Here is a 44,473-nt window from a genome sequence, read left to right as displayed (position 1 = left end):
TCGACAGCAAAACCTTACATATCTATTTCTTATCAGAAAGATTCACTTTCCAAAGACACAAGATTTTTTACAGCCTCGCCAGAGCAATTCCGGCTTGTGGATATAATTCCTGAATTTTTTTGTATTTTTCTTCAATCAATTCAGGTTCATCTGCCAATATATCCTCGTAAATTCTTAAGGCTTTTTGAAAATGTTGTTTTGCCTGCGAAATATTTGCAGTGATCAGGCAGATATTGCCAATGGCTTCCTGTACCTGGGCATAATCCAGACAGTGGTTCGAATTATATTCTTTGATTATCTGTGCCAATTTTTGAAGAGTAGACATGGCAAGCCCTGGTTCTTGCATTTCGGTTAATAGGACAGCGTAATTATTAATCTGGGGAATGCTGTCATTGCTATAAAGAAGCTGGTAGTGTTCTAAAAGAAAGATACCTGTTTCCATGTGTTTTTTAGCCAGATCAAGCTGTCCGTTTATTCGGTAAAGCCCTCCAAGATTGGAATGGAGGTTGGAAACAAGGTGTGCATTCTCTTTTGTGGTTTCTTTTATTTGAGCAAGGGCTTCTTTTTCTAATTTTATCGCTTTTTCTGTTTTTGTTTCCATCGTTGCCTGATAATCCAATAGTAAGGCACAGTCCGAAGCAGTTCCGTAAGTACTTGCTTTTACAAAATGCTGTAGTTCCTGGATGATTTTTTTCATGCCCTTTTGATAGTGGTATTTCTCCATATATGGAAAAACATCTTCTAAGAATAACAGGTATTGGGGAACATCATCCTTTTCAATGAATTGGATGATATTTTCTGCTGTTTGAAATAATTTTTTATAATAGCTAACTTCAATGCCATGCATCAAACATATTTTTTGAAGAGAATCCAATAAAATGTGGCAGCTTGTAACAGAAGGTGCGGTCTCGGAAACTGCAATTTCCTGAATCATTGGATGCAGAGAAATAGTATGCCGGAGACTTGACTGTACAAAACCTGTCTCAATTAGATCATTGACATCATTTAAATTTCTTAATTGAAGCCATTCAGCCCAAAGCCGTGCGGAGATACCAGCAGAAGGAAGAAAGCATAGATTACGCATGATTCCCTTTTGCTCATGGGAGAGAGAATAAAGGGAAAATAGGGTGTGGATATGGTAATAGTAGGTTGCGTTACTGCTCTGTCCGTCTTTGAAAGCTTTGATTTTGTCCTCATTTTCGAAAGAAGCCTTTTCTTTTTGAAGCTTTTCTAGTAATTGATGCGGAGCTAAAATTCCATTCTCCAGAAGTTTTGCTGCTAATTCTACGGCGAAAGTATGACGATGAACTGTTGCTATGATTTCATCTACAAGTGACCGATGTTCTTCTGCTTCCGAATAAAAGGAAGATACCAGTTGAAACAGGCTGGATGATTCTTTAATCTCTTTTAAGTGCAGGGTACAGTAACTATCGAATTTGCTTCTTGTTGTAAAAAGAATCTGACAGCGGTATTTTAACATTACGGACAAAAAGGAGTCCTGTGTTGTGGTTGCATTGAAGTTGTCTATGATGATCAAAGTATCATCTTTCAAAGAACGAAGGAAACGGTTGTGTTTTCGGAAACGTTCTTCTTCGGTATCTTCCGGTAAATCATCAGTAAAATCCATATCCGTAACAGACTGATATAAATCTCCGGCATATTCAAAATATAGGATGTTTGTGTAATGCTTTTTATAGTACTTTGCATAGGATTTTGCCAGTTCGCTTTTTCCGATTCCGGCAATGCCATAAAGGAATACCTTGCTGTTTTCTTCCAGCAGAGAATGTAACTCTATTATTTCTTCTTCTCGTCCTACAAAATGACGGCATGGTCTTGGTGTTTCGCCATCCATAATATAATCCAATACCATCGGGGAGAGAGAACCGCCTGCGATTAATTTTTTGTTTTTGGCATCACGTTTAACAAATTGTCGTTCCATGCCGAAAGAAATTAGCTTTGCCAGAAACAGTATTCGTGAATTGACAGATTGGTATAGGGGAGCAAGTTCTGCTTTTTTGGCTTCAGAAATTGAAGAATCCTGGATAAATAAGGTATAAATATCTTGAAGTGTTCTGCTGTAGTCTGCCATTAACGGAAGAATATTCCGGTGTATGGTTTGCGCCAATTTTTCCTGATTGCTTGGTTTTGCATAAAAAGAAGATATTTTGGGACTGATTTTCGCCTGACCTGTCATCCAGCGGCAAACCAGACCATTATCCAGAGTAAATTCATTGTTTTCTGGACTGTCTAAAAAATCTTCAAATATTTCGTATAAAAATTCAGGCTGACTCATCTGATTGCTTTCACTAATTTGGTCTTTTAAATATGTTATTATTGAACTAAAATCACAACGATCCAATAGGCATTTCCTCTTTTCTATTAATTATAATGAGTGAATAAGTATATCATAACACGAACATACATTCGCTTCAAGAAAAAGAGAAATTTTTGATGCACGTTTTTCTCAATTTACGGTCAATTCCAGTTCAATGTTGTTTATAAAAAAATTCTGTAAAATAAGCTCATATCAAAACAACGATAGGAGGAGCTTATGCAACAGAATATTGAATTTGAGCGGTGCATTGATTTTCTGGTACGGATGATTGATAAGTACGGCGATGAAGTCCTCCGGGAGTTGGAGGAAGAAAAACAGAATAAAGAAGAAAAAGAAGCGGCAGTTTCCTGAAATACAAAATGTAAATCAGACTGTCGCTTTTTTATGGATTTTCAGATGAATTTTAAAAGCTGATGCAGAGTGTGTGGCTCATTGTTCTGGGAAATGGTAATACGAGTGTCAAATGGCTTGAAATGATTCTGCGTATAAAAATTCAGAAGAAATTCATTATCTTCGCACTCAAGAAACTCCATAACACCGCCTACGGAATATTTGAGACCAGATATGGTTTCCAGTGCAAAGCCCAGTAGGATGTTTCCAGGGATTTGTTTTTCCTTTGGTAGAGAATAGTTCTTTCCTAACTGCGCAATCAGGTAAGCAGCTGTGTTGTAAGACTGTGTTTCTTCATCCAGAATACTGACACGGGACAGTTTTTTTGCCATCGTCTTACTGATATTTGAAGCTCGGACAGAGATTGGCTTTATTGTAAGGGAAAAATACCCAACCAGTGAAGCGTCTTCGGCACCAAATACCAGATAAGTGATAGACTGATCTTTTTTGGTAAACTCAATCGCATTATGTAATAAAAAGTATTCTACATCGGGGTTTTCAGGACAAGAAAAATCGGAGAGCAAGTCGTAAAGACTTTCCTCTCCGATATATGTCGGTTCGTCTTTATCCAAATATGCCCGAATATTGACGGTAAAATATTTATCAGACATGTTTTTTCTTCCTTTTTGACATTAAAGCTAAGATTTCCTGTGGGTTTGTTAACTGACGTCCGGGAAGTGCCTGCTTTGGTGTGCGGTCACGATCAGCTTCGTCAATTGCTGAGACAAAACGCTTTACGCTATTTGGATTGGATACGACAAAATTATGAGTAATACTTGAAGTAGCCATACTAACACCTCCTCTATTTCTGGCTTTTTGTGTATTTATAGTATATGCAATGTGTGATAAAAACACAATATCAAAAACTGAAATAATTTCTAAATAATTTTCAAGCCGGATATTTATTAGATGCTTTCGGTAAGCGGACGATATTTTGATAATAGATATGCTATGTATCTAATTTAATTATACAATTGACAGAGAAATGCGTCAACACGGAAAATAAGTATTGAAAAGAATTGGAATGAGTACTAAAATAAAGTTGGGACAACAAAACAAGGATACTATATATGGGAGAAGACTATGAAGAATATAAAAATTAAATGTGATATCTATACCAGAGTATCTACAACCATGCAGGTAGATGGATACAGTCTGGATGTTCAGAAAGAAAAATTAAGGCGTTATGCAGAATTTCAAAATATGGAAATTGTAAATGAGTATTCAGATGAAGGTAAATCTGGAAAAAGCGTGGAGGGAAGACCTGAATTTCAGAGAATGCTGGATAATATCGAGAATGGCACAGATGAGATACAGTTTGTACTGGTATTCAAACTTTCCAGATTTGGTCGTAATGCGGCAGATGTTTTGAATTCTTTGCAGAGGATGCAAGACTTTGGGGTGAACCTGATTTGTGTCGAGGATGGGATTGACAGTTCAAAAGATAGTGGAAAATTGATGATTTCTGTTTTGTCTGCGGTGGCAGAGATTGAAAGGGAAAATATCCTTGTCCAGACAATGGAGGGACGCAAACAGAAAGCCAGAGAAGGGAAATGGAACGGTGGATTTGCCCCATATGGCTATGAACTGGTAAATGGAGAATTACAGATTGCAGAGGATGAAGCAGAGGTCATACGTCTGATTTATGATAAATTTATTCATACGAATATGGGAATTGCTGCGATCGCCATATGGCTGAATCAGCATGGATATAAAAAGAAAAAGAGGCAGAATAATACACTGGATGCATTTGCCGCTTCTTTTATAAAAGGCGTTTTGGACAATCCGGTTTACTGTGGGAAACTGGCTTACGGACGAAGAAAGAATGAGAAGGTTTCTGGAACACGAAATGAATACCGTATTGTAAAACAGGAGAATTATATGTTATATGATGGCATTCATGAAGGGATTATCTCAGAGACAGATTGGGAACTGGCACACCAGAAAAGGGTAAAAAATGGAGTGAAATATGAGAAGATCCATAGCTTAGATCATGAACATATTTTATCCGGGATCTTGAAATGTCCGCTATGTGGAAGTGGAATGTATGGAAATGTGAACCGAAAGAAAAAGAAAGATGGAACTTTGTATAAGGATTATTTTTACTATGCCTGTAAGCACCGCCGCTTAATGGATGGTCACAGATGTGATTACCATAAGCAATGGAGCGAGGATAAGGTCAATAATGCAGTTGAAGAGGTTATCCGGAAACTGGTACAGAATCCTAAATTTGAAGAAGCTATCCGAAAAAAAATCGGTTCAAGGATTGACACAGATGAAATTGAAAAAGAAATCAAAAATTTGGAAAAACAGCATCGCCAGTTGACAGGAGCAAAAGCAAGGCTAGGTCAGCAGATGGACAGTCTGGATATTACAGATAAATTTTATGAAAAGAAATATCAGGATATGGAGACACGATTATATCGCCTATATGATGAAATTGAAGGCGTGGAAAATAGCATAGAAGAAGTTAAAAAGCGTTTGCTGAATATCCAGCAGCAGAAAATATCAGAAGAAAACGTCTATCAATTTCTTTTATATTTTGATAAACTATATCATAAATTCACCGATCTGGAAAAGAAAGAATTTCTTAACAGCTTTGTAGAACAGGTGGACATTTACGAGCAGGAGCAGCCGAATGGCAGATTCCTGAAGCACATAAAGTTCCGTTTCCCGGTGTATTTTGGAGACAGGGAAACACAGGAACTTTGTTGGGACAACGAAAGTACCGTTGAAACTATCGCGTTACTTCAGAAGAGCAACCGAAAACGCAAACCGGATTCTTATGTGAAATTGAGTTTGGATATGGAAGATTATTATCGGATTAAAGATCGGGAAAAGTAATGAGGGTTGCTATACCGAATTTGTAGAAATCGATACTGATACATAAATAATAAAGAATAAGAAATAATAAATTTATCACCCACTTTATCACCCACCCGTGCTATAATAGGTGGGTGATAAACTCATAAAGGCAGGTAAATCAATATGGGAAGATCAGACGAAATAGTAGAAGAACTTCGGGAGTATGATTCCGAAAGAGAATGGTTCGAATTTAAAGAAAACTGGTTTAAAGCAGACGAGTTGGGTGAATATATATCAGCATTATCTAATAGTGCAACCATTGCGGGAAAAAAGTTTGCATACTTTGTCTGGGGAATTAATGATAAAAGTCATGAGATAGTAGGAACGAGCTTTAATTGTAATCAAGATGTAAATAATGAACCGTTAAAACATTACCTTGCACGGCAGTTCAGTCCGGATATTAATTTTACATTTGAAGAACTGCTTATAGAAGGGAAAAGGATTGTTCTTTTAACGATTCCTGCAGCGAAATCTGTTCCCACATCCTATGCAAGAGAAAGGTATATCCGTATAGGATCAAGCAAAGAGAATTTAAGAAAATATCCTGAAAAAGAAGCCTTTCTATTTGAAGTACTCAGGCATGGTTTTCCAACAATAGAAAATACTCCGTCAGACTATCAGGAACTTACATTTGAAAAACTGCTTATTTATTATGGAGCTAAAGGCTTAAAACTGAATCAGGATACCTTTAAAAAGAATTTGTCTTTCTATACAGAAGACGGGGAATATAATATTTTGGCACAGTTATTATCTGATAATTCACATATACCAATACGGGTAGCAATTTTCTCTGGCACGACAAAAGCAGATAATATGTATTCCGTGCGTGAATTTGGCAATCAGTGCCTATTGTATTCATTGGATGAGGTATTGCGTTATGGTGACGTGCTGAATATCATTCAGGCAGATGAAAGGGAACGTGTTGTTGAGAGAAAAGAAGTTCCGTTATTTGAAAACGATGCTTTTCGTGAGGCAGTGATTAATGCCTTCGTCCATAATAAATGGGTCAGTGGGAATGAACCGATGATTACAGTATTTTCTGATAGGATTGAGATATTATCCCGGGGTTCCCTTGCACCGGAGCAGACGATGGAAGGGTTTTTCGCAGGAGAATCTGTGCCGGTAAATAAGAAATTGTCAGAAATATTTTTGCAGCTTCATATTAGTGAAAAAACTGGACGGGGTGTACCTAAAATTACACAGAAATATGGAAAAGAAGCCTACGAATTCAGAGAAAATTCTATTGTAGTTACAATTCCATTTAATTGGATTAATGTTATGGGCGATAAGGTGGGTGATAAAAAGAGCAATAAAGTGGGTGATAAAAATAAAGAATCATTCCTGAATCATACACAGACCTGTATTTTGGCAGAAATACGGAACAATCCCAATATTACAAAGCCACGTCTTGCGGAGATACTGAAACTCGGTAAGACTACGATAGATAAAGGAATAGCGGTTTTGAAGAAATATGGATATATAGAAAGAGTAGGTTCTAATAAATCCGGTTATTGGAAAGTACTGAAATAAATTCGGTGAGATGACATTATATGTGAGAGGTGTGATTGATAAAAATTTTTCAGGAAGAGACTCATCTTGTCTATATGTTCTTTCTTAATGGCAAAATGTAAGAATGTTTTTCTGCGAACTCGTTAAGATGTCTATGGAATGGTGGAAATTGAATGGGGTGGCATGAGTCGCCTGCGATATTATCTGTCCCTATAAAGATGCGGAGGAATGTGTAATGATGTATTATGAATGAAATTTGAGAAGACGATGGAACTCGAAGGTGTGGATTGCAGATTATTAAAGATAAGGTTTGAATTGCATTTAAAGTATGTGCATAGTGGTAAAAGGGAACGTACATGAATTGTCAGGACTTTGGATATAATGAGATTCTGATTGAATTACATAAGAAGCGGAGGAATGTAGATGTTATTATTTTCAACGATTTTGGAAATTAATGATTCCATGACAAAAGACGCTTTTATTCAGCTTGCGATTGAATGGAATCAAGGTAGCCCGCATACGGAAAATGTTATACAGGGTATAAAATGGAATGGGGAACGAAACATACGGTATGGAACAGATTCCCTTTGGCTTGCTATCGAAGAATACCGTAATCAGAATATTATAGCTATACGATATGAGAAAACAGAGTCAGATGGTGTTGTCTGGGATACTGATTATGTGATGAATTTCAATGACATGAAGATGTCTATACGTCTTGATCGGAGTTACCTGGAGGAAGCACTTACAGTAGACCCATCTTTCTCAACACCACATTTTATTACATTATTAATTGAAAAAGGATATCTTAAGTTGGACGGGGATTTGCCAATATCACGGGATCCAATTCTGATATCAGAGGATAACCTTGAAATTCTTGTGGATGTCATAAATGGTGAGAAGAAATACCGTCTTCCTGTAGTGTACATATCCAAAACTTTGCATGATGAAGATCCCATAAATGTTCGAAGAATTGCAGGACGACTGAAAGGTGTTGCACATGTTCTTGTCGAAAAAAGTTTATGGCTTAATGATAGAATCCGGAGGTTATGTGACAGCAAGAATGAGTACTACGGGGCAATAGGAATATATTATCCAAATCAAGCAATGGGACATAGACGGTATCGCTACCGTGCATATGAGGGTAGTGATGTCATTCTTCTTGAGAAGATTATTCGTAATGTCATTCAATATAGCAATGCACAGCTTGTAAATACGCTGTATACTTGGCAAGGTGTCAGTAACGCATTGTTACGAGATCGTTTGAATAGTCAGCGTGCTGAACGATTGGCTGCCGAAACAGCAAAGGAGCAGGCTAAGTCTGAAGCAGATGCATTAATTGAATCTGTAGATGAGGAACTACAAAAACTGCAAAAGCAGGTAGAAGATCTCACTCATGTCAATGAGTCATTATTATATGAAAACCAGGGACTTCGTGCCAAAATAAATGGTACTGATGCAACACCTGTTTTATATCTTGGTGACGAGGATGAATTTTTCCCGGATGAGATTAAAGAAATGATTCTTGTCGCATTAGAGGAAAAAATGGCAAAGATTGATTCAAAAACAAGGCAATTTGATGTCCTTAGAGATATTATTCACAGTAATGGTGGTTGTCAGCATAGCGCTGATAAAAAGGCACAGGAATTGAAAGCAGCGTTGAAGGGATATAAGAATGTGTCGGGTTCACTAAGACAGCTTCTTTCTGAAATTGGTTTTATAATTACAGAAGAAGGTAAGCATTATAAACTGACCTATTATGGTGATGGGCGTTACTGGACAACAATTGCGAAAACACCAAGTGATAACAGGTCTGGAATGAATGTAGCCTTAACTATTATAAAGAATATGCTTTAATAAATCATAGAAGATAGATGTGTCATAATGTATCATAATTGAATTAGAACATATGGGCGAGGAAAGTTATAGAATTCGGTTGCTCAACGAAAAGACAGTTGAAACAATTTGTAAACTTTCCCGGAAAGCCCGTTAAAATCAAAGGGTTTCGGCGATTTGAGGTTGATATGTTCGTGTGTTTTCTGTTTGGTGGGACGGAAAATATGTTTCCGTGGAATAGAAAAAAGAAAAAAAGATGTAATGGCTGGTAAAACCAATGCCTATTATATAGTTAATGAACTTGTATCGAAATGGGAGCCTATTTTTGAGAAACCTAGCAGAAATGAAATGGATGTATGGATACAGAGTTAAATTCCAGTATGTCGAGGAGGGTTTGCTTGAAAAATACGGTATGCGATTTGGATAGAAGTGAAGTAAAACTTTACTTCCGACATACTTTCCGGCAAAACCTTATTATTTTGTCCTGTAGTATAAAATTCCCGTCTCAGGGAATGATGAGTGCATTCTGGAGGTATATAAAATGTATCGAAAAGCAACATTGAATGATTGCGAAAAGGTTTATAATTTGATTTGTGATATGGAATGTAAGAGGCTTTCATTTGATAGATTTTATTCAATATATCAAGAGCAGATAAAAAATGAACATTATTATTGCCTTATTTGTGAGCATGATGATAATGTAATTGGAGTTTTGAATTTAAGATTTGAGGAGCAATTACATCATTCGGAATGTATTGCAGAGATTATGGAGTTTGCTGTTGATGAAGCTTATAGGAAACAACTTCGGCAAGATACCCACCGATTTTATTTAAGAGAAGGAATGCATAATTTCCATTTTAAATTTTCAAAGTCATTGGTGGGAAACGATACAGTCCAAAACGCAATTGGAACGTAAAATTCCAGTTTGAAAGGAGCAAGAGTATGCGGATGATCGCGCTTCTTCGGGGAGTGACACCAACTGGAAAAAACCGAATTCCGAAAATGTCATACTTGGCAGAGTTATTGACGGATGCCGGGTTTAAGAAAGTACAGACCTATATACAGAGTGGTAATGTCCTTCTTGATACCGATTTGCCTTTAAAAGAAACGGCAGATAAGATTCATAAAGTGATACAGGAGAATATTGGTGCTGATCTGGTCGTAATTCTGAAAACGAAGGAACAGTTAGAGACTGCTTCAGAAGAGAATCCGTTTGATGAAGTTTGTGATTTTTCCAGAATCCATCTGGTTTTTACGAATGACCGGATTGATAGAGAAAAACTTGCTGTTTTAGAAAATACCGTTTTTGAAGGGGAGGCTTTCAGGAGCGGCACAGAATGCCTGTATATGTACCTGCCGAGAGATGCTGCAAAAAAGAAGCTGAACACCAATTATCTGGAACGAAAGTTGGGAATTGTTGCAACGATGCGGAAACTGAATGTGGTGAAGCATCTAAAGGAGATCGGATGAAAAAGATTGAAATTTATGAACCCTGGTTCATCCTGTTCTTTGGGCTGTTTCATCTGCACCGGATTTGGGGGTTGATTGACAGGGATTCCTATGCGGATTTCTGTCTTGGCATTCTTCTGCTGGAAAGAAGAGTCAAGTGTAGAAATGGATAGGGAGATAAAATGGAAATAGAAACGATTGATTATAATTTTTCCGTGTGTAAAGTGAAAGATTATTCATTGGTAGATGTGGAACGGGAATTCTGCTTTATTGGAAGAACAGACGAAGAAAAGTCATTGGTGTGTATAACGGAAAATGTTCCGCAGAATACAATGGAGAGAGATGATGGGTGGAAAGCATTCCGAATACAAGGGATTTTGGATTTTTCCCTAATAGGGATACTGGCAAAGATATCGTCTTTGATGGCAGAAAATAGGATTGGTATTTTCGCTGTTTCCACCTATAATACGGACTATATTTTAACGAAAGCGGAAAATTACAGCAAGGCAATAAAGGTGCTTTCTGATGCAGGATATCAGATTGTTTAGGGTAAGTTTTTAAAGAAGTTTGGAAGAAAAAATAAATAATGGTTACATAGCACTTGTCATAGCGGCAAGTGCTTTTTCATGTTGTACGGGAGCCAGTGAAGGCTCTTTTTTTTTGTGGAGGAAAGGCAGGTGGGAGTGTGGCATCCTGAATCCAGGGCATTACAGTTGAGATCGGCGTGGATACTACGAAGCTCTCCACTGTGCCGGATGAAGGCCCGCTGACCGATTACGAGAACTGGATGCCGGACTTTATGAAGGGGCTGGCACAGGGCATTGAAAAAAGTAAGGGGTTGGTGAAACAGGCAGTGGAAGGTGTGGCTGCGGATATGGTCATCAGCCCGAAGGTGTCAGCAATGGAAACGGCGCAGATGCAGGTTTCTTTCATGGATTCCATCCGGCAGATGGTAAGCGGAATACAGGAAATGTTTGCGGGGATGCAGAATAATGATAATATGGGGACTATCTGCATTCCGGTCTATATCGGAGGAACGCTTTTGGATGAAGTGGTGGTGAATGCACAGGCAAGGCAGAATTTGAGGTCAGGAGGGAGATAGGAATGGCATTTATACAGTATTTGACATTTGACGGGACGCCGCTTCCTCTGCCAGACTCCTACGAGGTACAGATGGCGGATGTGGAAGCGGATTCCAGCGGTGAGACGGAGGCCGGGACAACCCAGAGGGATGTGGTGCGGCTTGGCGTGGTGTCTATCCCGGTCACGTTCTCTGTTTCACCGAAGTGGCTGAAACTTCTGACGGGGTTTAAGCAGAAGGAGAAGATCACAGTGAAATATTTTGATACGGAGACATTGGAAATCAAACAGGCGGAAATGTTTATTGAGGGGTATAAGGCAAGCCTTGTGAAAGATACGTCCTATAAAGGGTTGTGGAAGGTGAGTTTTACATTGCAGGAATTTTAAATAGTAGATGATTGCTGAAAGGATGTTTGTTATAATGGAAAGAAGAAAGTGAGATTTATTGAGATTTGCGGAGGTGTTTTATGAAACGGGAATTAGGAATTGCAAGATGTGGACTTGCCTGCTGTTTGTGTTCTGAGAATACAAACTGTCACGGATGTAATTCAGGGGAATGTCCCGACAAAGACTGGTGTGAAAACAGGAAATGCTCAATAGAAAAATGCTACGGTCATTGTTATGATTGTATGGAAGATTGCAGAAAAGGTTTGCTGTCCAAAATAAAACCATATGGATTTACTTTATTTGTTAAAAGATATGGAGAGCAAATGCTGTTAGAGTGTTTAGAACGTAACGAGAAAAATGGTATTATATATCATCGTGAAGGTATCATTGGCGATTATGATGAATTTGATGATGTTGAAAAACTAATCATGTTTATTAAAGACGGTAAGCGATAACTTCCAGCTTTTGGAACGGAGCTAATCCGAAATTGTAAAGGAGAAGATTGTGCCAGTTAATATAGCAGAAACGTTTGAATTGTTGTTTGATAAAAATAATAATATCGCATATAAAGCATTACAGGAGTTGCAAAAAGAAAGTGAAAAAACGAATTGCGTTTATGCTTATATGGATAGGCTAGGCGATATGCTTGACAATGATAATTCTTATATTCGCACAAGGGGGCTTGTGCTGCTTGCCTATAATGCGAGATGGGATATAGATAATAAGATAGATGAGATTATTGACGAATATTTGAAACATATAACGGATGTTAAGCCGATTACGGCAAGACAGTGTATAAAGCTGCTGCCTATGATCGCAAGGGATAAGTCGGAGTTAAGAAATGATATTTGTTCGGCGCTGCAAAAGGCGGATATATCTTTTTATGAGGATAGTATGCAGCCATTAGTTTATAAGGATATTCAAAAAGTATTGAAAGAAATACATAAATTATAAAAATCAAAAATCTTTAGAGGGCGATTATGAAGAAGTGGTATGATGAGGAATATGAATTTGAAATTGAAGTTACCGGTTTTTTAAGAGGCGATCATACAGAACGATATTGCCGTAATGGGGAAGAAATCGGAGATAAATACACATGTACTTATGGCTGTCCTGTTAATAAAGACGGATATGGAATTTGCTCCAAAGCAATGATGATGTTGTATCCGTTAATGGAAGCCGTCAGAAGCGGGGGCGATTTGGAAAATCTGGGCGGTGATGGGAAATACAGCAAAACAATTGTCTGTCCGGATGGCTGCGTGATGTTCCGGCTGACAGCGAAACCGCTTGGAAATGAGAACTTTCATAAGGGCGGCTTTTGGAAAGAACCTTGATTTTCTGTCTATAGAGTGGATTCACGGAAATTGGAAAGTGGGATAGGGAATATGATACTTGAAACAGAACGGCTATACCTGCGGGAAATGAACCAAGGGGATTTTGAAGCTTTATGTAAGATTTTGCAGGATGATGAAACAATGTATGCCTATGAAGGGGCATTCAGCAATGAGGAAGTGCAGGAATGGCTTGACAGGCAGATTTCCCGTTACCGGAAGTGGGGATTTGGTCTGTGGGCAGTTATTTTGAAAGAAACAGATGAGATGATTGGACAGTGCGGGCTTACCATGCAGCCATGGAAAGACAGGGAAGTGCTTGAGATCGGGTATCTTTTTAACCGGATGCACTGGCATACGGGATATGCTGTGGAGGCTGCAAAAGCCTGCAAAGAATATGCCTTTGAAATACTGAAAGCAGAGGAAGTCTGTTCGATCATCCGGGACACGAATACAGCTTCCCAAAAGGTGGCTCAAAGAAACGGGATGTGTGTAAAAGATAGCTGGACAAAGCATTACCGGGATGTAGATATGCCGCATGACAGATATGTTGCTGTCCGTGGATGATACCTTATCTTAAAAAATAGGAAAGTAAAATGGAAAAAATAAAAATATCGCAGATTTGGGATGATGCGGAGCTAAAAGAAAAATCGGAAATAAATAATTATGGCAGTCTTTCCAGATATGCGAACCCAGGGAAATGGGGACAGGAGAAAGATGCACACGAGAAAGCTGTAACAGAGAAGTATAAAAAACGGAATAAAATGCTGTAAACAGAAGCGAAGCACTTTATATGGAGACATATAGGGTGCTTTTTTGTGTGAAATTGGAGGTGTTTTCATGTATCCGGTAAGCGAAGCGTTCCTGCAGGCGGTGCAGGAGAATACCAGAAAGTATTACTGGACAGGGACACGGTTCCTTGGGTATGATACCAATGAAGCTGGGAAGCTGGTGGTGAACCGGAAGCAGGCGAAGATCGTGCAGAGACTTTATATGGAATTCCTGCATGGCAAGACTACCGATTATATCAAGCTGATTTTCGAGAGGGAAGGCGTAGTAAATTGGAATGGCAGCACAAAGTGGCAGGCCACCACGCTTGCCAGTATGCTAATGCTGGCGAGGTTCCGGGCGTTGGACTTTATGGAACTAACGGAACATGCACAGCCCATACAGGAGTTAGATGTTGATTTGATGCTGCGGACACTGGATCATATCAAAGTGTATGAGAGCGGTGTGGTGGTCACGGCGGGATGAAAAATATCTTGGCTGGCTTTTTTGATATAAACATGGAGAATAAAGTTTACAATGTAATGACAATGTTGTATAATAAAAGTACCAAGTATCGAGGAGGAATGAATATGGCAAATACATCATTGTTACAAGTCAGGACTTCATCAGAGGATAAGGAGAAAGCATCGGAGATTCTTGAAAAGCTGGGAACGAATTTATCTGCTGTGGTAAATATGATGATAAAGCAGATTATTCTTACAGAGAGCATTCCATTTGAAGTGAAAATAAATCATTCAGCATATTCAGCGGCAGAGGCAATCAGGGAAGTGGAAGCGACTATGGCGTTTGAAGGCATGGATTTGAACGGAGAAGATATCCGAATGCTGCGCGCCTATAAAAATGGAGAGATTTCGGGAGACGAGTTAAGAAGCCGGATATTAAGTGAGGTCAGATAAAATGCCGGATCGTATATACTGTTATCCGGATTCCGATGTTTTGAAAAACAAAATGGGAGTCAGGGATTCCGAACGATTGAGCCAGTTGGAAAGACGGCTTACAATGCTGCGTTTGTTGGAACTGATAGACAAACCAATCAGGGGAAAGTTCGATTTGAAACATTTGCAGGCAATCCATAAATATATTTTTCAGGATGTGTATGAATGGGCAGGGGAAATCAGAAAGGTTGATATCGCAAAAGGAAATATGTTCTGCAATGTCAGATTTCTATCGGGCCAGGCAGCAGAAATCTTTGGAAAATTGAGAGAAGAAGATTACCTGCAGGGATTAGAGGAAGAAGATTTCATAGGTCGGCTGGCATATTATTTTTCAGAAATTAATGCCTTGCATCCCTTCCGTGAAGGAAACGGCAGAAGCCAACGTGAGTTTATTCGATGCTTAGCGTTGTATAATGGGTATGTGGTGAATTTCGCAAATGCGAGTAAGGAAGAGATGATGAAGGCGAGTGAGGATTCCTTCCTATGTGATTATAGAGCGATGGAACAGCTATTTAAAATGTGTATCAGGAGAAAAGGATGCTAACTTTCTCTGCTTTAATTTGGTAAAGTGGGTAAAAAAAGGATGTAAATAGTGTACAATAATGGAAAACATTTGAGGAGGTTTTTATGGAGCGATGCAGTTGGTGCCTTGACGGTGGTATTGTACAAAAATATCATGATGAAGAATGGGGGATTCCTCTTCACGATGATAAAAAGCATTTTGAATATATTTCCATGGAAGTTATGCAGTGCGGATTAAACTGGACAATGATGCTAAAAAAGCGTGACATTTTTCGAAAATGCTTTGCTGATTTTGACTTTCATCAGATCGCGAAGTATTCAGAACAGGATATTATCAGGATTATGAGCGAAGATGGTATGATAAGATCCAGAAGTAAGATAGAGGCTATTATAGGAAATGCAAAGGCGTTTCTCAAGATTATAGAAGAATATGGAAGCTTTGATGATTATATATGGTCCTATTCCAATTATGAAAGCCTGATTTATGTTAAACATCACAATGGCCAGGGAGAAGCAAGCAATGTGTTGTCAGATCAGATAAGCAAAGATTTGAAAAAAAGAGGGTTTAAATATTTAGGTTCTATCACAGTGTTTTCTCATTTACAGGCCTGTGGAATTATAAATGACCATTCGCCACAGTGCTATATGTATAAGAAATTGATACATATGGGAAATGTGAGGTATATCAATGACTAAAAGAAGAGAATCCCATATCAGAGATTTCGCATTACTGTTTACAGGTCAAACGGTTTCACAGCTTGGAACAAGCATGACCAGTTTTGCATTGATTATCTGGGTATATACAAAGAATGGTCAGGTTATGGCCTCCTCTTTGCTTGCCATTTGCAGCGCAATACCATATCTGACCGTGAGTCTGTTTGGCGGTGCTATTGTAGACAATGCAAATAAGAAAAAAATCATGCTGATCTGTGATTCGATTGCTGCTATATGTTCATTTGTCATTTTAAGTTGTTTTATGAGCGGTATTTTAGAACTTTGGATACTATGCATGGTAAATATGGTCAGCGGTTTTATGAATGCTTTTCAAAACCCAGCATCGCAGGTGGCAATATCTTTGCTGGTTGATCCAAAAGACTATGCAAGAGTTGGAGGAGTACAGTCTGCGGCAGGTTCGATTGTGGGTATACTGACGCCGATTCTTGCAGCAGGGCTTCTGAGCATTGGAGATCTGGGATTGATCATTGTTATAGATTTGGGGACATTTTTATTTGCATTTATAACATTGCTGCTGTTTGTCAGAATACCAGATATTGTAAAGGAAGACCGGAATGCAGCTTTCCATGAAATTATAGGAAGCATAAAGGAGGCAGTTTCCTTTTTGAAAGCAGATCAGGGAATTTTGATACTGCTGTTGATGTATAGTGTACTGGAATTCATGGGGGCAGTTTCTTTTGACAGTATGTATTCTCCGTTGATTCTTGCCAGAACAGATAATAGTGAGATGGCGGTCGGAATAATATCTGCATTTATGGCTGCAGGATGTCTGGCTGCAAGTATTATGCTGACAATTATGAAACAGTCCAAAAGAAAATTATCAATGATGTATGTGGGAAGTTTTATGTGTCTTGCTGGAATCACTTTATTTGGTATGGGGAGAAATATGGAGGAGTGGTGTGTGACCGTATTATTTGGATGCTTTGGATCACCAATTTATTCTACCTACCAAACGGTTATATTACGGGAAAAGGTACCTGCCTCTATGCAAGGACGGATATTTTCTCTGCAGGGAATGATTACAGGGATGCTTGCTCCTGTTGGGTATTTGTCAGGTGCATTATTGGCAGATCATATCTGTGAACCGCTTATGCAGAAAAATGGTAAAGTACAGCAGTTTTTATCTGTGTTTGTTGGACAGGGAAAAGGTTCTGGCATTGGATTAATATTTGTTGCGGCGGGGCTCACTGGTATTCTCTTTCTTGTAATTTTAAGTCAAAATAGAAAAATAAAGGAATTGAATGATATTGAAATATAAATAGAATAGTATTCGCTTATGCAGAACGGGTGGTAAGAAAAAACTACCAGCTTCCAACGGGATATGAAGATGGAATTCATTGGTTGCATTTTAGAAAACGATAAGTTAACGTGTATCTGTTGAAATGTATGGTATGTGATTTTGATATAGATGGGGTAAAGTTTCTGGTCAGGACACACTTTCCTGCAAAACTCTATACTTTCGTCCTATAGTATAAAAATCCCGTCACAGGGAATATTGAAACCGTCTGCCTGCTTTCAAAGAAAGCCCGGTAATACGGGCAATTCCGGGCGTATAGGAATGGTATGTGGCTGTGTTATCAGTTTGGTTGGACTGGTAGCACAGCCATATTTTTATCCCTGGGGTAAAAATAGTAAGGGGAATGTATTTTTTAACAAAACTCATATCCAATATATCAGTAACATGATATACTGAAAACAATGAGGAATTTGGGTAGGACCAAAAGACGGGCAGGGCCTTATGGGGAGGGGACATTTTGAAGGATTTTACAAGATCAGATTTATTGTTTTCTTTGTGTGGATTAAATTGCGGACTGTGTCCTATGCATCTAGATGGGCATTGCCCGGGATGCGGCGGCGGTGAAGGAAACCAGTCCTGCAAAATAGCCAGATGCAGCCTGCAGCATGGGAATCCGGAATATTGCAGCCAATGTCAGGAGTTTCCATGTAAAAAATATGAAGATATTGATGGGTTTGATTCGTTTGTCACTCATCAAAACCAGAAAAGGGATTTGGAGAAGCAGCAGGAAATTGGCGTAGAGGCATATCGAGCGGAACAAGAAGAGAAAATTCGTATTTTAGAATGGCTGCTGCAAAACTGTAATGATGGGCGGAAAAAGACTTTTTTCTGCGTGGCTGTAAATCTTTTGGAATTGGAAGATGTGAGAAACGTGAAGGAGCAGATAAAATCAGATGAAACATTTGGAGAACTATCATTAAAAGAAAAGGCTGCTTATGTGACCGGGCAGTTTCAGAAGGCGGCAGATAAGCAGGGTATTGTGTTAAAACTGAGAAAGAAAAAGTAATTTTTCCTGGGAGGTCGTGATGGATAGAAAAGAAATCGTGAAATATTTTTATGAAGTTGTGGTGACGAATCATTTGTTGGAAGAAGTGGGTCAATATGTGTCTGAGGACTGTGTACTTAAAAATGGAGAAGAATTGATTCTAATAGGAATTGAAGGAATGAGAAGCCATCTTATTGCAGTAAAGAATACATATCCCGATTATTCTATGAAGATCATCAGGCAGTATTGTGACGGTGATCATGTTATCTCTGAGTTTATCATGGAAGGGACACACAAAGGAGAATGGCTGGGAATGAAGCCTACGAATAAAAAACTGGCCTTCACCGGGGTAGATATAGACAAAGTGGTTGATGGGAAAATCGTGGAGCATGGGGGAGCAGTAAATACATTTGAAACGTTGTTTCAGGAAGGGCTTATAAAGCCTGAAGATTGTACGGATAAATCAGGAGAAAATTGAGAAATGCTTGAGCCTGATATAGAATTAAAATTGGCAGATTGTCCGGAACAGGTGGCTGCTATTGTAAAGGAAACAATACAAAAAATATATCCTCACTATTACCCGTCAGGTGCAGTGCAGTTCTTTCTTGATCTGCACAGTGAAGCAAGGATTGAAGAAGGGATGTCCTACGAAGAAATCTATCTTGCGATGGTACAGGGAAACATCATAGGAACCGGGAGCATCCGGAAGAATGAGATTTGCAGATTGTTTATTTTGCCGGAATATCAGGGAAAAGGATGTGGAAGCATATTGATGGATTTACTGGAAGCACGGATTTTTGAAAATTATCCAAAGGTTCACGTAGACGCTTCTTTCCCGGCGGAAAGTATACAGCAGGCATCAAATATATTTTTACAGACGGGAAAAATGCTGATTTTGTTTTATTATGCGGAAAATTGGACGCATTTCTGAACCAATTGGCAGGTGGGGAGGAGAATAGGACAGAATATATACCATACAACCTATTGGACGACATTCACGATGTAGTGATTGCCTATGACGGAACAATACCTGTCGGATGTGCTTCTTTTAAACAGTATGACAGCCATATAGCAGAGGTAAAAAGAGTTTTTATACAGGAAGAGTACCGTGGTAATGGCATTTCAAAAAGAATAATGCCACTTTTGGAAAAACAAGCATTGAAAAAGGGATACGAAGCGTTCATCTTAGAATCGGGGGAACCTTTGATTGCGGCAATGGGTTTGTACAGAAATCTGGGATATCAGGTAATTCCTAATTATGAACCTTATGTTGATATGCAGGAATCTGTTTGTATGAAAAAGGAATTGAATATCAGAATAATAGAAGAAAGTATTCAGATCTAACAGCAGATGAAATAGAAATTCGTCTGATCAAACCGGAGGAGTACCCGTTGCTGAAAGAGTTTTTGTATGATGCAATTTATCTTCCGGAGGGTGCCGCGGCGCCGCCAAGGGAGATTGTAAATCAGCCGGAGCTTGCGGTGTATATTACGGATTTTGGACAGCCGGATGATTTGTGCATGGTGGCGGAAGCATGTGGTCATATACTTGGCGCAGCGTGGACAAGGATATTAGCAGGAAAAGTAAAAGGATATGGTAATGTGGATGACCATACACCGGAGTTTGCTATTTCAGTAAAGAAGGAGTTTCGGAGGCAGGGGATCGGAAGTAAACTGATGCAGGAAATGATTGTACTGTTGAAAAACAAGGGATATGAAAAAGTTTCTCTTAGTGTAAATAAGGATAATTATGCATATAGGATGTATCAGAAGCTGGGTTTTCAGGTATTGCGGGAGCAGGATGAAGACTATCTGATGGTGCTGGCATTGTAGGAATAAGAAGACTATGAAAAATGTTTACTTAATAGGCGGAACTATGGGAGTTGGAAAAACTACCACCTGCCGGATTTTGAAAAATAAACTTCCGAACTGTGTTTTTCTTGACGGGGATTGGTGTTGGGATATGCGTCCCTTTCAGGTAACACCGGAAACAAAGAAAATGGTAATGGAGAATATCTGTTTTCTGCTGAATCAGTTTATTCGTTGCAGTGCATATGAAAATGTCATATTCTGCTGGGTAATGCATGAACAGGCAATTATTGATGAGATTTTATCAAAATTGGAAACAGGGGATTGTTTGGTACATACCATTTCCCTGATTTGTGATGTGGACAGTCTAAGAAAACGTCTGCAAAAGGATATAGATGCAGGTATCCGGTCAGAGGATGTGATTCAGAGAAGCATTGCCCGGATTGGTTTGTATGAGAAATTGGATACAGAAAAAATAGATGTTTCCCATATAACACCGGATCAGGCGGCGGAAAGAATTATAAATGGAGAGAGAGGAAAAACGGATGCAGAAGAGACTGTCTGACAGAGTGGCAGATGACATTCTGACAATGATTGTGATAGAGAAAAGGTTTCTTCCGGGGGAGAAACTTCCCAATGAAATGGAACTTTCTGGTGAATTGGAAGTCAGCCGGACAACGCTCCGAGAGGCATTCCGTATTCTGGCTGCCAATGGGGTTGTGGAAATACGCAGAGGCCTTGGAACTTTTGTACGAGAAGATTTTGAGATTGACAAGGGAGGCGTCCCATCTCTGGCTGATATAAAAACGGATATCCGGGATCTGTATGAGATGAGGCTGATTGTGGAGCCGGAGGCGGCATATTATGCGGCAATGCGGGCCAGTGATGAGGAAATCGGACATATCCTGCGTCTGGGGCAGCAGATAGAAGAGGAGATTGCTGGTGGGAAAGACAGAACAGAAACAGAGAGAAATTTTCATAAAGCGATTGCAAAGGCAACCCATAATGAATTTATGACAAAGCTGCTGCCAGTTATTTACCAGGCCATTGATAAAGGGGTGCAGCTTTCCAAAGAGAAGAGCAAAGCAGTTTCAGATACAATTCAGGATCATAAAACAATTATGGAGTTCCTGCGGATGAGAAATGGGGAGGGAGCAAGAAGTGCTATGAAAATCCATATCCTCCATGCGATGGAAGAATTGAATATGTAATGATTGGTGGCGGTGTGAGAGCACTGCCATATTTTTTAATCAAAGACAGCATACAACATTATTGACAGCATACAACATGAAAAGTATAATTAAGAAAAAAAGATGATACGGAGATCAAATATGGAAAAGAGTTATCAGGTGATTGACAGGAAAACATGGAAAAGGAATATGCATTGCCAGATTTTCCAGAATAGTCTGGAACCGCAGTATTGCATCAGTCTGGAATTGGATATTACAAATTTCCTGAAAATGGTGAAAAAACGTAACTACTCTTTTACCTTTGCATTTATTTATGCGGTATGCAAATGTGCCAATGAGATTGAAGAGTTCAGGTATCGTTTTCTGGATGAAGAGGTTGTCCTTTATGATACCATACATACTTCCTTTACTTATCTGGATGCAGAAACGGAACTGTTCAAATTTGTAAGTGTACCGATGCAGGAGGATATGGAGACATATATAAAGGCAGCAGAGGAAAAAGCGAAAAATCAAAAAGAGTATTTCGTAGCTCCACCGGCAAATGACGAATTTTCTTTTTCTCCCTTGCCATGGATTTCTTATACGCATATATCCCATACAATTTCGGGAAACAGAGCGAATTCTATACCATTGTTTGACTGGGGAAAGTTTTTTGAACGGGAAAGTAAAATAGTCTTGCCGTTTTCAGTGCAGGTACACCATTCTTTTGTTGACGGAATCCATGTAGGAAAATTAGTTGAGAAGCTGCAGGATTATCTGAATAACTGTTAGAAAGCCAGTCTGATATTTTGTGTCGTTGTATTGACAAGCAAATATATCCAAGGTAAAATGAACACAATTTAATATTTGAAACCGTAGAATAAGAAGAGTAGCAATGGCAGAGGATTTCCAGAGAGCTGTCGGTGGTGGGAGGACAGTGGTTCAAGTTATTGTGAATGGGCTTATGAGGGCAACCCGAATTACAGTAGGCGTTGACGGAAACTCTAACCGTTATGATGAGAGCATATGTTAGTATGTGACAATTCCACACAGGTGGCTTGCAGATTTTTACTTCTGTTCCTTTGGGGCAGGAGTTTTTTTATTGGTGAAAGGGGCTGGTTTTATGGACTGTGATTGGTGGTGGAGTCGTTCGGTTGTCAGAAAATAAGGAGGAAGTGAAAATGGCATTTCAATTAAGCAATGTAGTTCCATGGGGTATCAGTTTACGATGCTTGGATACGATTTCCATATTCAGTCTATTACGGAAATGCTTAGAGTGTGCAAAGAGGTAAGGATATTTCCAGTAGTGGATTTAGATGCACAGAAAACAGGTTTAATAGAAAAAGTCATTGAATATTTCAGACAACATTATTCTGTAGAGATTAGAAAAACAGAATACGAATTCCAGAAAGGCGACAATAAAATGCTGATTATCAGGAAATAAATTTTGATACAAATATATAACAGGGGCGGAGAAGCCTGACTGGGGCTTGTCTTTCCTTGTAACTATGTTGAGGAGGGCTATCATGTTCACGATAACGGAATTAAATGATTATTTAAAGGGTGAAGATGCAGATTTTGAGCTGATTAAACAGGATGCTCCGATTCTATCAATGCAGGATGCGGAGAAATACTTTGATACGGATTTAGCGGCGCCCGCATTGATAGTACAGACTGAAAAAGGGTTGATGTTGTTAATAGCAAGTGGTATGAGAGGAAGACTTGATTTAAAAAGACTTGGCACAGACTTAGGACTATGCAAATTAAAACTGGCAGATAAGAAAAAGATTGAGAAGTCAACAGGATATAAGGTGGGGGCAATTCCCTTGATCGGAATTGAGTTGCCATGTATTTTTGATGAACGTTTATTAGAAAGTGATTTTATATATGGCGGTAGTGGGGATGCGTTGTTCACACTGAAAATAGCATCTAAAGATGTAAAGCGGCTAAATAATGTTATGTTTTAATTGAATGTGAAAATAGTCTTGAAATATATCCAGTGGTAAAAGCTATTTCGGGTTTTACCGCAAGGTAAAGAAAGGAAATGAGCATTGTTAAGAAGATCGGGATTGACGGGCAGGATGCCGGGTGTCCAGTATAGCAAGATAGTGGGGACGGTAGTTGCTGTCTTCTTTATTGGACTGTTTACAGCACGATTGTGTCCGGTTTCAATCAGGCGGTCAGCTTTATCACGGGGCTGGCTTCCAGTGCTTTCCGGTGGGGAGCTGACCTGATCGGCGGAATCGTGAACGGTATCCGAAGCTGTATCGGAAATGCGATCAATGCGGTGTCAGATGTGGCAAACGCCATTCGTTCCCACCTGCATTTTTCCGTGCCGGATGAAGGCACGCTGACCGATTATGAAAGCTGGATGCCGGACTTTATGAAGGGGCTGGCTCAGGGGATTGAGAAGAGTAAAGGACTGTGGAGGTATCATTCACTTTGAAGGAATTTTAAATAGTAGATGATTGTTAGTAGGATGTCTGTTATAATGAGAGGAATAATCGGGATTTGAGGAGGTAAAAGACATGATATTGAAGAATAAGTATCCCATATGTGAATTTGATACCAGTAAAGATCCGCTTATTCAACCAGCGAATTTTTTGGCTAAAAGTCTTCCTGAAAGATGTGTTATTACCTTTTTTAGGAAGGAGCTGGATCGATTTGTTGCGGAAAACAATCTTCCTGTCATCGGTTATCTTAACTCAGAAGTGTTTGACATACCTGTGTATGAATATGTATATGGTGCAGATAGACTTTGTATTACGATGGCATTTTGTGGTGCGCCTGGTGCGTCTGTAACGCTTGAAGAACTACATGCTATGGGCTGTGAAAAGTTCATAATTTGTGGGGGCGCAGGGGCATTAACAAAGGACAGTAAAGTAGGAGAAATCATTATCCCAGTCTCTGCGGTTAGAGATGAGGGAACATCCTATCATTACTTAGAACCATCCCGCGAAATTGAATGCCATAAGGAGACAGTTGAGATTGTTGTTTCGTGTTTGAAGCAGATGGGGATTCCATTTACAACAGGAAAAACATGGACAAGCGATGCTATATACAGAGAAACCCCTGATATGATTGAATTAAGACGAAAAGAAGGATGTATAACTGTGGAAATGGAAGCGGCAGCTTTTTTTGCGGTGTCTCAATATTATAATATTCCGCTTGCCCAGTTATTATATGCTGGTGATGATGTAAGCGGTGAGGTGTGGGATTCCCGAAATTGGAACATGCAAAAGAATATACGGTATAATTTAATTTCCACTGCAATTGAAATTGTAAAGAAATTGTAATGGGCTATGTGTTTATAAGTTTAAAGTGATAATTAAATTCAGTTTTTAGTACTGAACGAATCGGAAACTGTAGTATAGAGGAGACGATGACTATGAATGGAAAAGAAGCGCATGTAGGTGTGGGTCTGCTGGTTGACAACATAGACAGTATGGTTCGATTTTACAGAGATATATTAGGATTTCAAACTCAATGGAGTGGTGGTCCGTTTGCAGACTTTGAAACGGCAAGTGGCGAATTATCCTTGTTTATGTATAGCAGGGAAGAATTCGTTAAGGCGATAGGAGAGGATTATGTTCCACCAAAGGGTATCAACCAGACTTTTGAAATCGCCCTCTGGTTGCCCAGTTTTGCTGATGTGGATTCGGAATATGAGCGTCTGTCGAAGTTGGGTGTGCGGTTTCCAACAGGAAAACCCATCACCTATCCTTTCGGTGTTCGCAATTTTTATGTAGCCGACCCAGAGGGAAATTTGCTTGAAATCGGGAGTACGAACGCAATGTAGATTGGAAGTTCACTTTTTAATATAATCAATTGCAGTTTGCTGATCCGAAGCAACAGCGGGTTGCTTGCCAAAGGTATAGCGTAAGATTACAATAATTACATCAAAAATCGTTTTTGGAGGAACAGTATGGAAATACGGGATATATTAAAAAAATTAAGAGAGAAAAATAATCTTACGCAGGATCAGTTGGCAGAGCGTGTCAGGGTTACCAGACAGGCAGTCAGCCGCTGGGAAAACGGTGAGACACAGCCAAATACAGATACTCTGAAATTGCTGTCGCAGGAATTTGATGTATCCATCAATACACTTTTAGGTTCACCAAGACAGCTTATTTGTCAGTGCTGTGGGATGCCATTAAATGAAGACAGCCTGATCAGTCGTGAACCGGACGGAAGCTACAATGAAGATTATTGTAAATGGTGTTATGCGGATGGTAATTTTGCATATAAGTCGAAAGATTCTCTGCTGGACTTTCTTGTCAGCCATATGCCAAATCCTGATAATCTATCAGATGAAGACCGCCGCATTCAATTTGACTCGTATCTTTTACAGTTAAAACATTGGAAATGATGTAATACGCAGAAGCGGAAGGATAAGCACAGAAATAGATAATTTGGTACATTAAAGAATTGTAAACGGGACAGATTACCAGAGGGCATCAGTCAGAAATGGCTGGTGCTTTTTGCGTGGAAAGGGGCGTTTTCATGTATCCGGTCAGCGAAGCGTTCCTGCAGGCGGTGCAGGAAAATACCAGAAAGTATTACTGGACGGGGAAGATCACGACAAAAGCCGGGGTGGTCTATCATTTTGGATACGAGGATATTGTGAAGGGCAGCGGCTATATTACTGCACAGTGCTGTGGAAGTACGGAGATTGAAGCCATGCCAAACGGGGCGGAGATGCTTTCCATTTATTCCGAAAATGACATAGAAACATACCGGGATGTCCTGTACTTTGTGGCACAGGTGCTGGGCGGTTTCTTCTGCATCAACCGTGAGAGAAAGCTGGAACTTCGTAAGTATGGAAGCTAAGTGAGGGGAATTAGATAACAGGTGACAAATTGTAAACTTTCCCGGAAAGCCCGCTAAAACCAAAGGGTTTCGGTGATTTGAAGTTGATATGTTCGTGTTTTTTGTTTAGTGGGACGGAACAAGAGGAGGCCATTTTCTTTAGACTGGGAAATAAAGCTGCTACGGTACCTGCCGGGAAAACGGTAATGGAATATAAACTACCGAAACTTTCAATTTTCAATGAAAAAAGTGGTAACGAAGAAAAAATATTGTCAAGAAACATCTTTTTAAGGGTAAGAGGAGCTGAGAAAATTTGCATTGTTGGTAAAAATGGTGTTGGAAAAACGACTCTGATTAAGAAGATAGCAGAAGAACTTCTTGAAAGAGATGATATTCGTGCTGAATATATGCCGCAAGACTATGAGGAACCGTAGATTATCTGGACAAATCAGGAGATAAGACAGAGTGGACAAGAATCAGGACATATCTGGGATCACTTAAGTATACAGCAGATGAGATGGAGCATCCGATCAAAGAACTTTCCGGAGGGCAAAAGGCGAAGGTATTACTACTTAAGATGAGCCTTTCGGGAGCAAACGTTTTGATCCTTGATGAGCCAACAAGAAATTTTTCACCATTATCAGGACCTGTGATCAGAAAAATGCTTTATGAATTTCCGGGAGCAGTCATAAGTATATCTCATGATAGAAAATACATTGAAGAGGTTTGCGATAAAGTATATGAGCTTTCTGATAGTGGGCTGCATTTATAGTTTTGCTTTGATAGTTATTTCAAAACCGCCGTCTGGCTACCCAGATCGCTACGCAGGAAGACATGAACCTTACTTTTCAAGCTGGCGGCTATAGATTTTCAGGTATTTGGCATTTGATAAAAAAAGCAAAAATTTAATGGAGGAATACTTTCCAGACAAACTTCTAAGCATGGGAAATCAGGTAGAGGTTGTTTCACCAGAATATTATAGAAATGAGCTGATAGAAATAGCTCAAAAATTTTTATCTAATTACGACATATAGCTGTCGCATGGCCATGGTAAAATGATGACAAAAAGGAGGGAAAATGACGAATGAATTTGTGAGAGTCCTGCTAAAATTGTATGAAAAACAGCGGGCAGCAGTGGTGTGAGTGTATAAGCACAAGTCGAAAATAGCAATTTAAGGAGAATTAGAAAAATGAATAAAATTACTTGTATCTGTCTGGGTGTAAGAAGTATGGAGAGAGCAATAAAATTTTACAGGGATGGACTGGGATATAAAACAGATTGCAAAGAAGATAATCCATATGTATGTTTTTTTGATACACCGGGAACAAAATTTGAATTATATCCGCTGGATATGCTGGCAGAAGATATCAATAAGGATAATCCGCCGCAAATTGGGAATGGGTTTGGCGGCATTACATTAGCCTATAATGTAGCAAGCAGGGAAGAGGTTGATAATACAATTGAATTAGTCCGAAAGGCAGGAGGAATTATTGTGAAAGAACCTCAAAACGTATTTTGGGGTGGTTATCATGCATATTTCAAAGATTTAGATGGATATTACTGGGAAGTTGCATGGGGCCCCGATTTTAAATTTGATGAAAATGGTTTGTTACAGTTCTAACAGTTGATTCTCTGGTGACTGGATGAAAGGAAGATATATGAGGCACACAAACTTTTAAAGCAAAAGAATACGATAAACGGAACTTTGCCGGGAAAGATGTTAGATCATCTTCCCGGCATCATTTTTATATGGGTTTATATAGTCGGGACATAAATAGGTTTCGCTCCATGTCATCATCGTCTGAAGGACAGGGATGAAGCTCTGCCCTAATTCTGTTAAGGTGTATTCTACCTTCGGGGGGATTTCTTTATAGATTTCCCGGTGGAGAAAACCGTCCTGCTCCAGTTCCCGAAGCTGTTTTGTCAGGGTGGATTGAGTGATCCCGTCAAGGCGGCGCATCAGTTCCCCAAATCGCTGGACTTTGTAAAAGGCCACGTACCATAAGATCAATATTTTCCATTTGCCGCTCAGGATGGACTGCAGCCTGCTCATGGGTACACATCTTGCAATCATTTCTTCCGTGTTGAATTTATTATCAGCCATCATTACCTCTCCATTTTATGAACTGAATACAGTATAGCGAAAACGGCCCGGAAATACAAGCAGGTGCATTTTTTGCAGTTAGTATGAAAAAAGGTACTGACACGAAAAAAAGACAGTACTTGAGGGAAAAAGAAGTTTCCGCTATGCTGAATACAGAAGCAGGCGGCCGGAATCTTAAGAAACTGTTTCGGATGATGAATATAAGGAGTGGATTTATTATGCATTACACAGGAACCATATGGAGGCCTCCCTATGAGGCATCCTCCCTTTTGCTGGAAGTGACCGCCGGATGTACACACCATAAATGTAAGTTCTGCACTCTATACTCTGACCTGCCATTTTCTTTCAGGATGTCTCACCTTGAAGATGTGGAGGAGGATTTAAAAGAGGCAAAAGAGCAGTATCGTCTATGGAAAAATCATACAGTTTCCCGCATTTTTTTGACGGGGGCTAATCCGTTTGTATTAAAGGCGGACCGTCTTTTGAAGATTGCGGAGATGGCACATCAGTATTTTCCCAAATGCCGGACCATTGGATGTTTCTCCAGGATTACGGATATTACCATAAAGACGGATGAAGAACTGAAAAAACTGCGGCAGGCAGGTTTCGATGGACTGACTATCGGCATAGAGACCGGGGACGATGAAGCACTGAAATTTATGAACAAGGGGTATCTTTCCAAAGATATTGTAGAGCAATGCAAGCGTCTGGATGCGGCAGGGATCGGGTACAGCTTTTTTTATCTGACCAGCATTTCGGGGGCAGGAAGGGGTGAGATGGGAGCCAGAATAACGGCTGAAATCTGCAACCAGCTCCATCCCAGATTGATCGGAGCCAATATGCTGATGATTTATCCGGAATCAGAGCTGTATCGGGAGATTCAGGCGGGAAACTGGAGGGAAGAAGGAGAGCTGGAAAAATACCGGGAATTAAGGGTGTTGATCGAGAACTTGCATATCCCCGTCTGGTTTGCTGCTATGGGAGCCTCCAATGCCATCCAGCTGCAGGGAAAACTGCCGGAGGATAAAGAGAAGCTGCTTGGGATCATTGAAGATATCATAAACACTGTGAGTGAGGAAGAACTACGGAGATACCGTAGGAATCTTCCGCATCTGTGAGGAGGTGCAGCCTGTATCATGAGGAGCCGTTTGGTATGGTATCTCTTTGGGAGTTTAGTCCGGTACAAATCGTGTACCCTGTTCAATTCTCAATACGGTTAGATCGTTAAATTCATATCCGGCAAGCTGGAGCTGCTCTGCCAGAGCTTTTTTGCTTTTAATGCTGGCGCCGGAAATGCATCGGCGAGGATATGGGAACAGGTTGATTGAGCTGGCGTGGGATTTTTGCAGAGAAAAGGGGGAAAATTAGTGAGAGGAAAGGCGGTAATCAAAGACATCTTCGATGGTTTGCCCGTTGATTTCAAGGAGATAGTCTTCAGCTTCAATAGTTTGTTCTTCTGCAATGAATCTCGGTTGTACATGTGTGATCAGGTGTCCTATCTTGTTCTTTTTATTTTTCACGATTTCTCTCCATTAACAACAAAATTTTTATAAAATGCAAATCAGGGTTCGTAATCGAACTTAACGTCATCATTTTCGTGATAATAATCTAAAAGCTGCTGTAAAGTGATTTCATCCATTGTTTCTTGTACTGCCGCGCCAATTTCTTCATAAGGTTTTTTAAGTACTGCCTGGATTCGCTTTCCCACAGGGCATTTATCGGAAGGATTCGGATGAAATCCAATGAAATTTTCCAACCCATCAGGTTCAAGGGCATGATAAACTTCCCATACAGTAAGACTCTCCGGGGCCCGGCTTAGATAGGCGCCACCGATTCCACGAACAATAGAGATGATGCCTGCTTTCTGCAAAACATTCAGAATGCTTCTGATTGCGGCGGAATTGCACCCTGTACTTTTGGCAAGCAATTCACTGGTTACTTTTACTTTGTTTTCATATTCGGAGATAAATACTAAGCAGTGCAATGCAATGGAGCATTTTGTATTCAGTCTCATTGTGAGGGCTCCTTTCTTGATTTTAAGGTGATTATACTCCATTTTGAAATTGTTGTAAATATTGACAATACAACGGTTAAGGAGTATAGTAGTTGTAAAAAATAAAACAACAACAGAAAGGAAAGATCAATATGAAGAAAGTAATTACAGTAGAGGGAATGGCTTGTATGCAAACAGTTTCCCTTGCGAAAGAAATTTCTGATCAGGTATTGATGGATACCGTGACAGAGGCTGGTTACACACCGGTAAGTTGTACAGAAGTATAGTATTCAGAACTGGAGCAAGGAAATGAATGCAGTAATTTTAGCGTGCAGTTCTTTAAACAGGCATGTGGATGCTGCACAGGAGAAGATGAAGACAGATTATCCGGTCATAGACGTAGACCGTAAATACCATGAAGACCCAAAACAAATGAGAGAACAGCTTATGGAAAAACTAAGGAGTCTGCCGTCAGAAATAGACACGGTTCTTGTGGCTATGGGATTTTGTGGTGGTTCCTGGGAAGCGATACCATTTGAAAAACGTGTTGTGATTCCCAGAGTAGACGATTGCATTACTCTGCTTCTTCATACGGATAATACCTGGTATCCAAATTTGAAAAAAGCAGGGCATCTGTATTTACGTGACACGGACACCGCAGAATACTCCCTGGAAGCAATGCAGAGAAAACTGTGTGAACAATATGGAGGGATGAACGGCTCTATGATATTTAATTCCATGTTTGCGAACTATACCAACGTGGATATTATTGATACAGGCGTTTATGATTGTTATTCAGAGGAATATGTGACAGAAGCACAGAGGAATGCGGATTTGATCAGGGGGATTCTTGACTATGTGGAGGGGAGCAATCTTCTTCTGGAAAAGCTGGTATCCGGGCAATGGGACCAGCAGTTCATAGTGGCTGAGCCTGGACAGTTACTCTCAAACCAGAATTTTCTTCCATAACGGCTCTGCTGATCTGGAAGGACTGGTAAACTATATGGAAATGGACAAACTGTTTCAGATTATATATCTGAAAAGAAGCAATTTTGCTTTAGGGATATCAGAAAAGTAGTGAAGGAGGAAAAGTTATGTTGAATATGACAGAACTGTATTATTTTAGCCCCACAGGGGGAACCAAAAAGGCAGGAGAAATTTTTTGTGAAGGGATTTCAAAGAATGTAAAAACTGTGGATTTGGGTTTACGGGACAAAGTGGTGGAAAAACCAAATGGAGAACTGGTAGTTGTTGCAGCTCCTGTTTTTGGCGGCAGGATTCCGTCTATTGTAGCAGAAAGGCTGAATGAATTAGAAGGAAGTGGGAGAAAGGCAGTTACATTGGTGGTTTACGGAAACCGGGCTTATGAAGATGCCATGTTGGAGTTGAACAATGTTGTTAAAGAAAGAGGATTCCAGGTGGTTGCATCTGCTGCTTTGGTGGCACAGCATTCTATAGCATCGGAGGTAGGAAAAGGAAGACCGGATGATCAGGATAGAAAGTCGATCCTTGAGTTTGCCGGGAAAGTTCTGGAAAAGATGGAAAGGGGTTCAGATGGCTCAGTAAAGGTTCCGGGAAATTATCCTTACAAAAATGGGATGAGCATGCCTGTGACACCGATTTCCCTTCCTTCCTGTAAGCAGTGTGGGAAATGCACCTCTGTCTGTCCGACAGGAGCAATCCGGCTGGAAAATAATACGGTAGTAACAGACGCGGAAAAATGTATTTTATGTATGGCATGTGTTTCTGCCTGTCCGGAGCAGGCACGCATTCTGCCTCCACCTTTACAGGAAAAGATGGAACAGATGCTGGGAGCATTGAAATCTGTGCGCAGAGAAAATGAGTATTTCTTATAAAGGGAATGCTTGTTTTCCGGAACAGGAAAGAAAACAGCGCATAACTTCCAGGTTGGTGCGGTAGGACTGGCAAGAAGTCTGGAACAGTGTTCGGAGCAGTTTGAGGCATTTTGGGAATGTGTGGCGCAGACAGCAATGGAGCTGTTTGGAAAATAAATGGGGCATAGTTGTGAAAGAAGAATGGTATCGTGTTAAGAGCTATTTTTATGGATTATTATGGGACGGTTGCGCATGAAAATGGCCAGTTGCGATGGAGGTTGTAAAAAGGTTTATAAGAACAGCAGCGCCCAGTCACAAGAGGACGTATTTTGTTACTGGTGGAAAACTTTTGAAGAAAAACTGATGTATGCGAATGGAGAAAACTTGCTGCAGTTTCTGTTAATTCAGGACCAAAAGTGACCGGAATTTGTTTTACACGAAAAAGAAATGTTAACTAATATCATAGTAAAGGATTTGAAGACATGACGTTAAAGTTAGGTTGTGGTAAGACAAACTATGAGTTTATGCGGGACCAGATGCAGTTAAAATTTCTTGAGTATGACCAGACACACATGGTTGAAAAGTTCTGTCTGAAACATGATGAAGAATATTTGTATATTAAATTTGTTGGAAGGATATACCGTATTAAACGAAAAAGCGGGAAAGCAGAGTGGTCAGAGGATGACTTTAAAAATTGTACGGTTGCTGGGTACAATGAAGCAATGTCGATTTTCGATATTTTGTGTTATTCCAAAGATGGATGTCACTTATCCGGTAAGTTCTGCAATATTCATCAGTTAAAAGGAACGGTTCAATCTTCCAGAACTGGCGGAACAATATTTTATCATCAAATTCGATATTTCGATGGGAAAACAGAAAAGCTCTGTCATGCTTGTGAAGTTCTGGAGGGAGAAAAGGAAACGATAGGGGATGTCTCCTACCGTTTATATCCATTTGAATTTTTGCCAATGATGCTGCAGTTTTGGAATTCAGATGAAGAATTCCCGGCAAATCTGAAAATTATGTGGGATGAAAATATTCTGGATTATGTACATTATGAAACAGCTCAGTTTATTGCCAGCCATGTATTACATCGAATAGAAGAAATTATGGATCAATGTTGAAGTTAAGTCCGTTTGTTGGATTCGGGATGATAAAGTACAGTGCATATACGAGACGTATGGATGCCTGTAGACAGGGGAATGGCAGAGAGTATTCTGGCTCCGTCCCCACGCATGTTGAGACTGTTTGTCTCTTGAGCAACCGAAAACGAAAACCTGATTCTTATGTGAGATTGAGTTTGGATATGGAAGATTACTACAGAATTAAAGATGCTGAGAAAGAGGGAAAGTAGATTATCATAATCGAATAGAATTACAGAGAGAGTTGCTGATGTGCGGAAGAATTGGCAACTCTTTTTCATGAAAGCAGTATTTCCAATAATGCTATTGGTGGTATGGGTCTGTGTGTTTGGCTTGTGCGTTACTTTTGTATGTCCATTGAGCAGGTAGAATGGCAGAAAATATGGATGTCATTGAAATGCCATATGGAGTACATAGACTATTTTTAGGGCATAAATACTTGATTTTGCTATATGTACCATAATGGTGACAAGATATTTTAAGGTGGTGCTTGATGTTGTTTCTGCTTTAGGTGATACTAAAATCACATCTGAGATGAGAAAAAATGAAAGGAGCAGATTTGATATGGTCGAATTTGGCGAACAACTAAGAAAAGCGAGAGAAGAAAAAGGAATGACACAACAGTCTCTTGCAGAACAATTATATGTAACGAGGCAGTCAGTTTCCAGGTGGGAATGTGGAGATAGATATCCCGATTTAATAACAACGAAGAAAATATCTCAAATCTTAGAAGTAAGTCTTGATGACCTATTATCTGGAAAGGAAATGACAAAATTAGTAGAAAGAAATCCCGTTATTGAAAGCAAATTAGCAAATAATGTAATGATTGCTTTATATGCATTCATAGCATTTTCATTTGCGGTAACAGTAGTGGATATTATTATTAGATTTCCACTGCAATCAGGAGCAATTGATTATAGTGATATTCAGGTTATTGTAATTAATGTTTTGGGCCTTATTATTCAAATAGCGTTTTTTGTTTACGGACTAATTAATGCTATAAGAGGAACATTGTCACCAAAGAGAATGGGAATTGTAATTTCAGCCTATTTTATAGCTATGTGCATAACTGAATCTGATAATATTTCAAGAGATGCAACCTGGCAATTAATTTCACTTACCGTGATGTTAATCATTCCGAGAGTGTTAGGCGCTGTGACATCATTTTTGTATTTTGTATGTGCGAAAAATAATAAGGAATTGCCTATATTGGTTTCGATTGCATCTTTATGGGGAATAGTTCGGATTGCAATAACAAATTATGAAATGATTCGTTATGCAGGTCAGTATGTGTCAATGAATACAACTCTGGGATTGTTATTAAAGATTTGTATTTACATATTGATACTGTATCAGACTTATGTTTTATATAAAAAGCGAAAGAATGCTATAGAAATAAGCGAGTAACAAATATGAATTGTCTCGCAGATGGGTTTTCACCTGGAATTTTCCGTGTGTTATGTTTTATCATAGGTCTCTATTTATATTCGAGAACTGTTTTTAACATTATATGCCAATTCTACTACAGTTCGGTTGTTATTTAGGATCATGTTATGTAGAATAAAAGCACTGAAAGCGAGGTGAAAATGATGTTTGAAATTGACAAAAAGAAATTCGGTGCTTTTGTGTCAGAACTTCGTAGAGAAAAAGGATTTACGCAAAAAGAACTGGCGGAAAAACTTTTTATATCGGATAAAGCTATTAGCAAATGGGAAACGGGGGTTAGTATTCCTGATACGTCATTACTCGTTCCACTTGCAGATTTGTTTGGAGTGACTGTCACAGAACTTCTTATGTGCAAAAGAATGATACAAGAAGCACCTCTGGATGCAAATCAAGTAGAGGCAGTTGTTCAAACTGCTTTATCCTACACAGAAGACAAAACTACAAGAGCATATCAGACGAAAACCAAATGGCCGATTATTTATTTTTGTTCTGTAATAATAGGAAGTGTGGGTGCAATACTAAACTATCAGCAACAGGCGCTAAGTGAAACATTAATTACCGTCATTGTACTTGGCATTATTTTTGGAGCATATTTTTGCTTTATGGTGAAAACAAAATTGCCGGTTTATTATGACGATAATAGGTGTGGATTGTATTATGATGGGCCTGTTCGTATGAACTTTTCGGGAATTGCTTTTAATAATTCAAACTGGCCTTATATTGTGCGAGTGGTTCGCATTTGGTCATGCTTGACCATTGTTCTTTCCCCGGTCATTAACCTTGGAATGAGTTTTCTAAACGCTGATTTTGGGACGAAAATTGCTCGTTATGTTTTTCTGTTATTTGGGGTTGGAGGATTGTTTATATCAATATATATAGTTGGTAAAAAATACGAATAAGGAAGAACCACGAGTATCGTTCCGGTCCCGCAGTACGAGTACATAAATATTATTACACTTTTTATGACACAAGAAATGATCGTAGAAGCATACAGCATATAATAGAGGTGTTTTAATGATTTTAAGTGTGAGTAGGCGAACTGATATTCCGAATTATTATTCCGAATGGTTTGTAAATAGAATTAAAGAGGGATTTTTATATGTTAGAAACCCTATGAATATCCATCAGATAAGTAAGATTGATTTGTCCCCTCGCTTAGTGGATTGTATTGTGTTTTGGACAAAAAATCCTTTGCCAATGTTGGACAAATTAAACGATTTGCAAGGCTATAATTATTATTTTCAGTTTACTTTAACAGGTTATGGTAAAGACATAGAACCAAATTTACCAGATAAAAGAAAAGTATTGATAGATGCTTTTAGGAACTTATCTTTAAAAATCGGAAAGGATAAAATTATCTGGAGATATGATCCGATTGTATTTACAGAACAATATACAGAAGAGTATCATGTTAAGGCTATTCGAACGATTGCAAAATCATTGTGTGGATATACAGATAAAGTTGTGATAAGTTTTGTTGACTTATACGCAAAAACAAAGAAGAATATGCAAGGAATTAATATGATTAATTTAGAGAAGCATAGAATAGAGGAATTTGCATCAAAATTATCGCAGATTGCAAGAGAAAATAAAATGAAAATCGCAACCTGTGCAGAAAATATCGATTTGTCTGCATGTGGAATTGAACACAATAGTTGTATAGATCAGCAGTTGGTAGAGCAAATAATTGGTTGTAAGATAAAAGCGCAAAAAGATAAAAATCAGAGAGGTGAATGTGGATGTATTGAAAGCGTAGATATAGGTTCATATAATACATGTGTGAATGGCTGCAGATATTGTTATGCTAATTACTCTGATAATAAAGTTAAGGATAATTGGAAGCTGCATGATCCTAAATCGCCTATACTGTGTGGTGAAATATCAGATAAAGATATAATAACAGAACGTAAATTGAAATCTCTTAAAATTGAACAAATAAGTATATTTGATATTGCAAATGAATATGGGGATAATCTGTGTTAGCAGTTTGGTTGGACTGGTAGTACAGCCATATTCCCCCTCGGGGTAAAAGCAGTGGTGGGAATTGTATTTTGACTGACTTTTTAGCAAAAGGTTATATCTTACCATCTGCTTTCATGATATACTGAAAACAAGAAAGAATCGGAGGTTATGAAAATGGGAATTTGGATGAAGATACACTAACAGCAAGGCTTAGTGTTTGACAGCCTTGCTAATCCAGTACAGACAACGAGTATTGATTAGGAGGCACAGAATGTCATATTTTGTTTATCAGGCAAAAAGAATTTATTATTCAGAAGCAGGAAAGGGAAATCCGATTGTATTTTTGCATGGAAATACAGCATCATCCAGAATGTTTGAACCGATACTTTCGTTGTATGAAGAACATTTTAAAGTAATTCTTGTAGATTTTCTGGGACATGGCAGGTCAGACCGTCTGACTGAATTCCCAGCAGACTTGTGGCAGGAGGAGGCACGACAAACCATTGCTTTGCTGGAACATCTGAATTGCGGAAAGGTAAGCCTTGTAGGAAGCAGCGGCGGTGCATGGGCGGCAGTAAATGCAGGCTTGTTGCGTCCGGATTTGGTGGAAAAAGTAGTAGCAGACAGTTTTGATGGACGGACTTTGGGAGAAGATTTTGCACGGAAACTGATCAATGAGCGCGCAGGTGCAAAGCAGGATGAGCAGGCAGTCTGGTTTTATCAGTGGTGTCAGGGAGAAGACTGGGAACGGATCGTGGATATGGATACGAAGGCGCTTGTTCAATGTGCGGAAGAAAACTTGCCTTTATTTTTAAAGCCCATGTCAGAATTAAAGGTTCCTCTTTTACTCATGGGGAGTGTCGGGGACGAAATGGTGAGACCGGATATACTGAGTGAATATGAAGCCATATCCGGGAAAACAGGGGCAGAGATCTGCATGTTTTCGGGCGGTGGACATCCGGCCATTCTTTCTAATGCAGAGCAGGCAGCAAAAGCAATACGGAAATTTCTGAATCAAAATGATGCGAAAAACGATTGAAACATGACAGATAATTGTCGCATTTATTATGATACGATGAAAAGTAGAAAAGCTGTATTTTGAAATGGAGAAAGGGCATGGGCAATCAGGGGATATTGACAATATCAAATCGCTCATGCCTTTTCTGGCAGGAGGATTTGGGATGATGCAGAATGAGAAGAATAAAACCAGTGATTTGAAGAAGATACCGGGTGTGGGAGCAAATATGGAACAGCATCTGCAAAATATCGGAATCCACTGCATTGCAGACTTAAGGGGAAAAGATCCGAAAGAATTGTATCGTCTGGATTGTATAAAAAAGGGATTCCAGGATGACAGATGTGTGTTGTATGTATTTCGTTGTGCAGTATATTTTGCAGAACATGAGCGGCATGAGCCGGAGAAACTGAAATGGTGGTATTGGAAGGATAAGGATTATCCGGAAAGATGTGAAAATCAATGATTCGATATGTAGCGAAAGAAGATATTAACAAGGTACTTTCCATGATGGAGCAAGTGAGGGAAGCATTCCCCGGATATCAAGAGGCAGAATTTCTGGAAGCACTTTATAAGGCCATAGACTGTAAGGAGGCGTTATTGGAGGAAAAGGAGGGCAGACTGGCGGGAATGCTTACTTTTTCTTATCAGGAAAAAGAGCTTACGTTCCTGGCAGTCATGCCGGAATTCCGAAAACAGGGCGTGGGAAAACGACTAATTAAACGGATGGCAGAATGCTTTGAGGATGGGGAAGTGGTTCATGTGATTACATTCCGGGAAGGAGACCGGAAAGGAATGGCTGCACGTTACTGTTATCATTCGTGCGGATTTGTGGATGATGAAGAACTGGTAGTATTTGATTATCCATGCCAAAAAATGGTTCTGAAAGTAGAGCACGTAAAAGGCTAAACAGGGTCGGGGGAGAGACATTTTGAAGGATTTTACAAGATCAGATTTATTGTTTTCTTTGTGTGGATTAAATTGCGGGTTATGTCCTATGCACTTGGACGGGCATTGCCCTGGGTGCGGCGGTGAAGGAAACTTTATGAAGTTGTGGTGACGAATCATCTGTTGGAAGAAGTCGGGCAATATGTATCTGAAAAGTTATAGATGCAGGTATCCGGTCAGTGATGCCGACCTATCATAATCCAGCAGGATGGAAAGCTTGTATTATGAACATGAACGATGAGATGATTCTGCCGCAGGAATGTCTGTAAAAGGGAGAAATATGAATATTATATTAAAAAAAGTGGAGGAAACTCAAAAAGAGATTTTATACAGGCTTCTGCAATATTCCTTATTTGAGGAAAGCCTGAATGACCAAAATGATATGAATGAAGATGCGCTATTTGAATATCCGTGGTTTGAAAACTATTTCACAGAAAAGGACAGAGAAGCCTGCTTTATAAAGGAGCAGGGGAGTGAAAGGCTGCTGGGATTTGTCATGATCAATACCTACATGCAAAAGGGCAGCTCCGGTCACAGTATTGCAGAGTTTATGGTACTTCCGAAGTTTAGAAGGAAGAAAATCGGAAAGGAGGCAGCAATTATGTGCTTTGAAAAATATCCGGGAAATTGGGAGGTTTCTCCATTCTGTGGAAGTGAGCAGGCATATTTATTCTGGAAAAATGTGATTGATGAGTATACGGGGGAAAATAATGAGTACGAAGATGGGATTTTTTTCTTTTCCAGATATTAAAACAGGGAAAAGTTATTTACCGGATAGCGAGATGGAGGAACTCTTTTGGAAAAATGGACGGATAAATGGAAAACAGGGTTTTGTTCCGTGGTATCTGAGAAAATAGATACCACGGGACGAAACCCTGTATTTTTTGGCAAAAGCTGGTTATCGTGAGTTTTTTGCTTTGTAATCTTCGCCCCAATCCCACATGGCATCCAGAATAGGCTTGAGACTGTAACCAAGCTCTGTCAGTGTATATTCTACATGGGGAGGAACTTCCGGGTAAACGGTACGGATTACCAAACCACTTTCTTCCATTTGGCGAAGCTGTGCAGTCAGAACTTTCTGCGTTACATGTCCGATAGATTTTTTTAATTCTCCGAAGCGTTTGGTTCCGGGTAATAAATCACGCAGAATCAGCACTTTCCATTTATCACTGATTAAGGTTAAAGTTGTCTCTACCGGACAATCCGGTAATGCCTTTGCTGGTTTACCGGCAATTTCTTTTGTGGTTTCCATGTAATGAACTCCTTTCATAGTATCTTATAGGTAACTATAGCACAATATTGTGCTTACTTTACGAAATGGCTGTACGGTTTTATTATAGGATCATCAGGAAGGAAAAGCAAGCAATTCCGAACAGAAAAGAGGAAAGCGACAGACCGGTAAAAGCATGGTTTCCTGCTGGTAACTATACCACAATATTGTGCGTACTTCTCAGAAAAAAGAAGGATTGCTACAATAGAATCAACAAAAGCGAAAGGCTATAAACAAATTTGGAGGTAAGTACAATGAAGAAAGTAATCGAATTTTTAAGTGAGAATCCTGTTCAGTATCTGGCAACCGTAGGACGTGATGGAAAAGCAAAGTGCCGCCCGTTCATGTTCTCAGGGGAAATGGACGGTAAGCTGTGGTTCTGCACCAACAACACAAAGGATGTTTACAAGGATATGCTGGAGAATCCTGAAATTGAGATTTCCGTTTCCAGTCCGTCCTATGCGTGGATTCGTTTGCATGGCAAGGTTGTGTTTGAAAACAACATGGCAGCAAAGGAAATGTGCATCGCAAACCCGATCGTCAAGGGACAGTATCAGACCGCAGATAACCCGGTTTTTGAGGTATTTTATCTTGAAAATCCTCATGGTGTGATTGCGGATTTTTCCGGCAATCCGCCTTATGAATTTTAAGAAAATGCTGACTTATTCAGCAAAAAAAGAGAAGCAATCTTCGGGGCAAGGTGTAATCCCTGACCGGCAGTAAAGTCTGCGAACCGCTGATCAGCGGCTGATGTGGTGAAATTCCACTACCGACGGTAAAAGTCCGGATGGAAGAAGATATGACAGGAGAAGCCCCGCAGGAAGAAAAGACCTGCAGGGCTCTTCTCTTAATCCAAATCATATCTCAAACAGGAGAATTATGAATAAAACAATTTCATTACCAGTAAAAAAACAGAATACGGCACCTGCAGTAAGAAAAGTCACTATGGTAGCCATGCTTGCCGCAATATCATATATTATGGCTTTTGCGGAATTTCCGGTTCCGCTTTCGCCGTCTTTCGCACGAATGGATTTATCTGATTTTCCCGCTCTGATCGGGGCCTTTGCGTTTGGCCCATCTATCGGAGTGATGATTGAACTTGTTAAAAACGGCCTTCAGTTGTTATCAACTTCTACAGGAGGCGTGGGAGAGCTTGCTAATTTTCTGATGGGTTCCTCTTATGTCCTGACTGCGGGCCTTATCTATAAATGGCATAAAACAAAGAAAACAGCAGTGATTTCCTGCATTGCCGGGAGCGTAGTCATGGGGATTACAGCAGCGGTCACAAATTATTTTATCCTGCTTCCCATGTTTGAAATGTTTATGCCAATGGATCAGCTCATTGAATCATTCGGAGTGTTTATTCCGTTTATCAATACGAAACTGGATGTGGTATTATATAATGCTTTTCCATTTAACCTGTTAAAAGGACTGGTGATCGGAGCGTTTACTATGATGGTCTATAAGCGCCTGACACCTGTGCTGAAAGGAAATCGTTGAAAGGGGTGTTTCGAATGCAGACAAAAGATTATTTGAGATTACTGGTGGAGCAGATACATTCTGCTGTGATTGCAACGATCAGCGCTGACGGACATCCGCAGACCCGTGTGATTGATATGATGCTGTGGGATGACAGGGGTGTCTACTTCCTGACAGCAAAAGGAAAGGCGTTTTATGAACAGTTGATGAAGCAGAAATATATTTCCCTGTCTGCCACAAAGGATAAATATTCTATTTCATTGCGGGGAGAGATTGCCAACATCGGAAGTGAAAAGCTGGATGAGATTTTTGAAAAGAATCCTTATATGAAGCAGATCTATCCGGAAGATACCCGCAGTGCGCTGGAGGTTTTTGCGGTTTATGAAGCGGAAGGGGAGTTCTTTGATATCAGTGATCCTTCCCATGTGACACGGGACAGTTTTGTGATTGGAAATATCCAGAAGAAACAGGAAGGCTATTTTGTGAGTGAAGGATGTATCGGCTGTAAGCTATGTTACTCTGTCTGTCCGCAGAAATGTATTGATATTTCCCAAAAACCAGTTGTGATCGAACAGAATCACTGCCTGCACTGCGGGCGTTGTGCGGAAATCTGTCCGAAACAGGTAATTGAAAAGAGGTGAGAAGGGATGAACCAGCAGGAGCGGAGAATCTATTTAATCCAGGAACTGTTAAAAGAAAATAAGGCATACAGTGAAATGAAGATTCCTGAAAAGTCAGGGGAACAAAAACAGCTTTTGCGCGGGCTTATGAATATCCGGATGCCCGGATTGGCAGGAGAAGAATTTTTAAAAATACAGGATGAGTATCTGCAGGAAGAAATAAGACGGAAAGGAATCACGGAAATAGACAGCCTTGTTCCGGTTCGGGATGGAATCTATCTCTGGCAGGGAGATATTACCACGCTGCGGTGTGATGTCATTGTCAACGCCGCCAACAGTCAGATGCTGGGCTGCTTCTGCCCGAACCATGGCTGTATCGACAATGCTATCCATACCTTTTCCGGCATACAGCTTCGGGCGGTCTGCGCGGAACTGATGGAGAAGCAGAGTCGTGAAGAAAAAACCGGGGAAGCTAAAATCACACCGGCATTTAATCTGCCATGTAAATATGTTCTTCACACCGTTGGACCGATCATCAGAGGAAAACTTACCGAAAAGGATAAAAGGCTGCTGGCTTCCTGCTATCGTTCCTGTCTGGAGCTTTCAGAAAAAAATCATATAAAAAGCATTGCCTTCTGCTGTATTTCAACAGGAGAATTTCATTTTCCCAATGATAAGGCAGCAGAAATTGCAGTCCGGACAGTGAAAGAATATAAGAGACAGACCAAGAGTGGAATTGAGGTGATATTTAATGTTTTCAAAGATTTGGACAAAGAAATCTACGGAAAGCTACTCACAGCAGATTGAACAATTACGGGCAGAATTTCAGCAGGCGGACGCAGTGCTGATCGGAGCGGGTTCCGGTCTTTCCGCATCGGCGGGATTTACTTATAGTGGGGAGCGCTTTCAAAAATATTTTAAAGATTTTGCAAAAAAGTATGGGATCCGTGATATGTATTCCGGCGGATTTTACCCGTATTCGTCTCTCGAGGAATATTGGGCATGGTGGAGCCGTCATATTTATTATAACCGCTATGTAGACATTCCAAAGCCAACCTATCAGAAATTGCTGGAGATCGTGAAAGACAAAGACTATTTCGTACTCACAACGAATGTGGATCACTGCTTTCAGAAAGCAGGATTTGACAAAAAGAGGTTATTTTATACCCAGGGAGATTATGGCCTGTGGCAATGCTCCGATCCATGCCACCCAAAAACATATGATAATGAAGAGATTGTCCTGCAAATGCTAAAGGAACAAAACGATATGCGGATTCTGAATGAATTGGTTCCGCATTGCCCTGTCTGTGGAAAACCAATGACCATGAATTTGCGTTGTGATAATACCTTCGTGCAGGATGAAGGCTGGTATGCTGCACAGGACAGATATTCGGATTTTTTGCTCCGGCATAAAGGATTAAGGGTACTTTATCTTGAATTAGGGGTTGGAGGCAACACCCCGGTTATTATTAAATACCCCTTTTGGAAAATGACAGCAGGGAATCCAAAGGCCAGTTATGTTTGCATTAACTATCAGGAAGCATATGCGCCGCGCGAAATCCGGGATTCCGCACTTTGTATTGAAAATGATATTGGAAAAGTGTTAAATGATGTTGCTTGATTCTTCGGTCTAAGATTTTCTTTCTTTTATCCTTTGCAGTACGGAGGCTGCACATCCAGTCCATTAAGATAGTTGGTTCCCCATTGACACATAGCGTCTAAAATGGGAATGATGCTCTGTCCAAATATGGTAAGTCGGGGCAATAAATATATACTATTCAATTTAAGGCTCTGGAAGCTTTGTAAAATAAGGAAAGTTAGTTGGAAAGACAGAAAAATTCAGTTTGTCAAAGAGTAATTATATAGCCGAGTGATTTAACTATCACCCGGCTTTTATTGCAAATGATTTTGGTATAGAAACAAAGTATTAAAGGTGTCGAAAAATTATTCCAGCCATGTATCGCATTGCTGTAATACATATTGATGGCAACATATCCGAATAAGGTAAAAGTTACACAGTTGGCACGCAATGCCTGGACTCCGACTTTAATTACATTATGGTTGTTTTGGGGGAAAGCGCTGATCAATTGTGGTGCAAAAATAAAAAGCAAAATAATGTTGCCCATATCCTTGATAGATAAATTGAGCGTTGTAAACGAGTATATAATTTTGCACCATAGTTATAGCCAGCCACGGGTTGAAATCCTTTCATATATCCAAAAACAACATATGTACCCAGAGTCATTATTCTTGTGACAATCCCCATTGCCGCTACCGCATCATCCCCGGATATATTGGCAACCATCATATTGGTTAATGCTATTGAGCAACTGGTTAATAGCGGACTTGGCACTAGTACAGCATTGCATTAATAATTAAGCAATATCAAACCGTCAAAGGTATACCTTTATAAGTCCATTTAAAGGG

General features: G+C 39.7%; 63 protein-coding genes, 2 pseudogenes and 1 riboswitch. Of the genes and pseudogenes, 56 read left to right on the top strand and 9 right to left on the bottom strand.

The genetic code is table 11. The annotated features are described in order from the left end of the window. Positions 1-67 precede the first annotated feature (67 nt). Complete coding sequence (locus ACESZH_RS20500) at positions 68-2,359, bottom strand: tetratricopeptide repeat protein (RefSeq protein WP_373218687.1); 2,292 nt, start codon at positions 2,357-2,359, stop codon at positions 68-70. Between the two features lie 192 nt (positions 2,360-2,551). Here ACESZH_RS20500 and ACESZH_RS20495 point away from each other — a divergent pair, with 192 nt between their 5' ends. Beyond that, positions 2,552-2,686 carry a hypothetical protein gene (locus ACESZH_RS20495; RefSeq protein WP_255646893.1) on the top strand — a complete coding sequence of 45 codons (135 nt, stop codon included), beginning with the start codon at positions 2,552-2,554 and terminating at the stop codon, positions 2,684-2,686. 41 nt (positions 2,687-2,727) lie between these two features. Here the strand turns inward: ACESZH_RS20495 and ACESZH_RS20490 are convergent, their stop codons facing one another. Continuing rightward, a complete protein-coding gene (locus ACESZH_RS20490; RefSeq protein WP_373218689.1) occupies positions 2,728-3,336 on the bottom strand; it encodes a GNAT family acetyltransferase in 609 nt (202 codons plus the stop codon). Then, complete coding sequence (locus tag ACESZH_RS20485) at positions 3,329-3,514, bottom strand: hypothetical protein (protein WP_278604238.1); 186 nt, start codon at positions 3,512-3,514, stop codon at positions 3,329-3,331. The genes ACESZH_RS20490 and ACESZH_RS20485 overlap by 8 nt, the downstream gene beginning before the upstream one ends. Before the next feature lie 294 nt (positions 3,515-3,808). Between ACESZH_RS20485 and ACESZH_RS20480 the strand changes: the two genes are divergently transcribed. The 37 genes and pseudogenes from ACESZH_RS20480 (at position 3,809) to ACESZH_RS20300 (ending at position 27,853) form a co-directional block, all read left to right on the top strand. Continuing rightward, the gene (locus ACESZH_RS20480; RefSeq protein WP_373218690.1) at positions 3,809-5,569 is read left to right on the top strand and encodes a recombinase family protein; all 1,761 of its coding nucleotides are present in this window, start codon (positions 3,809-3,811) and stop codon (positions 5,567-5,569) included. A gap of 144 nt (positions 5,570-5,713) precedes the next feature. Then, the gene (locus tag ACESZH_RS20475) at positions 5,714-7,120 is read left to right on the top strand and encodes an RNA-binding domain-containing protein (protein WP_373218691.1); all 1,407 of its coding nucleotides are present in this window, start codon (positions 5,714-5,716) and stop codon (positions 7,118-7,120) included. 402 nt (positions 7,121-7,522) lie between these two features. Further along, on the top strand, positions 7,523-8,956 hold the full coding sequence (locus tag ACESZH_RS20470) for a hypothetical protein (RefSeq protein WP_373218692.1): 1,434 nt from the start codon (positions 7,523-7,525) through the stop codon (positions 8,954-8,956). A 520-nt stretch (positions 8,957-9,476) separates the two neighbouring features. Beyond that, entirely contained in the window at positions 9,477-9,851 is a 375-nt protein-coding gene (locus tag ACESZH_RS20465; protein ID WP_373218693.1) for a GNAT family N-acetyltransferase, read from the top strand. A 26-nt stretch (positions 9,852-9,877) separates the two neighbouring features. After that, positions 9,878-10,405 carry a DUF1697 domain-containing protein gene (locus ACESZH_RS20460; protein ID WP_373218694.1) on the top strand — a complete coding sequence of 176 codons (528 nt, stop codon included), beginning with the start codon at positions 9,878-9,880 and terminating at the stop codon, positions 10,403-10,405. Next, positions 10,402-10,557 (top strand): hypothetical protein, encoded by a 156-nt coding sequence (locus tag ACESZH_RS20455; protein ID WP_373218695.1) that lies wholly within the window; start codon positions 10,402-10,404, stop codon positions 10,555-10,557. The genes ACESZH_RS20460 and ACESZH_RS20455 overlap by 4 nt, the downstream gene beginning before the upstream one ends. 9 nt (positions 10,558-10,566) lie before the next feature. Next, positions 10,567-10,932, top strand: coding sequence for an ACT domain-containing protein (locus tag ACESZH_RS20450; protein WP_373218696.1), 366 nt, complete (start codon positions 10,567-10,569; stop codon positions 10,930-10,932). 197 nt (positions 10,933-11,129) lie between these two features. Next, positions 11,130-11,486 (top strand): annotated as a pseudogene (locus ACESZH_RS20445) (phage tail tape measure protein); the annotation flags it as partial. 2 nt (positions 11,487-11,488) lie between these two features. Next, the gene (locus ACESZH_RS20440) at positions 11,489-11,851 is read left to right on the top strand and encodes a hypothetical protein (protein ID WP_373218697.1); all 363 of its coding nucleotides are present in this window, start codon (positions 11,489-11,491) and stop codon (positions 11,849-11,851) included. An 80-nt stretch (positions 11,852-11,931) separates the two neighbouring features. After that, the gene (locus ACESZH_RS20435) at positions 11,932-12,306 is read left to right on the top strand and encodes a DUF3795 domain-containing protein (protein ID WP_373218698.1); all 375 of its coding nucleotides are present in this window, start codon (positions 11,932-11,934) and stop codon (positions 12,304-12,306) included. A 49-nt stretch (positions 12,307-12,355) separates the two neighbouring features. Further along, positions 12,356-12,805 (top strand): SufBD protein, encoded by a 450-nt coding sequence (locus tag ACESZH_RS20430; protein WP_373218700.1) that lies wholly within the window; start codon positions 12,356-12,358, stop codon positions 12,803-12,805. Positions 12,806-12,831: 26 nt separating this feature from the next. Beyond that, positions 12,832-13,185 carry a TIGR04076 family protein gene (locus ACESZH_RS20425; protein ID WP_373218701.1) on the top strand — a complete coding sequence of 118 codons (354 nt, stop codon included), beginning with the start codon at positions 12,832-12,834 and terminating at the stop codon, positions 13,183-13,185. 51 nt (positions 13,186-13,236) lie between these two features. Next, positions 13,237-13,749, top strand: coding sequence for a GNAT family N-acetyltransferase (locus ACESZH_RS20420; RefSeq protein ID WP_373218702.1), 513 nt, complete (start codon positions 13,237-13,239; stop codon positions 13,747-13,749). Positions 13,750-13,778: 29 nt separating this feature from the next. Continuing rightward, on the top strand, positions 13,779-13,955 hold the full coding sequence (locus tag ACESZH_RS20415) for a hypothetical protein (RefSeq protein ID WP_373218703.1): 177 nt from the start codon (positions 13,779-13,781) through the stop codon (positions 13,953-13,955). A 67-nt stretch (positions 13,956-14,022) separates the two neighbouring features. Beyond that, on the top strand, positions 14,023-14,436 hold the full coding sequence (locus tag ACESZH_RS20410) for a hypothetical protein (protein ID WP_373218704.1): 414 nt from the start codon (positions 14,023-14,025) through the stop codon (positions 14,434-14,436). 104 nt (positions 14,437-14,540) lie between these two features. Then, positions 14,541-14,867 (top strand): type II toxin-antitoxin system RelB/DinJ family antitoxin, encoded by a 327-nt coding sequence (locus ACESZH_RS20405; protein WP_373218706.1) that lies wholly within the window; start codon positions 14,541-14,543, stop codon positions 14,865-14,867. Position 14,868: 1 nt separating this feature from the next. Next, complete coding sequence (locus ACESZH_RS20400; RefSeq protein ID WP_373218707.1) at positions 14,869-15,450, top strand: Fic/DOC family protein; 582 nt, start codon at positions 14,869-14,871, stop codon at positions 15,448-15,450. 83 nt (positions 15,451-15,533) lie between these two features. Then, positions 15,534-16,124: a DNA-3-methyladenine glycosylase I gene (locus ACESZH_RS20395; protein WP_373218708.1), complete on the top strand. Its 591-nt coding sequence runs from the start codon at positions 15,534-15,536 to the stop codon at positions 16,122-16,124. After that, positions 16,117-17,421 (top strand): MFS transporter, encoded by a 1,305-nt coding sequence (locus ACESZH_RS20390; RefSeq protein ID WP_373218709.1) that lies wholly within the window; start codon positions 16,117-16,119, stop codon positions 17,419-17,421. The genes ACESZH_RS20395 and ACESZH_RS20390 overlap by 8 nt, the downstream gene beginning before the upstream one ends. A gap of 496 nt (positions 17,422-17,917) precedes the next feature. After that, positions 17,918-18,466 (top strand): DUF3795 domain-containing protein, encoded by a 549-nt coding sequence (locus ACESZH_RS20385; RefSeq protein ID WP_373218710.1) that lies wholly within the window; start codon positions 17,918-17,920, stop codon positions 18,464-18,466. Positions 18,467-18,485: 19 nt separating this feature from the next. After that, entirely contained in the window at positions 18,486-18,923 is a 438-nt protein-coding gene (locus ACESZH_RS20380; RefSeq protein WP_373218711.1) for an ester cyclase, read from the top strand. 3 nt (positions 18,924-18,926) lie between these two features. Beyond that, positions 18,927-19,376: a GNAT family N-acetyltransferase gene (locus ACESZH_RS20375; protein WP_373218712.1), complete on the top strand. Its 450-nt coding sequence runs from the start codon at positions 18,927-18,929 to the stop codon at positions 19,374-19,376. Beyond that, on the top strand, positions 19,361-19,789 hold the full coding sequence (locus ACESZH_RS20370; protein WP_373219962.1) for a GNAT family N-acetyltransferase: 429 nt from the start codon (positions 19,361-19,363) through the stop codon (positions 19,787-19,789). Before ACESZH_RS20375 ends, ACESZH_RS20370 begins: the two co-directional genes overlap by 16 nt. Next, the gene (locus ACESZH_RS20365) at positions 19,735-20,277 is read left to right on the top strand and encodes an N-acetyltransferase family protein (protein ID WP_373218714.1); all 543 of its coding nucleotides are present in this window, start codon (positions 19,735-19,737) and stop codon (positions 20,275-20,277) included. Before ACESZH_RS20370 ends, ACESZH_RS20365 begins: the two co-directional genes overlap by 55 nt. Positions 20,278-20,290: 13 nt before the next feature. Continuing rightward, positions 20,291-20,818, top strand: a complete 528-nt coding sequence (locus ACESZH_RS20360; protein WP_373218716.1) for an AAA family ATPase — start codon at positions 20,291-20,293, stop codon at positions 20,816-20,818. Continuing rightward, a complete protein-coding gene (locus tag ACESZH_RS20355; protein ID WP_373218718.1) occupies positions 20,799-21,464 on the top strand; it encodes a FadR/GntR family transcriptional regulator in 666 nt (221 codons plus the stop codon). The genes ACESZH_RS20360 and ACESZH_RS20355 overlap by 20 nt, the downstream gene beginning before the upstream one ends. A gap of 120 nt (positions 21,465-21,584) precedes the next feature. Then, the gene (locus ACESZH_RS20350; RefSeq protein WP_373218719.1) at positions 21,585-22,214 is read left to right on the top strand and encodes a CatA-like O-acetyltransferase; all 630 of its coding nucleotides are present in this window, start codon (positions 21,585-21,587) and stop codon (positions 22,212-22,214) included. Positions 22,215-22,650: 436 nt separating this feature from the next. Further along, on the top strand, positions 22,651-22,866 hold the full coding sequence (locus tag ACESZH_RS20345; protein ID WP_373218720.1) for a hypothetical protein: 216 nt from the start codon (positions 22,651-22,653) through the stop codon (positions 22,864-22,866). An 82-nt stretch (positions 22,867-22,948) separates the two neighbouring features. Continuing rightward, positions 22,949-23,389 carry an aminoacyl-tRNA deacylase gene (locus tag ACESZH_RS20340; RefSeq protein WP_373218721.1) on the top strand — a complete coding sequence of 147 codons (441 nt, stop codon included), beginning with the start codon at positions 22,949-22,951 and terminating at the stop codon, positions 23,387-23,389. A gap of 176 nt (positions 23,390-23,565) precedes the next feature. Continuing rightward, positions 23,566-23,847: pseudogene (locus ACESZH_RS20335) on the top strand (phage tail tape measure protein); the annotation flags it as partial. A gap of 103 nt (positions 23,848-23,950) precedes the next feature. Further along, positions 23,951-24,718, top strand: a complete 768-nt coding sequence (locus ACESZH_RS20330; protein ID WP_373218722.1) for a nucleoside phosphorylase — start codon at positions 23,951-23,953, stop codon at positions 24,716-24,718. Between the two features lie 92 nt (positions 24,719-24,810). Next, positions 24,811-25,221, top strand: a complete 411-nt coding sequence (locus tag ACESZH_RS20325; protein WP_373218724.1) for a VOC family protein — start codon at positions 24,811-24,813, stop codon at positions 25,219-25,221. Positions 25,222-25,347: 126 nt separating this feature from the next. Then, positions 25,348-25,791 carry a zinc ribbon domain-containing protein gene (locus ACESZH_RS20320; RefSeq protein ID WP_373218725.1) on the top strand — a complete coding sequence of 148 codons (444 nt, stop codon included), beginning with the start codon at positions 25,348-25,350 and terminating at the stop codon, positions 25,789-25,791. Positions 25,792-25,925: 134 nt separating this feature from the next. Further along, entirely contained in the window at positions 25,926-26,252 is a 327-nt protein-coding gene (locus ACESZH_RS20315; RefSeq protein WP_373218726.1) for a hypothetical protein, read from the top strand. 185 nt (positions 26,253-26,437) lie between these two features. Next, the gene (locus ACESZH_RS20310; protein WP_373218727.1) at positions 26,438-26,665 is read left to right on the top strand and encodes an ATP-binding cassette domain-containing protein; all 228 of its coding nucleotides are present in this window, start codon (positions 26,438-26,440) and stop codon (positions 26,663-26,665) included. An 83-nt stretch (positions 26,666-26,748) separates the two neighbouring features. Continuing rightward, positions 26,749-27,003, top strand: a complete 255-nt coding sequence (locus ACESZH_RS20305) for an ATP-binding cassette domain-containing protein (RefSeq protein WP_373218728.1) — start codon at positions 26,749-26,751, stop codon at positions 27,001-27,003. Between the two features lie 418 nt (positions 27,004-27,421). After that, positions 27,422-27,853, top strand: coding sequence for a VOC family protein (locus ACESZH_RS20300; protein ID WP_373218729.1), 432 nt, complete (start codon positions 27,422-27,424; stop codon positions 27,851-27,853). 99 nt (positions 27,854-27,952) lie between these two features. On the opposite strand, the gene ACESZH_RS20295 is transcribed toward ACESZH_RS20300, so the two are convergent. Further along, positions 27,953-28,336 (bottom strand): winged helix-turn-helix transcriptional regulator, encoded by a 384-nt coding sequence (locus ACESZH_RS20295; protein WP_373218730.1) that lies wholly within the window; start codon positions 28,334-28,336, stop codon positions 27,953-27,955. Between the two features lie 218 nt (positions 28,337-28,554). Here ACESZH_RS20295 and ACESZH_RS20290 point away from each other — a divergent pair, with 218 nt between their 5' ends. Continuing rightward, on the top strand, positions 28,555-29,454 hold the full coding sequence (locus ACESZH_RS20290; RefSeq protein ID WP_373218732.1) for a radical SAM protein: 900 nt from the start codon (positions 28,555-28,557) through the stop codon (positions 29,452-29,454). Between the two features lie 246 nt (positions 29,455-29,700). On the opposite strand, the gene ACESZH_RS20285 is transcribed toward ACESZH_RS20290, so the two are convergent. Beyond that, the gene (locus ACESZH_RS20285) at positions 29,701-29,856 is read right to left on the bottom strand and encodes a PDZ domain-containing protein (protein WP_373218733.1); all 156 of its coding nucleotides are present in this window, start codon (positions 29,854-29,856) and stop codon (positions 29,701-29,703) included. Positions 29,857-29,897: 41 nt separating this feature from the next. After that, positions 29,898-30,350, bottom strand: coding sequence for an Rrf2 family transcriptional regulator (locus tag ACESZH_RS20280; protein WP_373218734.1), 453 nt, complete (start codon positions 30,348-30,350; stop codon positions 29,898-29,900). Between the two features lie 131 nt (positions 30,351-30,481). Between ACESZH_RS20280 and ACESZH_RS20275 the strand changes: the two genes are divergently transcribed. The 12 genes from ACESZH_RS20275 to ACESZH_RS20220 all read left to right on the top strand — a co-directional run bounded on the left by ACESZH_RS20275 (position 30,482) and on the right by ACESZH_RS20220 (position 39,428). After that, positions 30,482-30,616 (top strand): hypothetical protein, encoded by a 135-nt coding sequence (locus ACESZH_RS20275; RefSeq protein ID WP_373218735.1) that lies wholly within the window; start codon positions 30,482-30,484, stop codon positions 30,614-30,616. Positions 30,617-30,638: 22 nt separating this feature from the next. Beyond that, positions 30,639-31,298: a DUF1638 domain-containing protein gene (locus tag ACESZH_RS20270; RefSeq protein ID WP_373218736.1), complete on the top strand. Its 660-nt coding sequence runs from the start codon at positions 30,639-30,641 to the stop codon at positions 31,296-31,298. 125 nt (positions 31,299-31,423) lie between these two features. After that, complete coding sequence (locus tag ACESZH_RS20265; protein WP_373218738.1) at positions 31,424-32,185, top strand: EFR1 family ferrodoxin; 762 nt, start codon at positions 31,424-31,426, stop codon at positions 32,183-32,185. Between the two features lie 9 nt (positions 32,186-32,194). Further along, complete coding sequence (locus tag ACESZH_RS20260) at positions 32,195-32,341, top strand: hypothetical protein (protein WP_373218739.1); 147 nt, start codon at positions 32,195-32,197, stop codon at positions 32,339-32,341. Positions 32,342-32,646: 305 nt separating this feature from the next. Then, positions 32,647-33,288: a DUF3786 domain-containing protein gene (locus tag ACESZH_RS20255; RefSeq protein WP_373218740.1), complete on the top strand. Its 642-nt coding sequence runs from the start codon at positions 32,647-32,649 to the stop codon at positions 33,286-33,288. A 582-nt stretch (positions 33,289-33,870) separates the two neighbouring features. Continuing rightward, entirely contained in the window at positions 33,871-34,713 is an 843-nt protein-coding gene (locus tag ACESZH_RS20250) for a helix-turn-helix domain-containing protein (protein WP_373218741.1), read from the top strand. A gap of 179 nt (positions 34,714-34,892) precedes the next feature. After that, the gene (locus tag ACESZH_RS20245; protein WP_373218744.1) at positions 34,893-35,651 is read left to right on the top strand and encodes a helix-turn-helix domain-containing protein; all 759 of its coding nucleotides are present in this window, start codon (positions 34,893-34,895) and stop codon (positions 35,649-35,651) included. Between the two features lie 115 nt (positions 35,652-35,766). After that, complete coding sequence (locus ACESZH_RS20240; RefSeq protein ID WP_373218745.1) at positions 35,767-36,735, top strand: DUF1848 domain-containing protein; 969 nt, start codon at positions 35,767-35,769, stop codon at positions 36,733-36,735. Positions 36,736-36,985: 250 nt separating this feature from the next. After that, complete coding sequence (locus tag ACESZH_RS20235; protein WP_373218746.1) at positions 36,986-37,753, top strand: alpha/beta fold hydrolase; 768 nt, start codon at positions 36,986-36,988, stop codon at positions 37,751-37,753. Between the two features lie 142 nt (positions 37,754-37,895). Then, positions 37,896-38,195, top strand: coding sequence for a helix-hairpin-helix domain-containing protein (locus ACESZH_RS20230; RefSeq protein WP_373218747.1), 300 nt, complete (start codon positions 37,896-37,898; stop codon positions 38,193-38,195). Beyond that, positions 38,192-38,638 carry a GNAT family N-acetyltransferase gene (locus ACESZH_RS20225; RefSeq protein WP_373218748.1) on the top strand — a complete coding sequence of 149 codons (447 nt, stop codon included), beginning with the start codon at positions 38,192-38,194 and terminating at the stop codon, positions 38,636-38,638. The genes ACESZH_RS20230 and ACESZH_RS20225 overlap by 4 nt, the downstream gene beginning before the upstream one ends. Positions 38,639-38,957: 319 nt before the next feature. Beyond that, entirely contained in the window at positions 38,958-39,428 is a 471-nt protein-coding gene (locus tag ACESZH_RS20220) for a GNAT family N-acetyltransferase (protein WP_373218749.1), read from the top strand. Between the two features lie 147 nt (positions 39,429-39,575). On the opposite strand, the gene ACESZH_RS20215 is transcribed toward ACESZH_RS20220, so the two are convergent. Further along, complete coding sequence (locus ACESZH_RS20215; protein ID WP_373218750.1) at positions 39,576-39,929, bottom strand: winged helix-turn-helix transcriptional regulator; 354 nt, start codon at positions 39,927-39,929, stop codon at positions 39,576-39,578. 272 nt (positions 39,930-40,201) lie between these two features. Here ACESZH_RS20215 and ACESZH_RS20210 point away from each other — a divergent pair, with 272 nt between their 5' ends. The 5 genes from ACESZH_RS20210 to ACESZH_RS20190 all read left to right on the top strand — a co-directional run bounded on the left by ACESZH_RS20210 (position 40,202) and on the right by ACESZH_RS20190 (position 43,667). Next, positions 40,202-40,597, top strand: a complete 396-nt coding sequence (locus ACESZH_RS20210) for a pyridoxamine 5'-phosphate oxidase family protein (RefSeq protein WP_373218751.1) — start codon at positions 40,202-40,204, stop codon at positions 40,595-40,597. 32 nt (positions 40,598-40,629) lie between these two features. After that, positions 40,630-40,750, top strand: a riboswitch (FMN riboswitch). A gap of 76 nt (positions 40,751-40,826) precedes the next feature. Continuing rightward, a complete protein-coding gene (locus ACESZH_RS20205) occupies positions 40,827-41,447 on the top strand; it encodes an ECF transporter S component (protein WP_373218752.1) in 621 nt (206 codons plus the stop codon). A 14-nt stretch (positions 41,448-41,461) separates the two neighbouring features. After that, entirely contained in the window at positions 41,462-42,067 is a 606-nt protein-coding gene (locus tag ACESZH_RS20200; RefSeq protein WP_373218753.1) for a 4Fe-4S binding protein, read from the top strand. A gap of 6 nt (positions 42,068-42,073) precedes the next feature. Further along, positions 42,074-42,853 carry a protein-ADP-ribose hydrolase gene (locus ACESZH_RS20195; protein WP_373218754.1) on the top strand — a complete coding sequence of 260 codons (780 nt, stop codon included), beginning with the start codon at positions 42,074-42,076 and terminating at the stop codon, positions 42,851-42,853. Beyond that, complete coding sequence (locus tag ACESZH_RS20190; protein ID WP_373218755.1) at positions 42,798-43,667, top strand: NAD-dependent deacetylase; 870 nt, start codon at positions 42,798-42,800, stop codon at positions 43,665-43,667. The genes ACESZH_RS20195 and ACESZH_RS20190 overlap by 56 nt, the downstream gene beginning before the upstream one ends. A gap of 26 nt (positions 43,668-43,693) precedes the next feature. Here ACESZH_RS20190 and ACESZH_RS20185 read toward each other — a convergent pair whose 3' ends face one another. Further along, positions 43,694-43,810, bottom strand: a complete 117-nt coding sequence (locus tag ACESZH_RS20185; protein ID WP_373219964.1) for a winged helix-turn-helix transcriptional regulator — start codon at positions 43,808-43,810, stop codon at positions 43,694-43,696. Between the two features lie 319 nt (positions 43,811-44,129). Next, entirely contained in the window at positions 44,130-44,399 is a 270-nt protein-coding gene (locus ACESZH_RS20180; protein ID WP_373218757.1) for an MATE family efflux transporter, read from the bottom strand. Between the last annotated feature and the right edge of the window lie 74 nt (positions 44,400-44,473).

Origin of the sequence: Ruminococcus sp. 5_1_39BFAA, from assembly GCF_964240875.1 — a bacterium.
Classification (GTDB): domain Bacteria; phylum Bacillota; class Clostridia; order Lachnospirales; family Lachnospiraceae; genus Blautia_A.
This window is presented reverse-complemented; position numbering and strand designations above follow the sequence as displayed.

Bases quoted from the DNA above. Each gene is read 5' to 3' on its own strand.
- ACESZH_RS20305 (WP_373218728.1), top strand. From the start codon at position 26,749: ATGGAGCATCCGATCAAAGAACTTTCCGGAGGGCAAAAGGCGAAGGTA.
- ACESZH_RS20480 (WP_373218690.1), top strand. From the start codon at position 3,809: ATGAAGAATATAAAAATTAAATGTGATATCTATACCAGAGTATCTACA.
- ACESZH_RS20210 (WP_373218751.1), top strand. From the start codon at position 40,202: ATGAAGAAAGTAATCGAATTTTTAAGTGAGAATCCTGTTCAGTATCTG.
- ACESZH_RS20355 (WP_373218718.1), top strand. From the start codon at position 20,799: ATGCAGAAGAGACTGTCTGACAGAGTGGCAGATGACATTCTGACAATG.
- ACESZH_RS20205 (WP_373218752.1), top strand. From the start codon at position 40,827: ATGAATAAAACAATTTCATTACCAGTAAAAAAACAGAATACGGCACCT.
- ACESZH_RS20490 (WP_373218689.1), bottom strand. From the start codon at position 3,336: ATGTCTGATAAATATTTTACCGTCAATATTCGGGCATATTTGGATAAA.
- ACESZH_RS20240 (WP_373218745.1), top strand. From the start codon at position 35,767: ATGATTTTAAGTGTGAGTAGGCGAACTGATATTCCGAATTATTATTCC.
- ACESZH_RS20465 (WP_373218693.1), top strand. From the start codon at position 9,477: ATGTATCGAAAAGCAACATTGAATGATTGCGAAAAGGTTTATAATTTG.
- ACESZH_RS20470 (WP_373218692.1), top strand. From the start codon at position 7,523: ATGTTATTATTTTCAACGATTTTGGAAATTAATGATTCCATGACAAAA.
- ACESZH_RS20425 (WP_373218701.1), top strand. From the start codon at position 12,832: ATGAAGAAGTGGTATGATGAGGAATATGAATTTGAAATTGAAGTTACC.
- ACESZH_RS20280 (WP_373218734.1), bottom strand. From the start codon at position 30,350: ATGAGACTGAATACAAAATGCTCCATTGCATTGCACTGCTTAGTATTT.
- ACESZH_RS20290 (WP_373218732.1), top strand. From the start codon at position 28,555: ATGCATTACACAGGAACCATATGGAGGCCTCCCTATGAGGCATCCTCC.
- ACESZH_RS20325 (WP_373218724.1), top strand. From the start codon at position 24,811: ATGAATGGAAAAGAAGCGCATGTAGGTGTGGGTCTGCTGGTTGACAAC.
- ACESZH_RS20195 (WP_373218754.1), top strand. From the start codon at position 42,074: ATGAACCAGCAGGAGCGGAGAATCTATTTAATCCAGGAACTGTTAAAA.
- ACESZH_RS20300 (WP_373218729.1), top strand. From the start codon at position 27,422: ATGAATAAAATTACTTGTATCTGTCTGGGTGTAAGAAGTATGGAGAGA.
- ACESZH_RS20215 (WP_373218750.1), bottom strand. From the start codon at position 39,929: ATGGAAACCACAAAAGAAATTGCCGGTAAACCAGCAAAGGCATTACCG.
- ACESZH_RS20320 (WP_373218725.1), top strand. From the start codon at position 25,348: ATGGAAATACGGGATATATTAAAAAAATTAAGAGAGAAAAATAATCTT.
- ACESZH_RS20440 (WP_373218697.1), top strand. From the start codon at position 11,489: ATGGCATTTATACAGTATTTGACATTTGACGGGACGCCGCTTCCTCTG.
- ACESZH_RS20395 (WP_373218708.1), top strand. From the start codon at position 15,534: ATGGAGCGATGCAGTTGGTGCCTTGACGGTGGTATTGTACAAAAATAT.
- ACESZH_RS20405 (WP_373218706.1), top strand. From the start codon at position 14,541: ATGGCAAATACATCATTGTTACAAGTCAGGACTTCATCAGAGGATAAG.
- ACESZH_RS20350 (WP_373218719.1), top strand. From the start codon at position 21,585: ATGGAAAAGAGTTATCAGGTGATTGACAGGAAAACATGGAAAAGGAAT.
- ACESZH_RS20225 (WP_373218748.1), top strand. From the start codon at position 38,192: ATGATTCGATATGTAGCGAAAGAAGATATTAACAAGGTACTTTCCATG.
- ACESZH_RS20345 (WP_373218720.1), top strand. From the start codon at position 22,651: ATGCTTGGATACGATTTCCATATTCAGTCTATTACGGAAATGCTTAGA.
- ACESZH_RS20450 (WP_373218696.1), top strand. From the start codon at position 10,567: ATGGAAATAGAAACGATTGATTATAATTTTTCCGTGTGTAAAGTGAAA.
- ACESZH_RS20315 (WP_373218726.1), top strand. From the start codon at position 25,926: ATGTATCCGGTCAGCGAAGCGTTCCTGCAGGCGGTGCAGGAAAATACC.
- ACESZH_RS20375 (WP_373218712.1), top strand. From the start codon at position 18,927: ATGCTTGAGCCTGATATAGAATTAAAATTGGCAGATTGTCCGGAACAG.
- ACESZH_RS20360 (WP_373218716.1), top strand. From the start codon at position 20,291: ATGAAAAATGTTTACTTAATAGGCGGAACTATGGGAGTTGGAAAAACT.
- ACESZH_RS20435 (WP_373218698.1), top strand. From the start codon at position 11,932: ATGAAACGGGAATTAGGAATTGCAAGATGTGGACTTGCCTGCTGTTTG.
- ACESZH_RS20475 (WP_373218691.1), top strand. From the start codon at position 5,714: ATGGGAAGATCAGACGAAATAGTAGAAGAACTTCGGGAGTATGATTCC.
- ACESZH_RS20250 (WP_373218741.1), top strand. From the start codon at position 33,871: ATGGTCGAATTTGGCGAACAACTAAGAAAAGCGAGAGAAGAAAAAGGA.
- ACESZH_RS20200 (WP_373218753.1), top strand. From the start codon at position 41,462: ATGCAGACAAAAGATTATTTGAGATTACTGGTGGAGCAGATACATTCT.
- ACESZH_RS20460 (WP_373218694.1), top strand. From the start codon at position 9,878: ATGCGGATGATCGCGCTTCTTCGGGGAGTGACACCAACTGGAAAAAAC.
- ACESZH_RS20270 (WP_373218736.1), top strand. From the start codon at position 30,639: ATGAATGCAGTAATTTTAGCGTGCAGTTCTTTAAACAGGCATGTGGAT.
- ACESZH_RS20220 (WP_373218749.1), top strand. From the start codon at position 38,958: ATGAATATTATATTAAAAAAAGTGGAGGAAACTCAAAAAGAGATTTTA.
- ACESZH_RS20400 (WP_373218707.1), top strand. From the start codon at position 14,869: ATGCCGGATCGTATATACTGTTATCCGGATTCCGATGTTTTGAAAAAC.
- ACESZH_RS20390 (WP_373218709.1), top strand. From the start codon at position 16,117: ATGACTAAAAGAAGAGAATCCCATATCAGAGATTTCGCATTACTGTTT.
- ACESZH_RS20340 (WP_373218721.1), top strand. From the start codon at position 22,949: ATGTTCACGATAACGGAATTAAATGATTATTTAAAGGGTGAAGATGCA.
- ACESZH_RS20420 (WP_373218702.1), top strand. From the start codon at position 13,237: ATGATACTTGAAACAGAACGGCTATACCTGCGGGAAATGAACCAAGGG.
- ACESZH_RS20235 (WP_373218746.1), top strand. From the start codon at position 36,986: ATGTCATATTTTGTTTATCAGGCAAAAAGAATTTATTATTCAGAAGCA.
- ACESZH_RS20455 (WP_373218695.1), top strand. From the start codon at position 10,402: ATGAAAAAGATTGAAATTTATGAACCCTGGTTCATCCTGTTCTTTGGG.
- ACESZH_RS20245 (WP_373218744.1), top strand. From the start codon at position 34,893: ATGATGTTTGAAATTGACAAAAAGAAATTCGGTGCTTTTGTGTCAGAA.
- ACESZH_RS20295 (WP_373218730.1), bottom strand. From the start codon at position 28,336: ATGGCTGATAATAAATTCAACACGGAAGAAATGATTGCAAGATGTGTA.
- ACESZH_RS20330 (WP_373218722.1), top strand. From the start codon at position 23,951: ATGATATTGAAGAATAAGTATCCCATATGTGAATTTGATACCAGTAAA.
- ACESZH_RS20265 (WP_373218738.1), top strand. From the start codon at position 31,424: ATGTTGAATATGACAGAACTGTATTATTTTAGCCCCACAGGGGGAACC.
- ACESZH_RS20495 (WP_255646893.1), top strand. From the start codon at position 2,552: ATGCAACAGAATATTGAATTTGAGCGGTGCATTGATTTTCTGGTACGG.
- ACESZH_RS20380 (WP_373218711.1), top strand. From the start codon at position 18,486: ATGGATAGAAAAGAAATCGTGAAATATTTTTATGAAGTTGTGGTGACG.
- ACESZH_RS20275 (WP_373218735.1), top strand. From the start codon at position 30,482: ATGAAGAAAGTAATTACAGTAGAGGGAATGGCTTGTATGCAAACAGTT.
- ACESZH_RS20485 (WP_278604238.1), bottom strand. From the start codon at position 3,514: ATGGCTACTTCAAGTATTACTCATAATTTTGTCGTATCCAATCCAAAT.
- ACESZH_RS20415 (WP_373218703.1), top strand. From the start codon at position 13,779: ATGGAAAAAATAAAAATATCGCAGATTTGGGATGATGCGGAGCTAAAA.
- ACESZH_RS20310 (WP_373218727.1), top strand. From the start codon at position 26,438: ATGGAATATAAACTACCGAAACTTTCAATTTTCAATGAAAAAAGTGGT.
- ACESZH_RS20230 (WP_373218747.1), top strand. From the start codon at position 37,896: ATGATGCAGAATGAGAAGAATAAAACCAGTGATTTGAAGAAGATACCG.
- ACESZH_RS20255 (WP_373218740.1), top strand. From the start codon at position 32,647: ATGACGTTAAAGTTAGGTTGTGGTAAGACAAACTATGAGTTTATGCGG.
- ACESZH_RS20190 (WP_373218755.1), top strand. From the start codon at position 42,798: ATGTTTTCAAAGATTTGGACAAAGAAATCTACGGAAAGCTACTCACAG.
- ACESZH_RS20410 (WP_373218704.1), top strand. From the start codon at position 14,023: ATGTATCCGGTAAGCGAAGCGTTCCTGCAGGCGGTGCAGGAGAATACC.